The organism is Acinetobacter sp. S4400-12, from assembly GCF_024129495.1.
Taxonomy (GTDB): Bacteria; Pseudomonadota; Gammaproteobacteria; order Pseudomonadales; family Moraxellaceae; genus Acinetobacter; species Acinetobacter lwoffii_C.
The window spans coordinates 1-57,671 of the sequence record NZ_JAMXYB010000014.1 but is presented as its reverse complement, the minus strand read 5'-3'; the positions used below and the strand labels follow the sequence as shown (position 1 = coordinate 57,671).

Annotated in this window: 56 protein-coding genes (1 of these 56 running past the window's edge); 42 read left to right on the top strand and 14 right to left on the bottom strand. The window is 43.7% G+C overall.

Going from position 1 to position 57,671, the window contains the following annotated elements; translation table 11 throughout:
- Both NI461_RS07815 and NI461_RS07810 read right to left on the bottom strand, forming a co-directional pair.
- A protein-coding gene (locus NI461_RS07815; RefSeq protein WP_174659601.1) for a peptidylprolyl isomerase crosses the window boundary here: on the bottom strand, positions 1-598 show its 5' portion. The gene continues 716 nt to the left of window position 1, outside the view; the window shows 598 of its 1,314 coding nt (coding positions 1-598); the start codon lies at positions 596-598; the stop codon falls past the left edge of the window.
- The gene (locus tag NI461_RS07810) at positions 598-3,048 is read right to left on the bottom strand and encodes an LPS-assembly protein LptD (protein WP_174659602.1); all 2,451 of its coding nucleotides are present in this window, start codon (positions 3,046-3,048) and stop codon (positions 598-600) included. Before NI461_RS07810 ends, NI461_RS07815 begins: the two co-directional genes overlap by 1 nt.
- Positions 3,049-3,169: 121 nt before the next feature.
- Between NI461_RS07810 and NI461_RS07805 the strand changes: the two genes are divergently transcribed.
- The 28 genes from NI461_RS07805 (at position 3,170) to pyrF (ending at position 25,253) form a co-directional block, all read left to right on the top strand.
- Positions 3,170-4,183: a phosphotransferase gene (locus NI461_RS07805; RefSeq protein ID WP_151206799.1), complete on the top strand. Its 1,014-nt coding sequence runs from the start codon at positions 3,170-3,172 to the stop codon at positions 4,181-4,183.
- Positions 4,184-4,873 carry an N-acetylmuramate alpha-1-phosphate uridylyltransferase MurU gene (gene murU / locus NI461_RS07800; RefSeq protein ID WP_174659603.1) on the top strand — a complete coding sequence of 230 codons (690 nt, stop codon included), beginning with the start codon at positions 4,184-4,186 and terminating at the stop codon, positions 4,871-4,873.
- A gap of 85 nt (positions 4,874-4,958) precedes the next feature.
- The gene (rsmG, locus tag NI461_RS07795; protein ID WP_151206801.1) at positions 4,959-5,591 is read left to right on the top strand and encodes a 16S rRNA (guanine(527)-N(7))-methyltransferase RsmG; all 633 of its coding nucleotides are present in this window, start codon (positions 4,959-4,961) and stop codon (positions 5,589-5,591) included.
- A gap of 24 nt (positions 5,592-5,615) precedes the next feature.
- Positions 5,616-6,398 carry a ParA family protein gene (locus NI461_RS07790; RefSeq protein WP_151204526.1) on the top strand — a complete coding sequence of 261 codons (783 nt, stop codon included), beginning with the start codon at positions 5,616-5,618 and terminating at the stop codon, positions 6,396-6,398.
- Positions 6,395-7,282, top strand: coding sequence for a ParB/RepB/Spo0J family partition protein (locus tag NI461_RS07785; protein WP_174659604.1), 888 nt, complete (start codon positions 6,395-6,397; stop codon positions 7,280-7,282). Before NI461_RS07790 ends, NI461_RS07785 begins: the two co-directional genes overlap by 4 nt.
- Before the next feature lie 37 nt (positions 7,283-7,319).
- A complete protein-coding gene (locus NI461_RS07780; protein ID WP_174659605.1) occupies positions 7,320-7,958 on the top strand; it encodes a MotA/TolQ/ExbB proton channel family protein in 639 nt (212 codons plus the stop codon).
- Between the two features lie 9 nt (positions 7,959-7,967).
- Positions 7,968-8,390, top strand: coding sequence for a biopolymer transporter ExbD (locus tag NI461_RS07775; RefSeq protein ID WP_151205061.1), 423 nt, complete (start codon positions 7,968-7,970; stop codon positions 8,388-8,390).
- Positions 8,390-10,117, top strand: coding sequence for a lipid A export permease/ATP-binding protein MsbA (gene msbA / locus NI461_RS07770; protein WP_174659606.1), 1,728 nt, complete (start codon positions 8,390-8,392; stop codon positions 10,115-10,117). The genes NI461_RS07775 and msbA overlap by 1 nt, the downstream gene beginning before the upstream one ends.
- Positions 10,118-10,120: 3 nt before the next feature.
- Complete coding sequence (gene lpxK, locus NI461_RS07765; RefSeq protein ID WP_151205059.1) at positions 10,121-11,125, top strand: tetraacyldisaccharide 4'-kinase; 1,005 nt, start codon at positions 10,121-10,123, stop codon at positions 11,123-11,125.
- A gap of 12 nt (positions 11,126-11,137) precedes the next feature.
- Positions 11,138-11,899 (top strand): 3-deoxy-manno-octulosonate cytidylyltransferase, encoded by a 762-nt coding sequence (gene kdsB / locus NI461_RS07760; protein WP_174659607.1) that lies wholly within the window; start codon positions 11,138-11,140, stop codon positions 11,897-11,899.
- A gap of 14 nt (positions 11,900-11,913) precedes the next feature.
- Positions 11,914-12,894: a DNA polymerase III subunit delta' gene (locus tag NI461_RS07755; RefSeq protein ID WP_253156878.1), complete on the top strand. Its 981-nt coding sequence runs from the start codon at positions 11,914-11,916 to the stop codon at positions 12,892-12,894.
- Between the two features lie 15 nt (positions 12,895-12,909).
- Positions 12,910-13,251: a PilZ domain-containing protein gene (locus NI461_RS07750; RefSeq protein WP_151205056.1), complete on the top strand. Its 342-nt coding sequence runs from the start codon at positions 12,910-12,912 to the stop codon at positions 13,249-13,251.
- A gap of 28 nt (positions 13,252-13,279) precedes the next feature.
- Positions 13,280-14,053, top strand: coding sequence for a TatD family hydrolase (locus NI461_RS07745; RefSeq protein ID WP_174659609.1), 774 nt, complete (start codon positions 13,280-13,282; stop codon positions 14,051-14,053).
- 39 nt (positions 14,054-14,092) lie between these two features.
- On the top strand, positions 14,093-14,707 hold the full coding sequence (locus tag NI461_RS07740; RefSeq protein ID WP_253156882.1) for a TetR/AcrR family transcriptional regulator: 615 nt from the start codon (positions 14,093-14,095) through the stop codon (positions 14,705-14,707).
- A 9-nt stretch (positions 14,708-14,716) separates the two neighbouring features.
- Entirely contained in the window at positions 14,717-15,256 is a 540-nt protein-coding gene (locus NI461_RS07735; RefSeq protein WP_174659610.1) for a type II secretion system protein, read from the top strand.
- A gap of 82 nt (positions 15,257-15,338) precedes the next feature.
- Positions 15,339-15,767, top strand: coding sequence for a type II secretion system minor pseudopilin GspI (gene gspI, locus NI461_RS07730; RefSeq protein WP_174660564.1), 429 nt, complete (start codon positions 15,339-15,341; stop codon positions 15,765-15,767).
- Positions 15,764-16,390, top strand: coding sequence for a type II secretion system minor pseudopilin GspJ (gene gspJ, locus NI461_RS07725; RefSeq protein ID WP_151205052.1), 627 nt, complete (start codon positions 15,764-15,766; stop codon positions 16,388-16,390). Before gspI ends, gspJ begins: the two co-directional genes overlap by 4 nt.
- A 6-nt stretch (positions 16,391-16,396) precedes the next feature.
- Positions 16,397-17,368 (top strand): type II secretion system minor pseudopilin GspK, encoded by a 972-nt coding sequence (gene gspK / locus NI461_RS07720; protein ID WP_174660565.1) that lies wholly within the window; start codon positions 16,397-16,399, stop codon positions 17,366-17,368.
- Positions 17,369-17,514: 146 nt separating this feature from the next.
- A complete protein-coding gene (locus NI461_RS07715) occupies positions 17,515-18,111 on the top strand; it encodes a 6-carboxytetrahydropterin synthase (RefSeq protein ID WP_151206807.1) in 597 nt (198 codons plus the stop codon).
- A gap of 44 nt (positions 18,112-18,155) precedes the next feature.
- A complete protein-coding gene (ung, locus tag NI461_RS07710; RefSeq protein WP_151205050.1) occupies positions 18,156-18,869 on the top strand; it encodes a uracil-DNA glycosylase in 714 nt (237 codons plus the stop codon).
- Complete coding sequence (locus NI461_RS07705) at positions 18,866-19,987, top strand: enoyl-CoA hydratase/isomerase family protein (protein ID WP_151205049.1); 1,122 nt, start codon at positions 18,866-18,868, stop codon at positions 19,985-19,987. Before ung ends, NI461_RS07705 begins: the two co-directional genes overlap by 4 nt.
- 6 nt (positions 19,988-19,993) lie before the next feature.
- On the top strand, positions 19,994-20,509 hold the full coding sequence (gene tadA, locus NI461_RS07700; RefSeq protein ID WP_151206809.1) for a tRNA adenosine(34) deaminase TadA: 516 nt from the start codon (positions 19,994-19,996) through the stop codon (positions 20,507-20,509).
- A 58-nt stretch (positions 20,510-20,567) separates the two neighbouring features.
- Entirely contained in the window at positions 20,568-20,999 is a 432-nt protein-coding gene (locus NI461_RS07695; RefSeq protein ID WP_174659611.1) for an SRPBCC family protein, read from the top strand.
- Positions 21,000-21,016: 17 nt separating this feature from the next.
- The gene (cmk, locus tag NI461_RS07690; RefSeq protein WP_151206811.1) at positions 21,017-21,700 is read left to right on the top strand and encodes a (d)CMP kinase; all 684 of its coding nucleotides are present in this window, start codon (positions 21,017-21,019) and stop codon (positions 21,698-21,700) included.
- 109 nt (positions 21,701-21,809) lie between these two features.
- On the top strand, positions 21,810-23,486 hold the full coding sequence (rpsA, locus tag NI461_RS07685) for a 30S ribosomal protein S1 (RefSeq protein ID WP_151206812.1): 1,677 nt from the start codon (positions 21,810-21,812) through the stop codon (positions 23,484-23,486).
- Positions 23,487-23,650: 164 nt separating this feature from the next.
- Positions 23,651-23,959: an integration host factor subunit beta gene (locus tag NI461_RS07680; protein ID WP_151205611.1), complete on the top strand. Its 309-nt coding sequence runs from the start codon at positions 23,651-23,653 to the stop codon at positions 23,957-23,959.
- A 16-nt stretch (positions 23,960-23,975) separates the two neighbouring features.
- On the top strand, positions 23,976-24,341 hold the full coding sequence (locus NI461_RS07675) for a lipopolysaccharide assembly protein LapA domain-containing protein (protein WP_151206813.1): 366 nt from the start codon (positions 23,976-23,978) through the stop codon (positions 24,339-24,341).
- Between the two features lie 216 nt (positions 24,342-24,557).
- Complete coding sequence (gene pyrF, locus NI461_RS07670; protein WP_171478847.1) at positions 24,558-25,253, top strand: orotidine-5'-phosphate decarboxylase; 696 nt, start codon at positions 24,558-24,560, stop codon at positions 25,251-25,253.
- A 158-nt stretch (positions 25,254-25,411) separates the two neighbouring features.
- Here the strand turns inward: pyrF and NI461_RS07665 are convergent, their stop codons facing one another.
- On the bottom strand, positions 25,412-26,320 hold the full coding sequence (locus tag NI461_RS07665; RefSeq protein WP_174659612.1) for a lysine exporter LysO family protein: 909 nt from the start codon (positions 26,318-26,320) through the stop codon (positions 25,412-25,414).
- A 48-nt stretch (positions 26,321-26,368) separates the two neighbouring features.
- Positions 26,369-27,877, bottom strand: a complete 1,509-nt coding sequence (locus tag NI461_RS07660) for an NAD(P)/FAD-dependent oxidoreductase (RefSeq protein WP_174659613.1) — start codon at positions 27,875-27,877, stop codon at positions 26,369-26,371.
- Between the two features lie 157 nt (positions 27,878-28,034).
- Here NI461_RS07660 and NI461_RS07655 point away from each other — a divergent pair, with 157 nt between their 5' ends.
- From NI461_RS07655 to NI461_RS07635, 5 genes are all read left to right on the top strand, one after another.
- Positions 28,035-29,042 (top strand): AraC family transcriptional regulator, encoded by a 1,008-nt coding sequence (locus NI461_RS07655; protein ID WP_174659614.1) that lies wholly within the window; start codon positions 28,035-28,037, stop codon positions 29,040-29,042.
- Positions 29,043-29,126: 84 nt separating this feature from the next.
- A complete protein-coding gene (gene zapE, locus NI461_RS07650; protein ID WP_151205116.1) occupies positions 29,127-30,278 on the top strand; it encodes a cell division protein ZapE in 1,152 nt (383 codons plus the stop codon).
- A gap of 368 nt (positions 30,279-30,646) precedes the next feature.
- Positions 30,647-32,812 (top strand): malate synthase G, encoded by a 2,166-nt coding sequence (locus NI461_RS07645; protein WP_174659615.1) that lies wholly within the window; start codon positions 30,647-30,649, stop codon positions 32,810-32,812.
- Between the two features lie 149 nt (positions 32,813-32,961).
- The gene (locus tag NI461_RS07640) at positions 32,962-34,407 is read left to right on the top strand and encodes an aldehyde dehydrogenase family protein (RefSeq protein ID WP_174659616.1); all 1,446 of its coding nucleotides are present in this window, start codon (positions 32,962-32,964) and stop codon (positions 34,405-34,407) included.
- Positions 34,408-34,490: 83 nt separating this feature from the next.
- Complete coding sequence (locus tag NI461_RS07635) at positions 34,491-35,153, top strand: SOS response-associated peptidase (protein ID WP_174659617.1); 663 nt, start codon at positions 34,491-34,493, stop codon at positions 35,151-35,153.
- A 76-nt stretch (positions 35,154-35,229) separates the two neighbouring features.
- Here NI461_RS07635 and NI461_RS07630 read toward each other — a convergent pair whose 3' ends face one another.
- Positions 35,230-35,694: a MarR family winged helix-turn-helix transcriptional regulator gene (locus NI461_RS07630; protein ID WP_151205119.1), complete on the bottom strand. Its 465-nt coding sequence runs from the start codon at positions 35,692-35,694 to the stop codon at positions 35,230-35,232.
- 785 nt (positions 35,695-36,479) lie between these two features.
- Here NI461_RS07630 and NI461_RS07625 point away from each other — a divergent pair.
- Positions 36,480-38,006: a TerC family protein gene (locus tag NI461_RS07625; protein ID WP_174659618.1), complete on the top strand. Its 1,527-nt coding sequence runs from the start codon at positions 36,480-36,482 to the stop codon at positions 38,004-38,006.
- A gap of 281 nt (positions 38,007-38,287) precedes the next feature.
- On the opposite strand, the gene thiM is transcribed toward NI461_RS07625, so the two are convergent.
- Both thiM and NI461_RS07615 read right to left on the bottom strand, forming a co-directional pair.
- Positions 38,288-39,121 (bottom strand): hydroxyethylthiazole kinase, encoded by an 834-nt coding sequence (gene thiM, locus NI461_RS07620; protein WP_174659619.1) that lies wholly within the window; start codon positions 39,119-39,121, stop codon positions 38,288-38,290.
- 41 nt (positions 39,122-39,162) lie between these two features.
- Positions 39,163-40,323, bottom strand: a complete 1,161-nt coding sequence (locus NI461_RS07615) for a hypothetical protein (protein WP_174659620.1) — start codon at positions 40,321-40,323, stop codon at positions 39,163-39,165.
- Positions 40,324-40,758: 435 nt separating this feature from the next.
- On the opposite strand from NI461_RS07615, the gene pepN reads away from it, so the two are divergent.
- A complete protein-coding gene (pepN, locus tag NI461_RS07610; RefSeq protein WP_174659621.1) occupies positions 40,759-43,368 on the top strand; it encodes an aminopeptidase N in 2,610 nt (869 codons plus the stop codon).
- 204 nt (positions 43,369-43,572) lie between these two features.
- Positions 43,573-43,782, top strand: coding sequence for a hypothetical protein (locus tag NI461_RS07605; protein WP_174659622.1), 210 nt, complete (start codon positions 43,573-43,575; stop codon positions 43,780-43,782).
- 46 nt (positions 43,783-43,828) lie between these two features.
- Here the strand turns inward: NI461_RS07605 and NI461_RS07600 are convergent, their stop codons facing one another.
- Both NI461_RS07600 and NI461_RS07595 read right to left on the bottom strand, forming a co-directional pair.
- Positions 43,829-44,275 (bottom strand): universal stress protein, encoded by a 447-nt coding sequence (locus tag NI461_RS07600; RefSeq protein ID WP_151203263.1) that lies wholly within the window; start codon positions 44,273-44,275, stop codon positions 43,829-43,831.
- Between the two features lie 154 nt (positions 44,276-44,429).
- On the bottom strand, positions 44,430-44,873 hold the full coding sequence (locus NI461_RS07595; protein WP_174659623.1) for a universal stress protein: 444 nt from the start codon (positions 44,871-44,873) through the stop codon (positions 44,430-44,432).
- Positions 44,874-45,147: 274 nt separating this feature from the next.
- Between NI461_RS07595 and NI461_RS07590 the strand changes: the two genes are divergently transcribed.
- Entirely contained in the window at positions 45,148-46,134 is a 987-nt protein-coding gene (locus tag NI461_RS07590; RefSeq protein WP_253156880.1) for an alpha/beta hydrolase, read from the top strand.
- Between the two features lie 90 nt (positions 46,135-46,224).
- On the opposite strand, the gene NI461_RS07585 is transcribed toward NI461_RS07590, so the two are convergent.
- From NI461_RS07585 to NI461_RS07570, 4 genes are all read right to left on the bottom strand, one after another.
- A complete protein-coding gene (locus NI461_RS07585) occupies positions 46,225-47,400 on the bottom strand; it encodes a benzoate/H(+) symporter BenE family transporter (protein ID WP_174659624.1) in 1,176 nt (391 codons plus the stop codon).
- A gap of 117 nt (positions 47,401-47,517) precedes the next feature.
- Positions 47,518-48,177 carry a leucine efflux protein LeuE gene (gene leuE, locus NI461_RS07580; protein ID WP_174659625.1) on the bottom strand — a complete coding sequence of 220 codons (660 nt, stop codon included), beginning with the start codon at positions 48,175-48,177 and terminating at the stop codon, positions 47,518-47,520.
- A gap of 71 nt (positions 48,178-48,248) precedes the next feature.
- The gene (gene tal, locus NI461_RS07575; protein ID WP_174659626.1) at positions 48,249-49,226 is read right to left on the bottom strand and encodes a transaldolase; all 978 of its coding nucleotides are present in this window, start codon (positions 49,224-49,226) and stop codon (positions 48,249-48,251) included.
- A gap of 86 nt (positions 49,227-49,312) precedes the next feature.
- The gene (locus NI461_RS07570) at positions 49,313-50,206 is read right to left on the bottom strand and encodes a LysR family transcriptional regulator (protein ID WP_151203258.1); all 894 of its coding nucleotides are present in this window, start codon (positions 50,204-50,206) and stop codon (positions 49,313-49,315) included.
- 100 nt (positions 50,207-50,306) lie between these two features.
- On the opposite strand from NI461_RS07570, the gene aceI reads away from it, so the two are divergent.
- Complete coding sequence (gene aceI, locus NI461_RS07565) at positions 50,307-50,732, top strand: chlorhexidine efflux PACE transporter AceI (protein ID WP_151203268.1); 426 nt, start codon at positions 50,307-50,309, stop codon at positions 50,730-50,732.
- 246 nt (positions 50,733-50,978) lie between these two features.
- Positions 50,979-52,040, top strand: a complete 1,062-nt coding sequence (locus tag NI461_RS07560) for an OmpW family outer membrane protein (RefSeq protein ID WP_228723986.1) — start codon at positions 50,979-50,981, stop codon at positions 52,038-52,040.
- 63 nt (positions 52,041-52,103) lie between these two features.
- Here NI461_RS07560 and NI461_RS07555 read toward each other — a convergent pair whose 3' ends face one another.
- Positions 52,104-53,621, bottom strand: coding sequence for an acetyl-CoA C-acetyltransferase (locus NI461_RS07555; protein WP_174659628.1), 1,518 nt, complete (start codon positions 53,619-53,621; stop codon positions 52,104-52,106).
- A 242-nt stretch (positions 53,622-53,863) separates the two neighbouring features.
- Between NI461_RS07555 and NI461_RS07550 the strand changes: the two genes are divergently transcribed.
- The 3 genes from NI461_RS07550 to NI461_RS07540 all read left to right on the top strand — a co-directional run bounded on the left by NI461_RS07550 (position 53,864) and on the right by NI461_RS07540 (position 57,580).
- Positions 53,864-55,255: a 3-oxoacyl-ACP reductase gene (locus NI461_RS07550; protein WP_174659629.1), complete on the top strand. Its 1,392-nt coding sequence runs from the start codon at positions 53,864-53,866 to the stop codon at positions 55,253-55,255.
- Between the two features lie 154 nt (positions 55,256-55,409).
- Positions 55,410-56,264: a MaoC/PaaZ C-terminal domain-containing protein gene (locus tag NI461_RS07545; protein WP_174659630.1), complete on the top strand. Its 855-nt coding sequence runs from the start codon at positions 55,410-55,412 to the stop codon at positions 56,262-56,264.
- A 56-nt stretch (positions 56,265-56,320) separates the two neighbouring features.
- Complete coding sequence (locus NI461_RS07540; protein WP_174659631.1) at positions 56,321-57,580, top strand: serine hydrolase; 1,260 nt, start codon at positions 56,321-56,323, stop codon at positions 57,578-57,580.
- Positions 57,581-57,671 lie beyond the last annotated feature (91 nt).

The following is a 57,671-nucleotide window of genomic DNA, read 5'->3' as shown; positions in this document are numbered from 1 at the left end:
TGACCACTTGTGCAGCATGTTCGCCTGTAATACGTAAATGCAAGACATGCACCTGACTGCCGAGCAAAGCTTGACCTTGTGGTGTATTCAGGAAGTTTTTCACGTCCTGATCACTAATCTGGATACGTGATGTCACAATTTGCTGGCGCAGGCGGTTAAGTGCCAAGTCTTCCGCAATGCGGTTACGCAAAGACGCATAGGTATTTGGTGCCATAGCATCCAGTTTTTGCTGAAAGGCTTCGAGGCTCGATGACCCAGAGTCATGGGCAACTTTCAATACAGCTTCGTTTAACGCTTTTTCGTCTGGACGGATGTTATAGCGTTTCACTTGTTCCAGTTGTGCCTGACGTAAAATCAGTTGTTCCAACGCCTGCTGCTCTAAATAGGGCTGGGGTGGCACCTGCTTGTTCTGCTTTTTCAGCTGGTGAGTAACTTCAGCTACGCTTTGGGCCAGATCACTACGCAGAATAACGCTATTGTCGACAACAGCTACGACTTCATCTTTAGGTTGAGCAATAGCAAACGTGGTCATTGCTGAAGAAAGGCACAGTGCCAATGCGGTCGCTTTAAAAAAATGTTTTAACTGTTTTGTCTTCATTAACGTTCTGTCCAAGTTTGATTGATATTGTTAAAACCTAGAATGCGATTTTCTAGTAATGAAGTGAGTTTGTTGCTTAACCCACCGAGGCCTTTCAAGGTCACTTCAGCCATAATTGCGCGTTTGGCTTTGACGCCTGAATCATTCACATCGTCCAGGTCATTATAATATGAACGTCCATATACCGACATGCCCCAACAGCATGACTCATAGTTTACGCCAAGTAAATATTCACGTGCCACGCTATTGTCCAGATCAAACTGGGCATGTCCAACCAGACGCCAGTTGTTGGCAATGGGCTGGATAAATGAGCCCACCACCTGATCATAACGATCCTGGCGCTCTGGAATATCTTTGCGATAGAAATAGCCTAAGTTATACAGGTTGCCCTGGTCACCCGTATAATAAACCTGCAAATCGCGCTGGGCATTATCGCCATTGGACATCCAGCTGGAGTTAAGATTGACATGGAGATTGCTGGAAAGTTGGCTGGTTAGCTGAATCACAGGGCCAGTATGGCTTTCACGGTCAAACTTATCCGTGTCTTGTTCCAGGGTTACACGGCGGTCTTCAAAAAAGAAACTTTGGCCGATACTGGCACGTAAACGCTCTAGACCGTCTTCATTAAATAGGCTGTAGCTCAGCCCTAAAGATGCGAAGTTATTGTCTTCTAAACGGTCATGGCCATAAAAACGGCGTGGACTGAATAGTTGATCATAATTAATTGATGCCACCACTGAGTCAAAATTCGGCTGGTTTTGCTGATTTTCATAGGGTGAATAAGCATAGAACAGGCGAGGGCTTAAGGTTTGTAAATAACGCCCTTCTTTTTCGAAGGTCAGGCCCGTATCCAGCGTAAATTCTGGTACCACCACCGAATGGTTCTCACTGGATGAGCTGCGGTTCTGAGTTTCTTCATCATAAAAAGTATTGATGTTACGGACAGATACTTCTGGAATGATAAATGACCACGGCGTACGATGATTATAACGTACCGAAAAGTCATTATAGATTCGCGTTCCACTTGGTTGATAAACAGTACCATTTGGATTGGCCTCTTTAATATTTCTCAGATCTTTCTGGAAATAGGCGGTATCGTTATTAAACTCAGCCTCGAAACCAAGCGGATTGCCCCGTTTATAATTCACCAAAAGCTGTGGCAAACGGGCATAAGGGCGGTCTTCATCGGACACACTCGAATCAAGCGTCTGGAAATCTTCAACTTTGAAGAGCGCTTTCAGTCCAGGAATACCATTTTGATAGTTCAGTTCCCATGCACGGCGCAGGTTTAGGTCAGTTTTTGAATCGGGGTTGTTGTCCAGATCAGAGAAAAAATCTTTGTCCGACGCATAGTTATACTCTAAATGGGTAGAAAACTGATCATTGATTTGCCAGTTATGCAGGAAATGCAGGTTTTTCCGGTCTTCATTGTCATAGCTTTCGTCGGACGGCAGATAGCCTCCCCAGATCTGGCCTGCACCAAAGTTTTCAGTTAAGTAGCGGAACTCCGCATCCAGCATCGCACCACGGTCACCGATATACCGCGGCGTCACAGTCGCATCATATTGTGGCGCCAGATTTAAATAGACGGGTACACCAAGTTCCAGGCCGCCATCATTGGTAAAGCCAAAGGTTGGGGTGAGAATACCTGTCGTGCGGCGGTCATCAATCGGGAAGTTGAAATAAGGCACCGCCAAAACGGGAACGTCTTTAACGTATAGTTTGGTATTGCGAGTTTCCCCGCGCCCGGTTTCCTGGTTTAGCTTGATTTCGTCTGCCTGAATTTTCCAGGTCGGTTTTTGCTCAGGTGGACAGGTGGAATAAGTGGCATTTTCCAGCTCGAGGGTATTGTCTGAGGTTTTGGCAATCTTTTCTGCACGGCCATGGGCATGTTGCTGTTCTGAAATATAAAAACTGTTGTTCAGGTCGCCTTGCTGGGTTTTTAAATTATAATTGATATCATCACTTTGCGAGATCAGGCCGCCCTGTGCAAGCTGCACATGTCCTTCTGCCTGGGCATAGGTTTGAGTCTGATCAATGGTGACTCTTTCTGCACGAATCTGGCGGCCTTGCTGGTCTATAAGTACATTACCTTCCAGATAAGAATCACCTGTCGGATTATAATGTCCATAATCTGCCGTAATAGTCGAAGTCGCCTGTTCTGGATCAATCGCCGGTGTATCCGGTGAAATCGGGGTAATCCAGGCACCCTCACAATAAGCTGAACTTAACGCTTTGCCTTGGCGCTGCTGGGCTTCTGGAGCAGACTTGTCGATATAATACTGGGAGAAAAATGCTTCACCTGGATAGGTCTCATTAATGTGCTGTTTGAGTTGTTCTGCATTTACATCGGATGAGACAGTTGATGCAGCATAGCTTGATGCTGAGCTGCCACATAAAAGGGTTAAGATCGCAGTCGCTAGAGGGTTGATTTTAAAGTGATGCTTCATTTGTCTCATTAACCAATCATGCTTTTATCGCAATTAATTATTGTCGCATCATAGAGAAAAAGTTGATAAGTAGCTACACTTAGCACTTTAAAAACTCAGCCTGTATTAGAATATATTGCAAATGAACACACCACGCGAACAATCAATACAATCCTGGATTGCCTCTGTACTTGGTTCAGATCAGTTTGAAACTCATTTTTTAGCAGGCGATGCTAGCTTCCGTCGTTATGCACGAATCAAACTGAATAATAAAACATTTATGCTCATGGATGCACCTCCAGAAAAAGAAGATTGTGTGCCTTTTGTGACGATTGATGAGTTTTTTGATGCACATGGCGTTCGCGTTCCGCATATCGTGTCCAAAGACTTGAAACAAGGCTTTTTGCTGCTAGAAGATTTTGGTGATGTATTGCTGTCCAATCTGCTGAATGATGAAACGGTGGATGCCTATTATGAGCAGAGTTTTAAGCAGTTAATCCAGTTACAATCAATCCCGGGAGAAGGTCAGCTTCCTGTCTATTCTTATGAAAAGCTGATTTCAGAAATGGAGTTGCTGACGGACTGGATGTTGCCAGCTCTAGAAATTCAGCCGACAGAAGCTGATACTGCTCTGATTAAACGTACTTTTGCAATTCTGGCCAATGCGGCTCTGGCACAGCCACAAGTGATTGTACATCGTGATTTTCATAGCCGTAACCTGATGAAAATTGAGAATGAGACTGAGCTGGGCGTGATTGATTTTCAGGATGCGGTGATCGGTGCAGATACCTATGACCTGATTTCAATCACTCGTGATGCTTATGTACAGTGGAATGCAGACCGCGTCTATCAGTGGTTTAAAATATTCTACGACCTGTTACCGGCAGCATCCAAGCAAGAACGTGATTTTGAGCAGTTTAAAAAAGATGCCGATATGATGGCGATTCAGCGTCATATCAAGATTTTGGGTATTTTTGTACGTTTGTTTGAACGCGATGGTAAATCAGCTTATCTCAAAGACCTGCCACGGGTGATGTGGTATCTGCTGCAAGAGACCAAACCGTATGCAGAATTACAGCCATTCATGCAATTCATGCATGAAAAAGTCATGCCAGCCTTTGAAGCAAAATATGGTTTATACGAGGTGGCTGCTTAAATGAAAGCCATGATTTTAGCTGCGGGCCTTGGTAATCGCATGCGTCCATTAACTCTCTATAAACCAAAGCCATTGCTTGAAGTGGGTGGTAAGCCTTTAATTGTTTGGCATATTGAAAAGCTTAAACAGATTGGAGTGACTGAAATTGTCATCAACTCTGCCTGGCTGGCCGATGTGCTGATTGGTGCACTGGGTGATGGTTCGCAGTTTGGTGTCAATATTCGCTGGACACGTGAGGCTGAAGGCTTGGAAACGGCGGGGGGTATTATCAATGCCTTACCATTATTAGGAGATGAGCCATTTATTCTGGTCAATGGTGATGTCTGGACCACGATGGATTTTGCGCCGCTATTAAAGATTGAGCTGGCTGAAAATCTGGCTCATCTGGTTCTGGTGCAAAATCCGGAGCAGCATCCGCAAGGTGACTTTACGCTGGCTGAAGGAAAGGCATATACCTTTGAGCAGTCAGTCACAGGTGAAAACCTGACCTTTAGCGGTGTATCGGTGATTGATCCTAAAATGTTTGAGGGACTGGAGGCCGGAAAGCGTCCTTTAGCACCTTTATTAAAAGCGGCGATGCTGGAAAACAAGGTCGCTGCCTCTAAACTATCCGGTCTTTGGGTGGATGTGGGCACACCTGAACGTTTAACTGCACTGGATTTGGCGATCCGTGAAGGGAAGTCTACTTAAGTGAATATTCACTAAGCACTCCCTACTGTCCCAATATAGAGAAATCGGTATACTTCCACCTAACTTTTTCGAGCGTTGATTGTTTATGCACACGTTTTTTCAAGAACTAAAGCAGGGTAGCCAGGCTTTAGGTTTAGTGCTGTCTGATGAAGCTTTAAATTTATTACTTAAGTACCAGGATGCTTTGGTACTTTGGAATAAAGCATACAATTTGACCGCGATTCGTGATCCTAAGGAGATGCTGGTCAAGCATCTGCTTGATAGTCTGAGCATCTTGAAAGATCTGCCAGCAGGTCGTCTGCTGGATATTGGCACAGGTGGCGGTATGCCGGGTATGATTATTGCGCTTTGTCAGCCGGAGCGTGAATGTGTGCTACTCGATTCAAACGGTAAGAAAATCCGTTTCCTGAAGCAGTTTATTGCTGATTTAAAATTAAAAAATGTCATCGCGGTACAAACCCGTGTAGAAAATGAAGACAGTATCAATGAGCTGGGCCAGTTTGATGTGATTACCAGTCGTGCATTTGCCTCATTGACTGACTTTGTCAATGCCTCTCGGCCGTATATGCATGAGCAAAGTATTATTGCCTCTATGAAAGGCTTGATTCCTGCCGATGAAGTGGATGCATTAAAAGATGAGTTTAGCTGTCAGGTTATTGAGCTGAAAGTTCCGCGTTTAGACGAACAGCGTCATTTACTTTTATTAAAACATATTTGATATTTTCAAAGGATTGGGGTCAACATGGCACAAATTATTGCGATTGCAAACCAAAAGGGTGGTGTCGGTAAAACCACAACCGCAGTAAATTTGGCGGCATCCTTAGCTGTGTTAAAAAAACGTGTTTTACTGGTGGATATGGATTCACAGGGAAACGCGACCATGGGCTCAGGCATTCAAAAGAATGACCTGCTGTATTCGATTACGGACGTATTGCTGGGTGAAGTGCCGATTGAAACCGCTATTACCAAGGCGGAAGTCGGTTATAAGGTTTTAGGTGCCAACCGTGACCTGGCCGGGGTAGAGCTGGCGATTGCGGAGCAAAAAGGGCGCGAGTTCATTTTGCGCGAAGCATTGCAGGAAGTCGAATCTGCATTCGACTATATTATTGTGGACTGTGCTCCAAGTTTGAGTCTGATTACTGTCAATGCTCTGGCTGCAGTCGATGGCGTGATTATTCCAATGCAGTGTGAGTACTATGCGCTGGAGGGGTTGGCAGATCTGACCCAGACCATTGATCGGATCCAGCAGGCGCTGAATCCGGAACTCCAAATCGTGGGTGTGTTACGTACCATGTATGATGCACGTAATGCCCTGACTCGTGATGTTTCTGAAGAACTCGAACAATATTTTGGGCAAAAGCTGTATGACACCGTGATCCCGCGTAATGTCCGTCTGGCAGAAGCTCCGGCACACGGTTTGCCGGTAATTTATTTTGAGAAAAGCTCAAAGGGTGCAGTCGCTTATTTAAATCTGGCGGCTGAAGTATTAAAGAAAAGCAGAGTGAAAAAAGGAAGTAAAGCATGACCGTCAAGAAACGTGGACTCGCCAAAGGTCGTGGTTTGGATGCCTTGCTAGGATCAATTCAAAAAGAAAAATTACAACTTGAAGCTCAAGGCCTCGATCATGGCCAGTTGAAACAGATTGATGTAAATTTGCTCAAACGTGGTGAATACCAGCCTCGCCGTCATATTAAAGAACAGGATTTGCAGGAACTGGCAGCCTCGATTGAAAAGCATGGCATCATGCAGCCTATCGTAATTCGTCCGGTCGATGATGAACGTTATCCATATGAAATTATTGCGGGCGAACGTCGCTGGCGTGCGGCGCAACTGGCGGGCCTGACAGAGATTCCGGCAATTGTCCGTAATCTGAATGATCAGGTGGCGATTGCACTGGCCCTGATTGAAAATATCCAGCGTCAGGATCTGAATCCGATTGATCAGGCAATGGCCTTGCAGCGCTTCCATGATGAGTTTGGTCTGAGTCATCAGGAAATTGCCGATACGGTCGGTAAAGCACGTACCACCGTCAGTAACCTGCTGCGCCTGTTGACCTTGGCAGAAGAAGTCAAGGACTTTATGCAGCAGGGCTTGCTGGATATGGGGCATGCGCGTGCCATCCTGACCTTAAAAGCCAAAGATCAGCTGAAAGTTGCCGATATGGTGATTGAAAAGAGTTTGTCGGTACGTCAGACTGAACAGCTGGTGCGTGATTTCAATATGCCTAAAACAGAAAAGCAGAAAGCGGCAATCGCACCGGATATTCAGCAATTAAGCCAGCGTTTATCTGAACGTTTCAGTGCAGACGTTAAAATTGACTATAACCGCCAAGGTAAAGGAAAATTGGTGATCAGCTATCACTCTCTGGAAGAGCTGGATGGTATTCTTGCAATTTTGGGTGATGAATAAATAATTTATAATTTGTTTTTATTGGGGAATAAATCAGATGTGGGAATTGGTCAAAGCAGGCGGTTGGCTTATGCTGCCGCTGGTATTGTGTTCGATTTTTATGGTCGCAATTTCGGTCGAGCGGCTCATTCGCTTAAAAAAGAGTCTGGTACTGCCAAGCTCACTTCTGATAGGTCCGACACAGGGGGCAGATGAGGCCATCGAAAAGCTGCAGCAGAGTGCGACCTTAAAAAGCAGCGCATTGGGGCGGATCTTTAGTGTCGGTGCAGAGGCACGTGATGAGTCCGAGCAGTATGCCCGCGCGCAGATGGAAGCGATGGCATCTCAGGAAATCACCTATTTAGAAAAAAATATCAATTTTCTGGGGACTTTAAGCGCAGTAGCTCCGTTGCTGGGTTTGCTCGGAACCGTGATCGGAATTATTGAATCCTTTCTGATGATTGATATTGGCACAAACAGTGATCCGGTGCTGATGATGCCGGGAATTTCTAAAGCCCTGATCACCACAGCAGCTGGGATGTTGATTGCAGTTCCTGCGGTGTTTGCACATCGTTATTTTCAGCGTCTGGTACAGGAATATGTCGCAGAACTTGAACAGCAGGCGACCTTGTTTCATGCTAGCTTGTTCTACCGCCATGCTTCGGATGTCAAAGAACACATCAAGAAAGCAGGTTAGGAGCAGGCGATGAAATTTAAACGCAATCAGGTCGAGGATGTGCATATCAATCTCACGCCGATGATTGACTGTCTGCTGTTTATTCTGGTGTTTTTATTGCTGTCTACCACGTTTAACCAGATGAGCCGGATGAACCTGACATTGCCTGATGCACAGGGGGTGCCACCGAAAAATTTTGATCAGAAAATTGAAGTGATTGTAGATGCCAATGGTCACTATGCGGTCAACGGTCAGTCTATAGCGAGTAAAGAAGCGGCTGATCTTAATACCGCAATTAAACAGATTTCGAATGAGCGCCGTGATTTAATGTTTGTGATTGCAGCGGATGCAAAAGCAAGTCATCAGGATGTTATTCGTGTCATGGATGTAGCAGGGCAGCTTGGCTTTGTGAATGTCAATATCAGTACGAAAGTACCAACTCGAGGTTATTAGTGAAGCACGATTTCAAGGTCTATCTTCGCCTGCTAAGTTATTTAAAGCCCTTCTGGGGAATAGCACTGCTTGTTCTTCTGGGTTTTACCATTAATGCGGCAACAGAGGTTTCTGTCGCCAAATTACTGGAACATATTATTGAGGCAATTGAAAATCGAGATCAGGGCTTTACTTCACTTTTCCCTTTCCTGGTCGTTATATTGATGTTCTTCCGTGGTCTGGGGCTGTTTCTGGGTGGCTATTATACGGCGGTCATTTCCCGTAATCTGGTGTTTAATATCCGGCAGGAAGTGTTTGCGAAATTATTGCGTTTACCCGCACAATATTTTCTCGACAATACCAGCGGCCATATTACGGCTAAAATCATGTATAACGTCGAGCAGCTCACAGGAGCCTCAACAGAAGCACTCAGAACCATCATACAGCAAGGTTTGATCACCATTGCTTTGTTGGGCTATCTCCTATATAGCAACTGGCGTTTGACCTTATGTATTCTGGTTTTTGGACCAGTCATCGGCTTGATTATTCGTCAGGCGGCCAAACGCATGCGCCGGCTTTCTCAGCAGGTGCAGGACACGATGGGCGATGTCAACCATGTGGTGCAGGAAACGGTCAATGCCAATCTGGTTGTAAAAGGTTTTGGTGGTCAGAGTTATGAGCAGGAGCGTTTTCGCTATAACTCGATGGAAAACCTGCGCCGTGGTTTGAAAATGGTTGCGGTACAGCAGCTGAACAGTCCGGTTGTACAGCTGATCATGTCTATTTCCCTCAGCATTGTGATGTTTATTGCCTTGCGCCCAGAGATCCTACGCGACACTTCTGCGGGTGAATTTGTGGCTTATATTACCGCTGCCGGCATGCTGGCTAGACCAATCAAAGCCTTGACCGATGTAAATGAGAAAATTCAGCGCGGTATGGCAGCAGCACATTCAGTCTTTGACCTTCTAGATATGCCGGAAGAGCAGAATAGCGGAACGCTGACCGATTCATTAAAAGGCGAGATCCAGTTTGAAAAGGTCAATCTGATCTATGCAGATGGCCATCATGCAATTCATGATTTCAGTCTGAAAGTTAAAGCAGGTGAAACCGTAGCGCTGGTCGGGCGTTCTGGTGCCGGTAAAACCTCGCTGGTCAATCTGTTGGTCCGTTATCAGGAAGTGAGCTCGGGGCAGATTTTACTGGATCAAAAACCGATTACTGATTTTGAGCTCACCGCTTTACGCACCCAGATTGCGATGGTGAACCAGCAAGTCGTGCTGTTTAACCGTACTGTACGTGAAAATATTGCCTATGGTCAGCTGGAAAATGCCACGGATGCAGAAGTGATTGCAGCGGCTAAAGCGGCTTATGCGCATGATTTTATTATGGCTTTACCACAGGGCTATGATACCCCTCTGGGTGCTCAAGGCTTGAACTTGTCTGGCGGACAGCGTCAACGTATTGCGATTGCCCGGGCAATCTTGAAAGATGCACCGATTCTGATTCTGGATGAAGCCACGAGTGCGCTGGATAATGAATCTGAATATTATATTCAGCGTGCTTTTGATCAGGCCATGCAAGGTCGTACGACTATTGTGATTGCTCACCGCCTCTCCACGATTGAAAATGCAGACCGGATTGTGGTGATGGATCAGGGACGTATTGTCGAGCAGGGCAGCCATGCCGAACTGATCGCGTGTCAAGGAGCGTATTATCAGCTGCATCAACGTAACTTCGAGGAGTCTTAAGTCATGGCTTTGGCACAGATCATTCAGGATGCTTGGAATGCACAGGCAAAGTGGCTGGTGGTGCTGCGTCCGTTGTCATGGCTCTATCGTCTGGGTTTTGTGAGCAATCAGTGGCTTTACCGCAAAGGAATCAAGACCAGTTATACGGCTCCTGTTCCGGTTATGGTGATTGGCAATATTACAGTAGGAGGGAGTGGTAAAACTCCTTTACTGATTCACTTGGTAGAGTATTTAACGCAAAAAGGTGTGCGGGTCGGGGTGATTAGCCGGGGCTATGGCGGGAAAGGTGCTTTTCCTGCTTATGTCGATTTAAATACTGCACCAGAGGTGGTGGGAGATGAACCTGCCTTGATTGTTCAGGCGACCGGTGTGCCGATGGCCGTAGGGCCTAATCGGCAGAAAAGTATTGAGCTTTTACTGGAAAAGCATGCGCTGGATCTGGTGATCTGCGATGATGGTTTACAGCACTGGGCTTTAAATCGTCAGATTGAGTGGATTGTGCTGGACAATAATCGCGGTCTGGGCAACCAGAAGCTCTTGCCAGAAGGTTATCTGCGTGAACCGGTGACGCGGCTGGAGACGGGTACCATCATTGAACATGCCGCCAATCCGACCTCTTCTTTACATATGCATCTGGCCGCCTCACAGCCTTATCTATTGAATCAGGACAGTAGTAAAAGCTTTGATCCTGAAACTAATTTTTATGCCGTGGTCGGTATTGGTTTTCCACAACGTTTTTATCAGACGCTAAAAAGCCTTGGTTTGCAGCAGTTCCAGTGCCATGAATTTCCAGATCATCATGATTATGCAATTGAAGATCTGCAATTTGAAGATAATCATCCCATCATTACCACTGAAAAAGATGCGGTCAAAATGATGACATTGCTCCAGAAATACCCAGATTATCAGCGTGAAATCTGGGTGGTGCCGGTAAATGCGGTCTTGTCTGATGCCTGTTATTCGGTATTACAACAGCAATTGCTCCAACAGGGTATTTCCATTTCCTAAGGTTTATTTTCGATGAAACATATAGTCATTCCTGCACGATTTTCGAGTTCACGTTTACCTGGTAAACCTTTGCTGAATATTCATGGACGTCCCATGATTCTGCGTGTGGTCGATCAGGCTAAAAAAGTGCAAGGTTTTGACGATCTGTGTGTGGCGACCGATGATCAACGTATTGCAGAAGTCTGCCAAGCCGAAGGTGTGGATGTGGTGCTGACTTCAGCTGATCATCCTTCCGGTACGGACCGTTTAAGCGAAGTGGCTCGAATCAAGGGTTGGGCGAGTGATGACATCATTGTAAACGTGCAGGGCGATGAACCTTTACTGCCGGCACAACTGGTGAAGCAGGTGGCGCAGTTGTTGGAAGATCAGCCAACCTGCTCGATGTCGACGCTATGTGAGCCTATTTATCAGCTAGCAGAATTTAAGCGTGACAGCATTGTTAAAGTGGTGATGTCAAAACACAATCAAGCACTGTATTTTAGCCGTGCCACCATTCCTTATGACCGTGAGGGAGCCAAGCTGGCTGAACCAAAGCTGCATGATCAGGCTTATCGTCATTTAGGCCTATATGCCTATCGGGTCAAACTGTTGCAAGAATATGTGACCTGGGAAATGGGTGTGTTAGAGAAACTGGAATCTCTAGAACAATTACGGGTACTGGAAAATGGACACCGTATTGCCATTGCGGTGGCCCAAGCCAGCTTGCCGCCAGGGGTGGATACCCAGGAAGATCTGGATCGATTGAATCAGATGGATCTTTCCCATTTTGCCTAAGAAGAGTCAAATACATGCCTTTTGATGTCAAAGCACAGATTTATCCATGGCAGCAACAGGTTTGGGAAACGTTGACTGGCCGTTTTCCCAAACTGGGGCATGGGTTATTATTTTATGGGAAAAAAGGTTGCGGTAAAGAAGCTTTTAGCCAGCAGTTTTTGGCTTGGATATTGTGCCTGAATCGTCAGCCTGCCGGGGCCTGTGGTGAATGCGGCAGCTGTCAGTGGCTCAAAGCCGATACCCATCCGAATTATGTGCACATCAGCACGGATGAAGACAATAAAAAACAGAACGCCAAAATCAGGATTGAAAAAATCCGCGATCTTTTGCCTTTTGTGCAACAGACCGTAGATGGCTGGCGGGTCATTGTGATTGAACCGGCAGAAGCCCTGAATATTGCCTCTTCGAATGCCTTGTTAAAAACCCTGGAAGAGCCGGGTGAAAATATTGTTATTATCCTGCTCGCCGATCATTATCTGAAATTACCGGCCACAATCCGGAGTCGCCTGCAACACTTTGCTTTGGACCGGATTTCAGCTGAGCAGTTTAGTGCGTATGTGCAGCAACAATTGCCTGACGCAGGTTCAAGCCAGCAACAGCTGCTGATGAGCCTGTCAAATCATATGCCTTTACAGGCAGTTGAAGTGGCTCAAGGTAGCTGGCTGCCTTTACGTCAGGAATTTCTGGCAGACTGGACCAAACTGGTCACCCAAAAAAATATGCCGATGGCAATTGCGACCAAGTGGAATAAAAGCTTGAGTTTTGGTGAATTTGGTCAAATGTTTGAATACTTGTTGTCCGATTTGATTTGTGTCAAGCTAAATCAGGCGGTAAAAAACATTGATTTGAACTTCGATGTGCTGGCCGAACAATATTCATTAGAAACACTTTTTAAGATTTATGAAGATTTTCAGCAAGCCAAGCGATATCTCGAGCAGAACGTACAAAGTAATCTGGTACTCGATGAATTGTGTATCAAACTGATGAATCTTTAATTAAGGGGAAACGATATGCAACCACGTATGGGCGGGATTATTCATGCCAATATAGCGGATCTGGAAACGCTCTTTGCCAGTTACATGCCTTATGTGGTGGGTGGTGGACTTTTTATTCCTTCCAAGCAGCCCGTTAAACTCGGTGAGGAGGTTTTTGTATTAACCACTTTGCCTGAACAAAGCCAGAAAATTCCGTTAACCGGTAAAGTGATCTGGGTGTCCCAGAAGCAAAATGGCCTCAAACCACAAGGCTTCGGGATCCAGTTGACAGGTGAAAAAGGCGTTTTTTTCAAAAATGAAGCAGAACGTCTGGTTGCAGGTCTTAAATCTGTAGGACGTAAAAGTTACACTATGTAGTTAATTTACCTTTGGTAGGAAACTCATTGTGTTTGTAGATACTCATTGTCATTTAACGATGCTTGATTTAACACCTTATGATGGTGATCTGGATCAGGCCCTTGCGCAGGCTCGTGAAGCAGGTGTATCAAAGTTCATGAGTATCTCGGTCGATCTGGATGATCATATCGAGCTGGCCAAGATTGCGGCGCGTCATGCAGATGTCGGTTATACCGTCGGCGTTCATCCTTGTGAAGAAGCTGCCACTATGGCGCGCGCCACCACAGAATATCTGGTGGAGCTGGCGCAGCCTGAAAAAGTCTGGGCAATTGGCGAGACTGGCCTGGATTATTATCATAGTACCGACTTCATTTCTGAACAGAAAGACTGTTTTGCCCGTCATATTCATGCTTCACAAATCGTGAAAAAACCGGTGGTGGTGCATACCCGCGTGGCCAAGCACGATACAGTTGACATCATTCGTGCAGAAAAATCTACACATGGTATTTTGCACTGTTTTACCGAAGATTGGGCAACCGCCAAAGCCGTTTTAGACTGCGGCTACTATGTTTCATTTTCAGGCATTATTTCTTTTAAAAATGCACAGGATCTGCGTGACGTTGCTAAGCAGGTTCCGCTGGATCGTGTGCTGATTGAAACGGATAGTCCTTATCTGGCTCCTATGCCGTATCGCGGTAAATCTAATGAGCCTAAATACGTTCCTTATGTAGCCAAAGCGCTTTGCGATGTATATGATAAGTCGCTAGAAGAAATGGCTGAAATCACAAAGCAAAACTTTGAGAACCTGCTTAATTTAAAGTAAATAAAGTTAGATAAGAGACAAGAGAGTTATAGGGTGAAGATGGATCGTCAGGCTCAGTTTCGAGCAAGAGAAATCTTAATTTTTCAAGTGGCAGAGCAGCTTCTGCTGGAAAATGGTGAAGCAGGCATGACTCTGGATGCACTTGCTGCCGAGCTTGATCTGGCCAAAGGGACACTCTATAAACACTTTCAAAGTAAAGATGAACTGTACATGCTGCTGATTATCCGTAATGAGCGCATGTTGCTGGAAATGATCCAGGACAGTGACAAGGCTTTTCCTGAACATCTGGCTTTCTTTATGCTGCACCATTTACATCATCCTGAACGTACGGTCCTGTTTCACCAGATTGAAGAACGACTTTCAACAACGGGTGTGGGAATTCAGCATCTGTTTAGCGAACTTTATCAGGTGCGTAAACAGCGTTTACGTCTGATTATCCGTATGACTGAAACTTATCTGGCTTCCATCAATAGCAGTATGTCGGTACGTGATTATCTGGCCTCAATCTGGTCACTGACTTATGGTGCGGCAGCAATTCTGAATTCCAGCTTCTATCAGCGTTATCTGGGTTCACGAGATACTTTGCGGGTCGCTTATATTGATCAGGCTCTGGCCTTGCCCAAACACGTGCATTCAGTCGGGCAATTGGTCTAAGGTTTGGATATGACCAGTTCTCCTTATCACATCCGTGGATTTACCTTAGTAGAACTAATGGTCGTCATTGTGATTATGGGAATTATGGCCTCATTGGTTTTGATAAATACAGGCGGGGTCGAGCAGCGTAAAGCCATGCAGGCGAGGGAAGTTCTGCTGCTGGACCTACAGCGTATTTTAAGAGAAGCCAATGATCAGTCACGTATATTGGCATTGACTATTCAGCCTGCGACAGATGTGACGCCGTTTCGTTATGCGGTCACGGAATATCGACCACAGACCCAGTCCACGATCAATGCACAAAAATGGCAGAATTATGCAGAATTTAAGCTGCGTAATTTACCGGAGCAGGTGTCTTTTCAGGTACAGGCTCTGGAACAGCGTTATACAAATGCTCAGAACCCTGACCTGACTCAGGCAGATACGCCCAAGCTGATCTGGCTGGGCAATGGTGAAGTGAAACCGGTACGTATCCAGTTTTTTCTAGAAAACCGTGAAGTAGGCCATCCAATAGAAATTGATCATCTGGGTAAAATCAATGCCGGCTAAAGATTTCATGCATGGGGCTGTATTGAACCGAGTGCCGAAACAAGACCTTGCGGACGCTCACTTCACAAGCACCGTTTCCAAAATGATTTGCAAAACAGGTGCTTTTCGCTCCAAGAAGAGCCGATTTCAGTCTGCCTCAGGTTTTACCTTGCTAGAAGTTATGGTGGCTTTGGCCATCTTTGCTACAGCAGCCATGACCCTGACCAAAGTGGCGATGCAATATACCCAGTCTACTGCCCATGCAGTACTTAGAACTAAAGCCCAATTTGTTGCATTGAATGAAGCGGCACAAATGGAAATCAATCAGGAGTGGCTGAGTGGAACATCTTCAAGGCAACTCACCCAGCAGAACGAAACCTGGCAGATTGATAAACGGAGCGAGCCGACTATTAGCCCCAATGTGCAGCGGATTGAGTTACAAGTTAGTCTCATTAATACTGAAAGTGGGCAAGTGGAATCTGGTATTAGCACCCTGACATTTTTTAATCACCGTAAGAATCCAGTACCATGAAGCCTCAAGGATTTACCTTAGTTGAATTATTGGTCGCCATTACCATTTTTGCGGTGCTTTCTGCACTAGGTTGGCAGGTTTTTGATTATATTAATAAAAGCAAAGACCAGAATGCGATGCATGAATACCGTTTAAACCAGTTGCAGGATACTTATCAGCAGATTTTACGTGATACGGTGCAGGCGGTACCACTGACAGCCAATATAAATGGCCAGATTCAACCTGCACTGGTTTTACAAAATGGACGTTTTAATTTTAGTAAAACAGGCGTAACTGATCCTTTGCAGGAAGGTATTTCGCCTGATGAACGCGTGGAATACCAGTACCGTTCAGAGGAGCAAAAGCTTTACCGTTTAAAATACCGTAATCTGAACCAGACCGGACGTGATCAGCCAGAATCCAGCGTCTTGCTCAATCATGTCGAACAATTTGAAATTTTAGTGCTCAATCCGAATGAGCTGACTCAGTGGCCAGATTCTTCAGCTGATCTCAACCAGGTGGCGCAAAAACAGCGCCTGCCGAAAGGCATTAAAATCAAATTAACCGTAAATGGGGTGAATTATGAATGGATATTCAGCCTGCTAAATACAGATTTTCTGCTTGCTCCCCAAGGCCAACCATAACAAGAAATACAGATGAAGAAAACGATCGCGATTCAACAGCAGCAGGGTATAGCACTGATCACCATTCTGGTCATGGTAGCATTGGCTACAATTCTCGCGGCCACTATTGCAAAGCGCCAGACGGCCACTGCGGAAAGTACGGCTTATTTAATGCGCCAAAATCAGTCTTTAATGTATGCCAAAAGTGCAGAAGCTTTTTTTGCTGAGTTGTTGGTCGATGATGCTAAAAATGCCCCAGATGTAGACCATTTAAATGAAACCTGGGCTCAGCCCATGCCTGCTTTCCCGGTGGAAGACGGGTATGTCTCGGGGGTATTGCAAGATGAATCGGGCAAGTTCAACCTAAACAGTCTGCTTACCCAGGAAGGTAATGTTAATGAGCATGCCAAGATATGGTTTGAGCAAATTTTAAAGCGTGCCGGATTGCCTGAGCAGCTCAGTGAAGCGGTAATTGATTGGCAGGATGCTGATGATAGACCTGTCGGGCCTATGGGGGCAGAGTCCAATTATTACCAGAGCCTGCTAGATGCGGCCCTGCCTCCCAACACCAAATTTCATAGTGTGGAACAGCTAAAATTGGTACGCGGCTTTGAGGAAAATAAATATCAACTGATTGCCCCGTATGTAACCGCTGCTCCACTATCGGATAGTCCGGTGAATATTAATACCGCATCAGCTTTTCTTCTGGCCAGTATGGATGAAAAGCTGGATATTCATGGCATACAGCAAGTTCTGGAAAAACGTCAGGCAAATCTGGAGCATTTTTCCAGTGTGTCAGAGCTTTGGGCCATTGAACCTTTTAGTCAGGTCGGTGCCGATAAACGTAATCTGGTCAATAATTTATTAGGCATACAATCTCATTATTTCAAGGCCCGGATTGAAGTGATGCTGAGTGAACGCAAGCGCCAGTTCAGCAGCGATTTAGTGCGTCAGGAACAGCAGGTTCATATCGCATATCGCAGTATGGCGCCGTTTTAATTTGACAGGTTAAAAGTGCCCAAGTCATTGTTCATCTACATGATCCTTTTTTCCCATCAGCCTGAACAGCAAAATTAATCCTTCTTTATCCACTTTTGGTCTATAATCCAAAGATATTCACCTATTTTTTGACGATATTAGGGCATATGTTAATTCGTAAGTTATTTAAATTTGAAAATGCTCATATTGTGCGTAACTGCACATCGGACCGCTGCAAGCGTTCGATTCATGGTCATAGTTATAAAGTCGAGTTACTGCTAAAAGCGTCGAAGTTGGATCATGGTCAGATGGTCTATGATTTTGGTTTGCTCAAAGGTGTAATTAAAGACCTTTATGATTCTTTTGATCATGCCATTTGTTTCTGGCAGCAGGACGATCCGGAGTATATTCAGGCTTGCAAGAAGTTTAGTGCACGTTGGATCTCTTTGCCTGTGTCGCCCTCTGCGGAACAGTTTTCCCGTATTTTCTTCTTTCTGGCACAGCAAGTGCTGGCCTCGACCGTCACCCAGAATGGTGAAGGGGATGTCGAAGTATATTCAGTAATTGTGCATGAGACGGATACTGGCTATGCACAAAGCTTCCTGGAAGATATTGAAAATGAGCAGATGGGGTTATTGACTCTAGATCAGATTGAGTTTTCAGAGCAGGTACAGGCCGAATGGACTGAGCCGCAGATGTATAATAAACTGAAACAGGGAATCGCCTTTCACAACCCGACTGTGGATTTACAGGTCAAACGCTAAAAGCGCAGGACTGACGCATACTGACATAGATTTAGGATTGAAGAATGTCTTTAAATGAACAGCAAATGGCTAAACTGAGTAAAGTTCAGTTAGATGAAAGCTGGAAATACGCTTTGAGTGATTTTTTGCTCGGTTCCAAAATGGATGCGTTAAAAGCGTTTTTAATTGAAGAGAAAAAAGCAGATAAAATTATTTATCCACCGAATCATCTGATTTTTAATGCCTTAAATACTACTCCGCTGGATCGGGTTAAAGTAGTGATTTTAGGGCAGGACCCTTATCATGGTCCGAATCAGGCACATGGCTTAAGTTTTTCGGTGCAGAAGGGCGTACCATTGCCGCCTTCTTTACGTAATATCTTTCATGAATTGCACAATGATCTGGGGGTGGAAAGCCCTAAGCATGGCGATTTAACCCACTGGGCAGAGCAAGGGGTGCTATTGCTCAATGCTGTCCTGACGGTAGAAGCCAGTCAGCCGACTTCGCATCAAAAACGTGGGTGGGAAGAGTTTACCGATCACGTGATTGACATCTTAAATGAACAGCGCGAACATATTGTCTTTATCCTTTGGGGCGCATACGCACAGCGTAAAGGACAGCGCATTGACCAGAATAAACATCTCGTATTAAAGGCTGCTCATCCTTCGCCTTTAGCTGCAAACCGGGGTGGTTTCTTTGGTTGCAAAGTGTTTTCAAAAACAAATAATTATCTTAAACAACATGGCATTGAGCCTATAGATTGGCAGCTGGACGCATGACTTACTCTCCTGTAAATAAATCTTATCATCCGGATTTGATTGTTGAAGAAGCGCACAACGGGTGGCGCATTGTTCGCTTGAATCGTCCGAAATCCTTACATGCTCTCGATGAATCGATTGTGACGGCATTGCTTGAAGTTTTTCAGGATTTTTATACGGATGAAAATGTAAAAGCAATCTGGCTGGATTCTACTACGCCCAAAGCATTTTGTGCGGGTGGAGATGTGCGCAAGCTGCGTCAATTGGTTATCAATGATGAAGTAGCGACAGCCAATAAATTTTTTGAACAAGAATATGCGCTGGATCTTCTATTGCATAACTATGCAAAACCCATATTGGTATGGGGTGAAGGCTATGTTATGGGCGGCGGTCTGGGCCTGTTTATGGCCGCGCCATTCCGCTTGGTAACACCGTACTCCCGTCTGGCGATGCCAGAAATTAATATTGGTCTGTATCCGGATGTTGGTGCAACACGCTTCCTGGCGGATCGTGGCGCGATTGGCCTGTTTACTGGTTTGACCGGCTCGATTATGACAGCCGCAGGTGCTTATGGAATTGGCTGGGCAACGCATATCTGTGATGCTGCACGTGACACTGTTCTGAACAGGGTGGTGAATATTGACTGGGATCATTATCCGGCAGGCGATTTTCGAGCAATTGATGATACGCTGAACAGCATGCATCGTCCGGTAGGCCCAGGACCATTACAAAACTCACTCGATGTCATTCAAAGTGTTTGCCGTGGGCTGAACTTTGAGCATGACTATGAGTCGATTATCGGTTTAAGTGATGCGCGTAGTGACTGGTTGCGTCAGGCCAGTGAAAATCTGCAAAAAGGTTCACCGACTACGGCCGCATTGACCTGGTTATTGTGGCAATGGGGGAAGCAGGTTCATTCCTGGAATGAAGTATTTGAACTGGAAACCCAGATTTCCGACTGGAAAATTCGTCATGCGGACTTTGTCGAGGGGGTGCGTGCCCGCCTGGTCGATAAAGATCTGTCACCAGAATGGAGCCAAGGAAGCGATTTAAGTCTGAAAGGAATTCTTTCAGCCAACCCTCCTGTCACGACGATTGAAAGCTGGAATGAATTGCTCAAGCATTATGGTGTGATCTGAAGCTGAATGTCTGAAACACACTATAAAGATGAAGACTGGATGCAGCTTGCCTATGAGCAGGCTGCATTGGCTGCCGAACAGGGGGAAATTCCTGTGGGTGCAGTGATTGTAAGTCAACAGCAGGTAATTGGACGTGGATTCAATGCGCCTATCTCCCTGAACGACCCTACAGCCCATGCCGAAATCGTGGCGTTACGTGAAGCCTGCCATAATCTGCAAAATTATCGCCTGCCCGATGATGCTGTACTCTATGTAACCTTGGAGCCTTGCACCATGTGTGTAGGAGCATTGGTACATGCACGCGTATCTCGGGTGGTGTTCGGAACGACCGAGCCGAAAGCTGGTTCTTTGGTTAGCGCCCGCAAGCTTTTTGAAACTGGGTATTATAACCATGTCTTTTCCTTTGAAGCAGGCTGTATGCAGCAGCAATGCTCCGAACAGCTGAGCATTTTTTTTAAGCAGCGCCGCGAACAGAAGCGTGAGCTCAAGCGACAAGAAAAGTTACGCAATACCCAAAAATAAATGAATATTATCCGCTAGAATTTTCTCACCTTAAAACAAGTCATACACAGGAAAAATAATGAACTCTATTCAAGTCAAAAAAGAATTTCCCGCATCTGTTGCTCAGGTTTTTGATCTGCTGTCCAAACATGCAACTTATAATATTGCCTTTGCGCCATTACAGGTCGAGCGTATTAAGGATTCTGCTGATGCTGAACGTCCCGATGGAGTGGGTTCAGTGCGGAGCATGGGAATCGGTCCAGTCAAACCGTTAAAGGAACAGATTACTTTACTCGAAGAAAATCAGCGAATTGAATATAAAATTGTTAAAAATCCTCTGATCAAGCATCATTTGGGTATTATTGAGTTTGAGGAAAAAGAGGCGGATAAAACCTTGGTGACTTATACTATCGAATTGCAGACGCGTGTTCCTTTGACCAGTAAATTGATCCTTGCACAGTTAAAAACTGGGATTAAACTAGGACTCGCAAAACTTGCAAAATCTGTTTAAACAACAACGGAAACGTAATGACAGTTCAAATTATTACTATTGATGGTCCAAGTGGATCTGGTAAAGGCACCTTGGCTGCGAAACTGGCAGACCATTATCAGTTTCATCTATTGGATTCAGGTGCCTTATATCGTCTTTTAGGGCTGTCATTGCATCAACATGGCTTGCTGGAGGAAATGGATAAGCGGCTCGCAGAGTGCATACAATCTGCAACAAATTTAGATATACAGTTTGTCAGCAGTATTGCCGGGACTCAGGTACTTTTAGAGGGCGAAGATGTTTCTCAAACGATCCGTACTGAACGGGTGGGGGAGTTTGCCTCAAAAGTAGCCGCAATTCCTGAACTTAGAGCAGCGTTGGTGGCGCGTCAACATGCTTTTGCACAGGCGCCCGGCCTGGTGGCCGATGGTCGAGATATGGCGACTGCGATTTTTCCTCAGGCACAAGCCAAAATTTATTTGACGGCATCGGCCGAATCACGTGCGCAAAGGCGCCTAAAGCAGTTGCAGGGAATGGGGCTGGATGTTAAAATAAACGACATTTTAGCTAATATTCAGGCGCGGGATAAACGAGATATGGAGCGTACAGTTGCTCCGCTCAAGCCTGCTGATGATGCGTACATTATCGATAGTTCTGATCTGAATATCGATGAAGTATTCCGGCTGATGACCACTTATGTCAATCAGCGCTTAGCCAAATAACCTATTTTTTCAGCAAATGCATAGCTTGATCAGTTTTATAAGGACTATGTAGATGCTTAATTAAACCGGCCTTGTCTGATCCAAGACCGCTGACTTTATCGGAAATATCATGACCGAATCTTTTGCAGCCCTCTTTGAAGAAAGTGAATTAAACCTCAACGTTGAAAAGGGCGCTGTCATCCAGGGCGTTGTAGTAAGCATCGACTCTGACTGGGTAACTGTTGACACTGGTCTTAAATCTGAAGGTGTTGTTGACCGTGCGGAGTTCTTAAATGAACAACGCGAACTTGAAGTTCAAGTAGGCGACACAGTTGACGTAGTTGTTGAAGCACTTGACAACGGTATGGGTCAAACAGTTCTTTCACGCGAAAAAGCTAAACGCGCTGAAACTTGGACTAAACTTGAAAAAATCTTTGAAGACGGCGAAATCGTTACTGGTGTTATCTCTGGTAAAGTTAAAGGTGGTTTCACTGTTGACATCGGTCCAGTACGTGCGTTCTTACCAGGTTCACTTGTAGACACTCGTCCTATCCGTGACACCACTCACCTTGAAGGTAAAGAGTTAGAGTTCAAGGTTATCAAGCTTGATGCTAAACGTAACAACGTTGTTGTTTCACGTCGTGCGGTTATGGAAGCTGAATCTTCAGCTGACCGTGAAGCGCTTCTTGCTCAGCTTGAAGAAGGTCAAACAGTTACTGGTACAATCAAGAACCTTACTGACTATGGTGCGTTCGTTGACCTTGGCGGTATTGACGGTCTTCTTCACATCACTGACATGGCTTGGAAACGTATCAAGCACCCATCAGAAGTTGTTGAAGTAGGTCAAGAAGTTACTGTTAAAGTACTTAAGTTTGACCGTGAGCGTAATCGCGTATCTTTAGGCCTTAAGCAATTAGGCGAAGATCCATGGTTAGCGATCATGAGCCGTTACCCTAAAGGTTCTATCGTTAAAGCTCGTGTAACTAACTTAACTGACTATGGTTGCTTCGCTGAAATCGCTGAAGGCGTTGAAGGCTTAGTACACGTTTCAGAAATGGACCACACAAACAAAAACATCCACCCATCTAAAGTTGTTCAGATCGGTGACGAAGTTGATGTGATGGTTCTTGAAGTTGATGAAGAGCGTCGTCGTATCTCTCTTGGTATCAAACAAACTCGTGCTAACCCATGGGAAGAGTTTGCTAAGAACCACGATAAAGGTGAAAAAGTTTCAGGTACGATCAAGTCAATCACTGACTTCGGTATCTTCATCGGTTTACCAGGCGGTATCGATGGCCTGGTTCACTTGTCTGACATCTCTTGGAACGAGCAAGGCGAAGAAGCTATCCGTCGCTACAAGAAAGGTGACACTGTTGAAGCGGTTATCCTGTCTGTAGATGCTGAAGGCAACCGTATCAGCCTTGGTATCAAGCAGTTGAACAGCGATCCATTCAACGATTTCTTGGCGGCTAACGAACGCGGTGCGCTGGTGAAAGGTACTGTAACTGCAGTTGACGCTAAAGGCGCTACTGTTAAGTTAGCTGACGAAGTTGAAGCAACTCTTAAAGCATCTGAAATCAATCGCGACCGCGTTGAAGATGCGACTAAATTCTTAGAAGTTGGTCAAGAAGTTGAAGCTAAGATTATCAACGTAGATCGTAAATCTCGCTCTATCAACTTGTCTATCAAAGCGAAAGATGAAGCTGAAGAGAAAGAAGCAGTTGCTAACCTGAAAACTACTGCTGTAGCTCAAGACAATGGTCCTAAGACTATTGGTGACTTGATCAAGGCGCAAATGAACAATTAATAGTAGATGATGGAATGTATTGTTAATGTAAGTTAACTGATACTTTCTATACAAATACTGTAAACGGTAGCGTAGTATTTAATTATTGCGCTACCGTTTTGTATTTAAACAGGTTATTATCTGGGAATAGATCCCAAGTAGCTTGATAATTAAAGAGGTCGCAGATGACTACTGAAGCACTTAATAAGTCTGACTTAATAGAGCGTATTGCATTGAAGAATCCACATTTGGCTGAGCCATTGGTGGAAGAAGCGGTTAAAATCATGATTGATCAAATGATTGAGGCTTTATCAGCCGACAACCGTATTGAAATCCGCGGATTTGGTAGCTTCGCACTGCATCATCGTGAGCCTCGTGTGGGTCGTAACCCAAAAACAGGTAAGTCAGTAGAAGTGGCAGCAAAAGCTGTTCCACATTTCAAGCCTGGTAAAGCCTTACGTGACGCAGTAAACGAATCGGCAATGAAGCCATAATATTTACGGGGTAGCTATGCGTTACATTCTGGTTGTTCTTTTACTGGTACTTTTTGGTTATTCATTGGCTCTTGTTTTACAAAATGGCACCGAGTTATCAGTAGACCTGCTTTTCACTCAGGTTCCAGCCATGCGTCTGGGGCTATTACTGTTACTTACTTTATCTTTAGGGGTCGTTGTTGGCTTATTATTGGGCGTGCAAGTATTCCGTGTATTTCAAACCAGTTGGGAAATTAAACGACTCCATAAAGATATTGATCATCTGCGTAAAGAACAGTTAAATACTGCGAAAATGATGGCTGCTGAGGCTGCTGCCCAGAGCCGCCATGAAAAAACAGTATTAGATATTAACCCTAATGATCGACCATCTACACCCCTTTAAATTAGTGTATGCAGTCAGAGGTCTTGACTGAATATGCAAATATATTAATTTCAGCGCCTTTAAGTTCAGCTCAAAGGCGTTTTTTTATTAGGCTTTACACTATTAAAAACTATAAAAAGCATAAAAATAAAGAGCTTGGTTTGAATTTTAAATTGATTTTAAAAATATTCTTGGTCGTTTTTGGCTTAATCCGTATAATGCCTTAATTTTGTCAGTTTGAAGGGTCTCCTCATGAGTATTATTGTTGCCTTAGATGCGAAAAGTCATTATGACGCAATGACTATTGCCGGACAATTAGACCCTCAATTATGCCGTGTAAAAGTCGGTAAAGAACTATTTACCCATGAGGGCTCCTCTATTGTTAAAGCCTTACACGGTGAAGGTTTTGAAGTATTTTTAGATTTAAAATTTCACGATATTCCAAACACAACTGCACAAGCGGTATGTGCTGCTGCGGATATGGGGGTGTGGATGGTGAATGTTCACGCTTCGGGTGGACGTAAAATGATGGAAACCTGTGTCGAGCGTTTAAAGGCCGGGAACTATAATACCCAGCTGATTGCAGTCACAGTATTAACCTCAATGGGGCGTGAAGATCTGGCGGATTTGGGGCTGGATATTGAGCCTTTTGAGCAGGTTAAGCGTCTTGCGAAATTGACTAAAGAGAGCGGTCTGGATGGGGTGGTATGTTCAGCTCAAGAAGCAAAAATGCTGCGTGAAAATTTAGGTGCAGAGTTTGCGTTGGTCACCCCGGGTATTCGTCCAGAAGGCTCAAGTGCCGATGACCAAAAGCGTATTTTGACACCAAAGCAGGCGATGCTAGATGGTGCTACGCATTTAGTGATTGGTCGTCCGATTACGAAATCGCAAAATCCTCGTCAGATGTTAAAAGATATTTTGCTGACTTTGTAAGTCTTGCAGCATAAAAAGGCCTTTCAACTGAAAGGCTTTTTTATGGATAAAGAAAATAGACACTAAGAAGTAATGATTAGGTTTGCAATTTTCTAGTCTTTCTTTAAAAGAGCGAGAGATTTTCGCAAATGGTGATGAGTCAGAGTTTAAAACCCAGTTTAGATTGCCGCCAATACACTGACTAAAATCGGTGCCAATACCGATAACACAAAACCGCTAACCATTGCATGAGGAATAAAGTCATTGCCACATGCCTGTTTCACCATGGGTAAAGTGACATCCATCGCGGTTGCGCCGGCAGATGAAATTGCAGAACGTGGATAGCGCCATCCGATCATGTACATAAACAGAATGGCAAAAATCTCCCGGAACAGGTCATTCATCAGTGCGATACTGCCAAGCTCTGCATTTTTAAGTTCGGTTACGACCACACCGGACATTGAATAGAAACCATATCCTTGTGAAAGCATGATCAGGTCTTTTAAGGTGATGTGCGAGTTCCAGAACGAATATAAGACCACACCCAATAATGAGCCTATAATACAGCCCACAGGAACCAGCATGATGCGCCAGTTCAGCCAGGATTTATCTAGGGGAGAGTAGGCTAAGTCAAGCCCGATCAGCAGCATATAGACCAGTAATAAATACCAGGTACTGATATGCAAGCTGTAATCATGGTGGCTGGAAAATTCAGCAATTGCATAACCCAAACCAAGTGCAATGAAGGCATAGCTGATATTGATCAGGGAGCTTAGCAATAATTCAGCAGACACCTTTCCCTGCAAGGGCGTAACACCTATAGCTTTATAGAGCGCATAGCAGCAGATAAAAGCGCCTAAAGAAGTTGCAAGCGCAATACTGAGGGAACTAGAGAGAATTAGCGATGGGCTGGTAATGCTGTGCAGCGTCTGAGAAAACTCAATTGCAATCGCAATCAATAGAATATAGGTAAAATAAGGCAATATTTTAAAAGCGAATTTTTCCAGCCACTCCGGAATTCTTTTTGCCAGAACAAAGCCGAAAAACAGACAAAACAGTAACTGAAAAATAAGCCACAAAGATTGCATACAAATAGGCAGGTAATGGAATACCTGCCTATTATGACCAAATCATGTTTAAGCTGCACGGTTTCCTGAAGATTTATTCAGCAATCTGTAAGCTGCCGGATTTGGTTTGCGGGTCTGTAACCAGTATTTCCAGGTATAGGTTGGCCAGAGGGCAAAGTTTTTACCACCATCCTGCTGATACCAGCTGACGCAGCCCGATTGCCATACTGTACCTTTTAGCTGTTCCTGAATATCGTGGTTAAACTGTTCCTGAATGTCGTCTTTTACCACAATGGCTTCACATTGTGTCCGTTTTACCAGCTGAATCAGCTGTAGAATATAATTTATCTGGGATTCGATCATAAAAATAACCGAGTTGTGCGCAAGTATGGTATTGGGACCCAGCAATTGGAACAGGTTCGGGAAACCTTTGGTGCAGATGCCGTAATAACTTTCCGCTCCCGTTTTCCAGGCATCTTTCAGTTCAAGACCATTTTGACCATAACATGCAAAGGAGTTTAGATAGATTCTTGGATCGGTAATAAAGCCAGTCCCATAAATCAGGCAGTCGATGGGACGTTCTTTCCCATCTTGGGTAATAATAGTATTTTCCCTAACCTCCTGAATGCCTTCAGTAATCAGTTCAACATTTGGACGGTTGAAGGTCGGGAAGTAGGTGTTGGAAATCAGGATGCGCTTACATCCCATAATATAGTCAGGGGTCAGTTTTTTTGCAGTGGCCTTATTCTTGACCTGATAACGGATAAACGCTTCAGCCAGTTTCTGTCCATATTTCATGATCTGTGGTTGAACAATAGGTACAACCCGCGATTCATTCGACCAGTAAAGCCGCGCACGGTGAATTTTTCGGAACCAGTCAAAGCGGCTGAACAGCTTTTTATCCAGAGCCTGATAGACCCGCTCATCACGTGGAATTACCCAGGCTGCGGTACGCTGGAATACATACAGGTTTTTGACTTCAACTGCAATTTTTGGAATGTACTGAATGGCACTGCCACCGGTGCCAATTGAGGCTACATTTTTGTCAGTCAGATTGTATTCGTGATCCCAGTGGGAGGAGTGGAATACTTTACCCTTAAATTTTTCAATGCCTTTGATATGAGGAATTTGAGGTACATGCAAGGGACCCGAAGCCAAGACCATGAACTGAGCAATCACTTTACGATTATTGTTTAGTTCTAGATGCCATTCGCAGTCATTTTCCTGATAGCTTGCCGATTTTACCTCACTGTTAAACTGACAGTAGTTTTTCAGGTTATAGTTTTGAGCCAGATCCTGAATATAGGCAAAAATTTCAGGAGCTTCGGCATAACGTTTGCTCCAATCGGTCTTCGGGGCAAAGGACAGGGAATACAGATGCGACTGTACATCACATGCTGCACCGGGATACTGGTTTTCACGCCATGTTCCACCGACATCATCTGCTTTTTCAAGAATGATAAAGTCTCTGATTCCTGACTGGAGCAGGCGTATGGCCATGCCAAGGCCACCAAATCCAGCCCCTATAATTGCTATTGTGGTTTTTTGAATATTCTGTGTAGATGATGCATCTCGCATATTTTTATATTCCTGATATACATATTTTTAACCCAGCATAATAGAGTTTCTAGCGCGATAACATGATGCCGATGACATTAATATTGATATATTCGGCAATTTGCAACTGTGCCTTAATATAGTAAAAAATAAAAGACGTTCTGAATTTGAAAAACTTATGAAAAGATCAATTCTGGGTTTACTGTATATAATTCAGGGAATGCGCAAGGCAGGCGTAGATGTGGATGAGCGTTTGCAGGGTATTGGTATACATGCAGATGCTCTTGATCCTGCAGCTGTGATTCATCCTGAGCTTGAAAAAGATGTGTTCAGGGTGATTGGTGAATCTGTTGCAGCAGAGGCAGGCCTGGAAATTGGACAACATTATGCACTTGCTGGCTATGGACCTTTGCTGATGTTGCTGGTGACCAGTGATAATATCGCTACGGTGCTTAAAAAAGGCATTGAATATCAGGGTTTGACACATCTGACAGGACATTTAAGCCTGAAGCGTTCAGCGCATGCGGTGGCGTTGTGTTATCAGCCTGAAGATTTACTGACCCCCCTGGGTCAACTTCGTGCCCAATGTGAAATTTCAGGAACTTATAAGTTTATTCAGGATATTTACAGAATGATGGGATTGGCCAGGCCTGATCTAAAGGTCGAGCTGCCATTTGCCCAGCCGGAAAATCCTGATATCCAGAAAATGTACCGTGACTATTATGGTCCGCAGCTTCAGTATTCGAGTACAAGTGCTGCATTCTGGTTTGATGAAGCGGTATTGGATATCAGGATTCCTTCAGAGGATGCAGTGACTTTTGCACTCTATGAAGCTAAATGTCTGGCCGAAGTGCAGCGTTTGCATGAAGATGAAAATACACCGACTGTGGTACAGCGGGTACAAGATTATCTGGAGTTGCAAAACGGGATGATGCCGACAATGGCAGAAACTGCACAAGCCCTGAGTATTCCTGAGCGCACCTTGCGCCATCAGTTACAGCAAGTGGGGACCAGTTATAAGCAGATTCGAGAAGAGATTATTAAAGACAAAGCTTTGCGGTTAATTGAGTATAAACAGTATTCCATTGAAATGATTGCAGAGCTCTTGGGCTATTCTGAGCCGGCGGCTTTTAATCATGCGTTTAAGCGCTGGTTTGGGCAAAGTCCGCGACAATATGTAAAATAGCCTAAGTTTGTTTATGCCAAAGTGTTATAGCGTGACCATTGAACTTCGCTATAATTAAATTGATCCTAAATAGTACGAAATTTTATGTCCGATTTTAATTCTCAGCACAGTACCGCTTTTAATCCGATTTCTCCTGCAGAACGTTATGCGCAGGCTTTATCTTCGGGGCAGTTTATGCCGGATGATGCACAGGCCATGGCAGTACATGAATTGAACCGTGTCTGGCTGGAATTGATACAGCGTTTTAAGGCGTCTAAAAAAGCCTTTCGCCGTTTTCGTCGCCAAACTGCACCCAAAGGGGTATATATGTGGGGCGGTGTGGGACGTGGAAAAACCTGGTTGATGGATCAGTTTTATGAGTCGATTCCATTTCGCCGCAAAACTCGCATGCACTTTCATCATTTCATGCAATATGTACATCGTGAATTAAACAAATTATCGGGCCAGCGTAATCCATTAGATTCCGTGGCCGATCAAATTTATAAAGAAGCGGTCATTATCTGTTTTGATGAGTTTTTTGTATCCAACGTTACGGATGCCATGATTCTGAGCGATTTGTTTCAGAAACTCTTTGAGCGTGGGATTACCTTGGTGGCAACTTCCAATATTGCACCGGATGGTCTATATAAAAACGGCATTCACCGTGATCGCTTTTTGCCTACGATTGAATTGGTCAAGAAAAATTGTGTGATTCTAAATGTCGATGCAGGCGTGGATTACCGTCTGCGTGTGCTAAAGCAGGCACAGCTATTTAAATATCCATTAACGCATGAAAATAAAAACTGGATGGCTCAACGCTTTAAGGCCTTGACCCAGACCCAGGTTCAATCTCAGGAACCGATTATTATCAATAATCGTATCGTAGAAACAGTGGCACATACTGAAGACGTATTATGGTGTGAATTTTCAGAGTTGTGTCTAAAACCGCGCAGTCCGGCTGACTTTATTGAAATCTCCAATATTTATAATACTGTGCTGGTCAGTAATGTGCCGCATTTAACCGATTTCCTGAACGACGGAACCCGCCGTTTTATTTATCTGGTCGATGAATTTTATGACCGTGGAGTCAAATTGCTGCTCACCTCGGAGGATAATATCATTGATATTTACCAAGGTGAGAAGCTGGCCTTTGAAATTGAACGGACCCGTTCACGTCTACTAGAGATGCAGTCGGATGAATATCTGTGCTCAGAGCATCGCCAGATTGAAAAAATTGCCTCAAGTGAGCCTGAATAAAAGTCAAAAGTGCTGGTCTTCAACCGGCACTTTTTTTATCAGCATAAAATTTGAAAGAGTCGACAACCGCGATTAAACATGGCTTAATCTTGATCTAAATATGACCTTGTATAAAAAGAACGGACAACTTTTATTCAAAAATCTGAACTTAAGTCTAATGTCTCCATTTCAAAAACTTTATACACTGTCATTAGGGTATTTAGCAGAATGATAGATCCACGAATTAAATACGATCTTATATGAATATGATGAGGGTATTCATATTGGAAAAATGCTCGGTATTTAGCAATGTGATAATACTATTCAGCTAGATTTTAATCGGTATACTAGAATCTCTTGTATAAAAAGTAGCAATATCAGGAAAGACAATGACTGCACGTATTCAAAAAGGCAAGTTAGCGATTGCTAAAGAACTTTACGATTTTATCGAAAATGAAGCACTACCAGGTTCTGGTTTGGACAGTGAAACCTACTGGAAAAACTTTGAACAAGTCGTTGTTGATCTTAGCCCTAAAAACAAAGCACTTTTGGCTAAGCGTGATGAGATTCAGGCTAAAATTGATGAATGGCATCGCAATAACACATTTGAATTACAAGCTTACAAAGCTTTCTTGACTGAAATTGGCTACTTGCTACCAGAAGTAGAAGATTTCCGCATCAGCACTGAAAACGTAGACGAAGAGATTGCAGTACTGGCAGGCCCGCAGCTGGTGGTTCCAGTACGTAATGCACGTTACTGCCTGAACGCAGCCAATGCGCGCTGGGGTTCATTATATGATGCACTCTATGGCTTTGACGTCATCTCTGAAGAAGATGGAGCTGAAAAAGGTAAAGGCTATAACCCTAAACGTGGTGAGAAGGTTATTGCATTCGCGAAAAACTTCCTGAATGAAACTTTCCCACTGGCACAAGGCTCACATGCAGAGGCTACGCAATATGCGGTTGAAGGCGACAAGCTGGTTGTTAGTTTAAAAGATGGTTCAACGACCACTCTTGCAAATGCAGCACAATTTGTTGGCTTTAATGGCGAAGCAGCGTCACCATCTGAAATCGTATTAAGAAATAATGGCCTGCACGCAATTATCCAGATTGATGCAGATAGCCAGATTGGTCAGGCAGATGCAGCCGGCGTAAAAGACATTGTTCTTGAAGCTGCGGTAACAACTATTCAGGATTTAGAAGATTCTATCGCGGCCGTAGATGCAGAAGAGAAAGTTGAAGGCTACCGTAACTGGTTAGGCCTGATGAAAGGTACGCTGGAAGAGTCTATCGAGAAAAATGGCAAGACCATTACTCGTAAATTAAATGCTGACCGTACATTCAAAAACCTGGAAGGCGGTGAGACCAAGCTTCATGGCCGTTCATTAATGTTACTTCGTAACGTAGGTCATCTAATGACTAACCCGGCGATTCTGGTTGATGGTGCTGAAATTTACGAAGGCATCATGGATGCGTTAATTACGCCATTGCTGTCTTTTGCAGACATCAAAGGTGAAAACACGATCAAGAACTCACGCAAAGGTTCTATGTACATTGTGAAGCCAAAAATGCATGGTCCTGAAGAGGTTGCATTTGCGGTTGAGCTGTTTGAGCGTGCTGAACAGGCACTCGGTCTTCCTGCAAAAACCCTGAAAATCGGGATTATGGATGAAGAGCGCCGTACATCTGTCAACCTGAAAAACTGTATTGCGCAAGCTAAAGATCGCACGATCTTCATTAATACAGGTTTCATGGACCGTACCGGTGATGAAATTCATACCTTTATGGAAGCGGGTCCATTCGTTCGTAAGGGTGAAGTGAAAGGTCAAATCTGGTTCCCAGCATACGAAAATCGTAACGTGATGGTGGGTCTGCAAACCGGTTTACGTGGTAAAGCGCAAATTGGTAAAGGCATGTGGCCAAAACCGGACATGCTGCTAGACATGTACAAAACCAAGAGTGAGCATCCAGAAGCAGGTGCAAGTTGTGCATGGGTTCCGTCTCCTACTGGTGCAGTCATTCACGCAATTCACTATCATCAAATCAATGTGGCAGACCGCCAGCAGGAATTACTGTCAACTGAAGCATTGCCACTCGATGACTTGTTAACCCCACCTCTTGCGACTGACACTAACTGGTCTGAAGAAGAGAAGCTGAAAGAACTGGAAAATAACTGTCAGGGTATCTTGGGTTATGTGGTTCGTTGGGTTGATCTGGGTGTAGGCTGTTCTAAAGTGCCAGACATTAATAATGTGGGCCTGATGGAAGATCGTGCAACTTTACGTATTTCTTCCCAGCACGTAGCGAACTGGTTACGTCACGGTATCGTAACGCGTGAGCAGGTTGAAGATGTGATGCAGCGCATGGCAAAAATTGTGGATGAGCAAAATGCCAATGATCCACTGTATACGCCAATGTCAGCCGACTTTGCAAACAATATTGCGTTCCAGGCAGCTTCTGACTTGATCTTTAAAGGAGGCGAACAGCCTTCAGGTTATACAGAGCCGCTATTACACGCAGCACGTTTGAAACTTAAAGGTTATACAGGTGATTAATCCCTGTTAATTTAAAAAAGCCTCTTCGGGGGCTTTTTTTATGCCTGAGTGGAATGGGAGAACGCTAACCTAGCCAAAAGGAAATGAACTGGCAAAGCCAAACTGTTCTGATAAAGTAAGCAGAGAGATCAAAAACAATAGGTAACAGAATGGTACATTATACAGCTCTGGATCAGCAGTTTATTGCAGGAAAATGGCAGCCAGGCCGCTCACAAAAAATTATTCAAAACCTTAATCCTTATACGCAGGATCTTATTTTTAATTTACAGGCAGCCAGTACGGCAGATGTGGATGCTGCCTATACTGCTGCAATTAAGGCTTTTCAGGAAGCTGCGCTGAAATCAGTGCAATTGCGTCAGGATGTTTTGCATAAACTGCACCAGATTATTCAGTTACGCCGTGAAGAAATCATTGACTGGCTGATTGTTGAATCCGGTAGTACCCGTCTAAAAGCGGGTCTTGAAGTCGAAGCGGCTTTGGGCATGATTAAAGAAAGCCAAAGTTTTCCAGATCAGTTGCAGACTGAAGAGTTGCAAAGCCAGGATCCGCAACGTAAAAGCTGGGTATTGCGCAAGCCTTTGGGGGTCATTGGGGTAATTAGTCCCTGGAATTTTCCATTTCATTTATCTATGCGTTCTGTCGCAACAGCAATTGCCTGTGGTAATACTGTAGTGCTCAAACCGGCAAGTGATACGCCAGTGACAGGTGGAACATTACTCGGAAAATTATTTGAAGAAGCCGGTGTTCCTGCAGGAGTGCTGAATATTATTGCGGGTGCAGGCAGCGAAATTGGTGATTATTTTGTTGAGCATTCGGTGCCCAAAATGATTTCTTTTACTGGCTCTACCGAAGTCGGACAAAATGTAGGCGCCAAGGCTTTAGCCAGTAGCAGAATAAAACGGATAGCGCTGGAGTTGGGTGGAAATGCCCCTTTGGTGATTCTGGATGATGCTGACGTGGATCTGGCGGTTGAGTTAACCGTAATGGGACGTTTTATTCATCAAGGGCAAATCTGCATGAGCACCAATCGTGTCATTGTGGATGCTTCGCTTCATGATGTATATGTAGAAAAACTGCTTGAGCGGATTAAAACTATTCCTGTCGGGGATCCTAATCTGCCTGAAACTCTGATTGGGCCGATTATTAACCAGAGTCAAGTCAAGAAACATCAGCACTTGATTCAAAGAGGCAAAGAACAGGGCGCCCAGCTGGTTTATGAGGGGGGAATTGAGGGGAATCTGGTTTATCCACATGTTTTTACTCAAGTCGCACCTGAAACAGAACTGGCACAGGAGGAAAGTTTTGGACCTATTTTACCGATCCTGAAAGCCCGTAATGAGGCTCATGCTTTAGAACTGGCGAATGATACCCGTTTTGGCCTGTCCAGTGCGGTATGTACCTCGAATATGGAACGCGGTCTGGACTTTGTGGCACAGTTAGATATTGGTATGAGCCATATCAATGGAATAACGGTGGCTGACCAGCCAAATGCTCCTTTCGGTGGTGAAAAAAACTCCGGCCTGGGGCGGTTTAATGGACGCTGGATTTTTGAGGAATTTACCCGTACCCAGTGGGTTACACTACCTAATGTATAATACGAAGCTGTATAAAATCACTACAGGTTTTCAGGCAAAACATGGCTTATAATTAGCAAGAGAGAAATTACGTTCAGTGAGCTATGTGCGCCAATTTTAAGCCTTTAACTATAGAACAATTACATGATTTGGGATTGCCGGAAATTCCTTTTGAATATTCTGAGGAAGTGTATCCCAATTATGCTGTGCCTTTGTTATTTAATTCTGGCCAGGCTTTAGAATGGCGTTCAGTAAATTTTGGTTTAATTCCCAAATGGGCAGAAGATAAAACAATTGGGCTGAAAACCTACAATGCAAGAAATGAAACCTTATTACAAAAACCGACTTTTGCCGAGGCAACAGCAAAGTGCAAATTTGGGGTGATTCCAGTATCAGAGTTTTATGAGTCAAAATACTTTGATCATAAACCGCAGCGTTGGGGAGTAAGGCGTAAAGATGGCAAAGCGACCTTTATTGCAGCGCTGTATGAAATTGCACGGATACAGAATGAAGTGGTGCGCTCTGCCACCATGCTTACCATGGATGCAATCGACCATCCTATGATGAAAGACTTTCATGAGCCGGGCAATATTAAACGCTCCGTGATTGTGATTCCACATGAGCGTTTGGAGGAATGGCTAAGCTTGAAGCATGCTGATATACGCAGCTTTGTAGAAGGCTTTCCAGTCGAAGAATTTGAATGCTCACATGTGCCAAAAGAAAGAATCAAGAAAGATAGTTTGCAACTGAACTTTTTTGATTCTTGAAATTCTAGCAACTCGTGACGTATCGTGCATTATTATAGTTATTGATTTCGTCCACTAGACAAGAAAGAACAACAGTTTAACGAGCCAAATTTTTAAAAATATGACGTAAGCTTTCTATGGTCTTTTCAATTTGCAGTGGAGTAAGCCCATCAAAAGACTGTTCAAGTACCACATTGGTCAGGTCGTTAATCTTGTGAGTCATTTGCATCCCTTTTTCTGTGAGTACGACACGTGTGATACGCGCATCATCTTCACAAGAATAAGTTTCTACTAAACCTTCATCTTTGAGTCGATAAACGATCTTGGTGGTGGTCGACATTTTCGATACCACCATTTCAGAGAGATCGGACACGCTGGCATGGGGTTTGGACTTTAGAGCCAGAAGAATACGGCGACGCGAGTTATCTACCCCATATTTTTTCAGCGCGTGGTCTACATTTAATACATATTGCGCATGCACTTGAGTGACCCAGTAATAAGGAAAATTTTCCAGGTTAAAGTCGTCGGCACAAGGTAGAAATTTTGCATATTTTTTAGTCATAAAGTGTTCCTTTTATTTATTGTTTTAAAGCATTAACATTTTATGAAAAAGTTTATATGTGTTTCAACCTTTATTTAGAAAATGTTAATTGTTTGGCATTTTTTAAGAGCTTCTTAATATAAAAACCAAACTATTTATAAATTGCTTTAATCCCAAGAATTCAGGGCGGTTCCGATGCTTAATCAATTAAAAGTGTAATCACAGACCAAACGACATCAGATTTTTCACGGATTAGCCCCCAAAAAATTAGACGTTATCTTAATCAATAATATGTGCAAATTTCAAGCTTTTTGATATAAGAAAAATATATTAAATCAGTATTCTAGCCTGTATATAAAGCCTCTATTCTTTAAAAAAAATAATGTTATTCATGTAAATAGGAATGGAAGTATGACTTCGTCGGAATTTTTTCTTTGCTGAAAAGATTGAACTGATGAGTCAGTAATTTTTTTACGAGCATAGAAAAATCCGTTCTTAATAAGATCTTTTATCGAACACACCCGATCAGTTTGGTACTTTATTCAATAGATAAAAGCTTTTAAAAAAAATTGTAATAAGTTATTTAGAAAATAAATTTGTCGGTTAAAAAGCAGCTTAAAGAGGGCTGGAGGAGAAAATTTCTGGTAAATCTCGTGTAAATTTTGTGTAAATTAATTGGTCATAGAATTCTGATTTTATGCATAATGTGGGAATCTAAGTTAAAAAGGTTAAAATTGAATGGATCCTTCGCCGTGTGCTCATCTTCCATCTTGTTCTCTGAATGACTCAAATGGGGTGGGTGTCTAATGGAGTTTTTATTAGATCCCGGAATTTGGGTAGGTTTAATAACACTTGTTATTCTTGAAATAGTTTTAGGTATTGATAACCTGGTCTTTGTTGCGATTCTGGCGGAAAAATTACCTCCTGAGCAGCGAGACAAGGCACGTGTGATAGGCCTGTCTCTGGCCTTGTTTATGCGTTTGGGGCTGTTATTTGCAATTTCATGGCTGGTCACCCTGACCCGGCCATTAATTCAAATATCTGATTTAACATTTTCTGGACGTGATCTGATTTTACTTTTCGGTGGTTTATTCCTGGTCTATAAAGCTGTGGGGGAACTGCATGAAAAAGTTGAAGGAAAGCCTGAGCTTAAAGTTACAACAAATGTAGCCTACGCAAGTTTTAGTGCTGTTGTGGTTCAGATTGTGATTCTCGATGCTGTATTCTCTCTGGACTCGGTGATTACTGCCATCGGCATGGTTGATAATATCTACATCATGATGGCCGCGATGGTGATTGCGATGGGCGTCATGCTATTTGCATCTAAGCCATTAACTACTTTCGTGAACCAGCATCCGACTGTGGTTATTCTGTGTCTCAGCTTCCTGCTATTAATTGGAATCAGCTTGATTGCCGAAGGTTTTGGCTTCCATATTCCGAAAGGTTATATCTATTCTGGTATTGGCGTGGCAATTGCTATTGAAGCATTCAATCAGTTTAGCCAGCGTAATGTTGCTAAACATGAAGCTAAAATTCCCTTACGTCACCGTACTGCAGACTCTATTCTCAAGTTGATGGGCGGGCGTATTGAAACTACGGGAACTGAAAAAAATGAGGCACAAGAAGCCTTTGCAGATGAAGAACGCTATATGATTGGAGGTGTTTTAACACTTGCCGAGCGTTCTGTGGCCTCAATTATGACACCGCGCAACCAGATTTCCTGGGTCAACCTGGATGACAGTCCTGAAGAAATCCGGGAAAAAATTCTGTCGGTGCCACATAGTCTCTTTCCGGTATGCCGTGGTGGGCTGGATAAAGTCCTGAGCGTAGTACGCGCCAAAGAGCTGTTAGATGTTCTGGATGAGCCGGAGGAGTTCAAAGCCTTAATCAAGCGTCATCGTCCGATCTATATTTTTGAACGCATGAAAGTGATTGATGCAATCAATACCTTACGTGCCTCGAAAGGCTCTCTGGTACTGGTCAGTGATGAATTTGGACATGTACAGGGGTTGATTTCACCGCTGGATGTCTTTGAGGCAATTGCTGGTGAATTCCCGGATGCTGATGAGCAGCTAGATCTGGTAAAAATTGATGAGAATCACTGGAAAGCTTCAGGCATGCTGGATCTTTATCAGCTTGAACTTGAGCTGGGCCTGATGGATCTGATTGAGGAAGATTCGGGCTATATCAGTGTTGCAGGTCTGATTCTGGACAAAACCCATACTGCGGTTGAAGTAGGGACGGAATTGAACTATCAGGGTATCCAGTTCAAGGTGACTGACGTCGAAAATAACCGGATTAAGACGGTGAGTATTCATTACCCGGTTGGATAGGCTGCTAAATAGCTACTATCAATAAGTCAAACCAGCCAGTTGTCGTCATGACAGCTGGTTTTTTTATATCCAGGTATTTAAAGAAGACCGTCCTATCAGGAAAGATAAACTGGAGTATGGGTTTAAAAGATAGATAATCCTTATTTCAGTATTTTACAGAATCCACTTAGAACTATTTGGCCTGAATTGGCCATTAAGTTTTAGGGATTGCTTGATAGGAAGTGACTTGCTATACAGCATGAACTTGCCTGAGAGCAGCCAACCTCCTGGCTAATCTGGTTTTAAGGATGCAAAATTTTAAAATTGGCCTGCTGGCTCATGCTATCGATATTAAGCTGATGAATTTCATTCAGAAAAGCGACATTGAAGTGTCCAAGCTGCCGGGATGTTTGAAAAGCCCGTTGACCTGCAATCGAAAAATGTACATGGGCAGCCAAGGCAGCAATCACCGGCGCCGCCACGGCGCTATATGCGGCAATCAAGGCACCCAGCGCACATCCTGTCGCCGTCACGCGGGGTTGCAAGTATGAGCCACCAAGTACCTGAAGCACCGGATAGTCTCTGGAAATAATATAATCTGACTCACCTGAAATCGCGATACATGGGGTTTGTTCAAGCAGACATTGGGCTTGTAAATAAACCTCGGCACTATCTACGGTGCTGCCTACGCCTTTGGATTCAGTCTTCTTGCCAGCCATGCTGCCAATTTCTGAAGCATTGCCGCGTAGAATCGTCGGCTGATCGTTGATAAGCTGATCCACGACTGCCGAACGCCAATGTAATACTGATCCATAACCGACCGGGTCCAGTACCCAGGGCTTGCCTAAGCTATGGGCTGTACGCGCAGCGATTTGCATGGCCTCGACCTGTTCGCTGGTCGGTGTCCCCAGATTCAGACTAAGTGCAGCTGCAATGTTGATAAAACTTTCAGCCTCATAGGGATTGTCAATCATGGCCGGTGAAGCATTTGCTGCGAGCAGGACGTTAGCCACATAATTACTGGCCACCACATTGGTCATAATATGAACCAGAGGCTGCTCTTGCTGAAGTTGATGCCAGGCTTCACAGATCTGCTCAAGAAGCATGTGCTCTAAGTGGGATGAAGACGTATTCATAATGATCAATTCTAAAAATAGAAAACTGTGGAGGAAGCCGGTCAGCGCGTAAAATAGTGATCCTGATGCTTGCAATTACGGCAGAACAAACTTACATAGTCGCTGGCATCATAGTCAACAGACAGTTCTTGTGAGCCACAGTGCATACAGCGTTTTTGCGAGTAAAATTTTAGCCGCGGTTCGATTTTATGCCATGAACGCCAGATCGGCTGAAAAAAGATATTTTCATCATAACCCAGCAGACGGTAAAACAGGATGCCGCTCATCTTGCTTAAAGGAAGCTGAGTGGGGCGTGGCAGGGTAAAGGTTTCCCATTTCTCATTGAGAGCGCGTTCGCGGTATTGCTGCAAGGTTTTCTTTAACAGATTGGTATTGATGAAATTTTCATTACATGGTTGTAGGGCTTTTTGCTTATAGAGATATTCCAGCGCATTCTGAACCAGATAATAAATCTGCCCAACGGCCAGTACATCCAGCAAGCGATAACAGAAGGCTTGAAAGCTTTTGTTTCCTGCAATCTGGATACCCCAAGTCCGACAATAGAACTGGGCAAACTGAATAATTTCCTGATACAGTAAGGTATACAGGGCATCTTTGACTTCATCTGAACTTTTAAAAGGTACGCCTTTGCTTAGGTTTTCATAAAACCAGGCGCGCAGTTGCTGGGCAATACTAAACAGGCTGGGTTCAGAATAACCGTCCAGACGGACATTGATATAATAGTGCTGATTTTCCGAAGCAATATCTTTAGGAATCAAAATCTGGTCTCTCAGCAGATTTTTGATCAGCCCTTGCTGGAACAAATAGTTAGGGCTAATCATGTGATATTTGATCTGTTGCCAGTCAATATATTCGTGATGATGAATATGTTCCTGAACCTGATCATCCAGAATAGCCAGCAAGAACAGTTTATGCAGGAAACTGAGCTGAGTCAGTTCATATTCACGTTGATCCTGTTTCTTGTGATGCTGATGACTTTCCTGTAGTCGGGTTTCTTTGAGCAGCCGTTTACGCTGTGCTAGACAATGCTCACAATAACAGTTGTGCTTTTGCTCAGGATAAAGCTGATGCTGGCAATGACTGCATTCATGAAAGTTAATATCCTGATCATATTGTTCTGCTTCAATCCAATACATCGACGCCCTGCAAAGCGGGCATTGTGTACTTTCATCAAGCTGTTTTTGCAGAACATTAAAGACCATAAGGCATATATAAACTCAAAAAGGAAAGATGATTATACACAGCTGGCAAGAGGATGACAGGGCCGATAAGTAGGCAGTCTGAACAGAACAGGAAGCGCTGGGACAAAAGAGCTCAATGGGAAAAGATAAAGTGCTAAGCTCTGATGAGCTTCAATGTCACCCTGATTCAGCTTTCAGCTTTCAGCTTTCAGCTCAGCATTCACTTATCTTAATTTTCAAAGCATCGGCTTATAAAAAATATCAAATCTTCTCCTCATTTGGCAGGGAGACTTTTTCGTGGGATACAATTGCTCTCTGATTATACAAAATGCATTGAAAGTGCTGCACTAAGCGCCCATATTAGAGCTAGGAAAAGAAAAGCACCCACAGTGTTTATCATTTGACAGATGCTTTTGACATCGAATATGTCAGAACGATAAAAGATTAGGACAGGATATGAATATTGCGGCGAATCCGGTGATCGAAGCTGATCAAACCATTTATTTAAAAGACTATCAAAAACCTGTTTTCGTGGTTGATTCGATTGATCTGAATATTCAGGTTTATGAGGATCATACTCTGGTGAGTAGCAAACTGGTTATGCAACGTCGGACTGAGGGTCCTCTGGTTTTGCTGGGCCGTGACCTGGAGCTACAATCGATCAGGTTAAATGGTCAGCAGTTGACTGAAAAGGATTATCAGCTCGACAGTGAACAACTGGTAATTACTCAGGCGCCTGATCAGGCCGTGATTGAAACAGTTGTGAAAATTCATCCTGAAACCAATACCATGCTGGAAGGTCTGTATCAGGCCAGTTCGGATCTGTTTGTTACCCAAAATGAACCAGAAGGTTTTCGCAAGATCAGTTTCTATCCTGACCGTCCGGATGTATTGTCAGTATTTACGACGCGTGTCGAAGCAGATAAAAAATATCCTGTGCTATTGGCGAATGGTAACCTGCTGGAAACCGGTGAAGCCGGCGAGGGCCGGCATTATGCCATTTGGGAAGACCCCACCAAAAAGCCGAGCTATTTATTTGCCTGCGTGATTGGTGATCTGGCCGTTATGAAAGATTCCTATGTCACTTCGGAAGGCCGAAATGTGGCGCTGGAAATTTATGCTGAAGAAAAAGATATTCCAAAATGCAAGATTGCCATGGAAGCACTTAAACATTCTATGCGTTGGGATGAAGAGCATTATGGCCTGCCATATGACCTTGATAACTATATGATTGTGGCGACCAGTGCCTTTAATATGGGTGCTATGGAAAACAAAGGCCTGAATATCTTTAATACCTCATGTGTACTGGCCGATGAGGAATATACGACTGATGCCGCGATCATGCGGGTACAATCTGTAATTGCCCATGAATATTTCCATAACTGGACCGGCAACCGGATTACCTGTCGTGACTGGTTCCAGCTGTGTTTAAAAGAAGGTTTAACGGTGTTTCGTGACCAGTCTTTCTCGGAAGATTTGCAATCGGCCGCCGTACAGCGGATTGATGATGTGGCCGTTCTTAAAGCCCATCAGTTCCCGGAAGATTCAGGCCCTTTATCACATCCGCCACGCCCCGATCATTTTGTCGAAATCAATAACTTCTATACCGCAACTGTGTATGAAAAAGGCGCGGAAATTAACCGCATGATGGCAACCCTGCTGGGTAAGGAAAAATTCCGTCAGGGCACAGATGAGTATTTCCGCCGTCATGATGGTCAGGCCGTTACCGTAGAGGATTGGATTGCGGCTTTAACGGCAGGTTCTGGTGTTGATCTTTCTAACTTCCTGACTTGGTATAACCAGCCAGGTACACCAAAACTGGTCGCAGAAGGACACTATGATGCGGCATCGCAAACCTATCGCCTGAGCTTAAAACAAAGCCTGAAAGTGCATCCGAAATATCCGAATCTGAAAGCCGTGCCAATTCCAGTGGCTCTGGCCCTGTTTGATGCAGCAAGCGGCGAACAACTGGTCCTGAATTCTGAAGCCTTGTTTGAAAATTCGGTCAAAGACGGGGTATACCTGTTTGATCAGAATGAGGCAACGATCGAATTTAACGGTGTAAGCAGTAAACCCGTGGTGTCTTTACTGCGTAATTTCTCTGCACCGGTGGATCTGGAATTTAACTATTCAGATGAGGAGCTGGCGTTCTTGCTGCAATATGAAACCAATGGTTTTAACCAGTGGCAGGCGGCACAAACCCTGTTAGAACGTATTTTACTGGACAATCATCCTTCAGATATTTATATCGAAACCATGCTGAAGACACTGCCTGAGGTTATCCAGAAAGATCCATTACTGGCATCACGCCTGTTTGATGTGCTATCTGAAGGCTATTTAGGCAGCCGTATTGATCAGGATTATAGCCCGGCCACGATTCAGGAACAGCGTGATGCCTTATTGCATACTTTGGCACGTGCGTTTGGTGCGACAGCCAAAGATATCTATCTGAGCCTTGACCCTGATCTGCAAGCTGATTTCTCTCAAGCGATGGGTACACGTGCGCTGAAAAATATCCTGCTGATGATGATGGCACGTCAGGGAGATGAATCAGCGTTTGAACTGGCAGAGCAGCAATATCAAAATACCCGCAATATGTCTGAGCGCTTAGGGGCATTGCGTGTACTGGTCTGGAATGATGCACCGCAAGCAAAAGCACTGCTCGATGACTTTTATACCCGCTTTAAAGATGAGGCGCTGGCACTCGACCAATGGTTTATGCTGCAAGCAGCTCATCCGCAAGTAACAGCAGAAGAGATTCAGGCGCTAACTGCACATCCGGATTATGACCTGAAGACACCAAACCGTATCCGTGCGGTGAGTGGTGGCTTGAATGCCAACCCGGTCAATAGCTGGAGTTTTGGTGTAGAGCATTATATTGGTCTGGCGAAATATCTGGATGAGAAAAACCCGATTGTGGGTTCACGTTTACTGCAGGCATTATCTCGCTGGTATACGCTGATTGAACCACAGCGTAGCGAAGTCAAAGCCCAACTCGAAGCTTTAAAGCCGGTGGTGAAATCTAAAAACGTTTCAGAAACGTTGAATAGTATGCTGAACGTGTAAAAAGTATGATTAGAGAAGCCGGATCAGATGATCCGGCTTTGTCATTTCTGCTAAAAGGGGGGAAGGCGTATTTGAAAGCAGATTTTACCTAATTTATCACATACAGGTGTACAGATGGTTTGCAGCAGAGCGTCACTTGCTTGTTCTGCTAAGCATCGAAATTATGAAAATGTCTTTCAATTAAATGATGAGGGGGGATTCAAGATGTTAGTGAAAATCGAAGATGGTTTTTATCTAAACACTCAACATATTATTGCGCTGCAGGTTAGTAAAAAACCGGCCAATGATCTATTTGAAATTTCTATCCAATATACGCCTTATTCTGCTCATCAGGCGGCTGAACATAAAAAGGTGTTTGCCAGTCAACAGGATGCAGAAAGATTTCTGAATGAGCTAAACCAAAAAATGCGTTAAAAGAAAAGCCTGTCGAGTACAGGCTTTTTATTTTAATAGGAGAAATTTACTGCTTTACAATCAGGACCGGAATTTCAGATTGTGCTAGCACATTTTGTGCGACACTGCCGAGCATCAGCTTCTGCAAACCTTTGCGGCCATGCGAACCCATAATAATTAGGTCAGTCGGTGAATCTAGAGAAGCCTGCAAGATACCTTCCGAGGGCGCCATGCCATGAATAATTTTAGTAATCACCGGAACGCCGTCACGAATAAAACTTTCCTTTAGTTCAGTTAGACGATCTAAGGCATGTTGCTCTGCCTGCAGAAAATAATCAGTTACTGCCGGCGCGACTTTATAAAAATCGACGCCTTTAAATGGATCGACAGCAATAACACTTAATAAGGTAACTTTGCTATGAAAAACCTTTGCCATTTCCAAGGCATGCTCTGCCGCGGCATAGGAAATCGAGGATTCATCGAGTGCGACCAGAAGATTATCGTAATTTTGCATGGTGTTTCCTCATCATTGTTATAACAGTTATGGGCAGTACAAGAGGGACAAATCCAAATTTTATTTGAAGGAATAGAAACTTAGTTTTTAAGGGCAGTCTTTAAAGTTTTTTGCGCATTGTTCAGGTGCGCAAAAAACCAGAAGATTGTTCAGATTATTTTTTTACAACCATGACAGGTACTTGTGTTGCGCTGAGTACATCCTGTGCGAAACTGCCCAGAATCATTTTCTGGAATCCTTTACGGCCATGTGAACCCATGACAATTAAATCAGCTTGAACTTCTTGGGCTGTATTTACAATATGTTCCGCATTCACCAGACCCGTCACAATGCGCGTATCGGCCTCAATACCTTCTGCTTCTGCAAGAGCAGCCGCCTGTTTTAAAGAGTTTTTAGCATTGGCATGCGCCTGGGCAAAATATTCTTTCATAATTGTAGAGCTATAATAAAAATCTGCCTCAGTAAAAGGATCTTCTGCAATCAGGCTGATCAAGTAAAGTCGGCTGCCAAAAGCTTTGGCAATTTTTGCAGCATGCTGAACAGCAGAAAAAGAAATTTCTGAGCCATCTACTGGAACTAAAATATTTTGATAGGCCATCGTTTTTCTCCGGATGTCATGTGTTTTTTAGGCTTTGATTTATTGATAACACAGTGCTGTAACAGGTGCAATTGCAAAAAGCTGAAAGGGCATAAAAACTCATTTAATTACAAATATATTTCACATAAGTAGTATGAAATTTAAGCGAATAAAATTGAGGAAAATACTCGGATTTTAGTTTTTATTGCCTAAGCCTATCGCCTTCATCATTTAATTTTTATATGCTTCTGCTGGGACTGCTGTTGGTCAGGATTGAAATATTATGGGGGCTATTTTGAGGTATTCAGGAATCTGTCTGGCATTGCTTGGAGGATTGAGCCTGGCAGGCTGTCAAAGCACGGTACAAAATAACCGGATTATTGCGAGCGCCTTTAATTTAACTACCGGCATGCAGCAAAAGTTGATGGACCGTTATGCGCCTGAAACGGTGCGGGTACACTCCAATATTGTCTATGCGACTGAGCAGAATTTAAATCTGGATTTATATCAACCACAAAATGTTCAGGAGCTTGGCCCTCGACCAACCGTTATCTGGATACATGGAGGTGGCTGGATTTCTGGCTCTAAAGAGCATGCGCGTGGTTATTTCAAACTGCTAGCAGCGCAAGGGTATAATGTGGTCGCTGTACAGTATCAGTTTGCACCCCAAGTGGTTTATCCTGCGCAATTACATCAGATTAATCAGGCGCTCGAATTTATTAAAACATATGCAGAGCGCTATCAGATTGATGCAAGACAGCTGTATCTGGCTGGAGATTCTGCGGGTGCCAATTTGGCGAGCCATTATGCTGCACTGTTAACTAATCCTGAATTTGCACGGCAGTCTGGTTTTCGTCCGAGTATTCAGCCGGAGCAGCTTAGAGGGCTGATTCTGCATTGTGGGATCTATGATCTGGAAAGCTTTATTCATCAGGCACCTGAACTCAAAATCATGGAGTGGGGTGTAGATAATCTGTTACAAGCCTATATCGGGGATCAAAAAGAGAATACACAATTTCTTCAGCAGATTTCCCCCATTCATCAGCTCTCGACTACGTATCCACCTGTTTTTATTAGTGGGGGAAATAAGGACTTTTTGACCGATACCCAGTCCATTCCGTTTGTACGCGCACTCGAAGCCAAAAATATTCCTGTGATGCCCGTCTTTTATCCAGAATCTAAGGCTTGGCTGATTCATGAATATCAGTTTTTTATGGCCAAGAAAGAAAGCCAGCAGACTTTTTTCAAGACCATTGAGTTTTTACATCAGTATTCTTTGTGAGTTTTGATTCATTTTTATTTGATTTTAGCCTCTTTTTGATTCAGGAAATTTACCTGAACGGGCTTAAGCCGAATGTGCTTAAGCCAATATTCAGGCTGTTTTAGGTTTGGATTTGAATAACAGATACACCAGGATACCCAGTAACAGTCCCCAGAATGCTGACCCAATACCTAAAAACTGGATATTTGAGGCACTGAATAAAAAAGTCATTAGGGCGGCCTCACGCTCATGACTGTCCTGAAAAGCCAGCGCAATGTTATGACCGATTGTACCAAACAGGGCAATGCCGGCTAGTACAGTGATCAGAATACTGGGAAAAGCCATCAACAAATTACTCAGGGTGGCTGCAAAAAGACCCATCAGCATATAACAAAGCCCGCCACTCATACCGGCAATATAGCGTTTTTGTGGATCTGGATGTGCTTGGGCATCCAGGCTAACGGCAGCACTAATAGCGGCCAGATTGATACTAAAGCAGCCAAAAGGTGCCAGAACTGCCTGGGTCATACCGGTCCAGCCGAGAATCGGATTCACTTTAGGCGGATAACCATAGCTTTTAATCACGGCCAGGCCAGGCAGGTATTGGGATGCCAGATTAATAACCAGCAAAGGTAAAGCCAAACCTAAAATAGCAGACAGGCTAAACTCAGGCGTGGTCCAGACCGGTTGAGCGATAGCCCAGTTCAAGTCAGGCGGGTGAAATTCAATAAAAAAAGGACATAGAAAGATCGCTGCAAATACTGTGATAACAATACTATAGCGTGTGCTGAGCTTTTTAGAGATAAGATAAATGGCCAGTACACTCAGTACAAATGTCCAGGATTGTTGCAGGCTGCCAAAAACTGAAATTCCGAATTTAAGCAAGACACCCGCTAGCATGGCAGACGTCAAGCTTTGTGGAATAAACTGGAAAATTCGCTCAAAAACTCCAAAAAATCCGAGACCCGCCACCAATAGCCCGCAGACCAAAAAGGCGCCTATCGCTTCGGCCAGACTATAATGTCCATTAGAGGCAATAATCAGGGCCAGTCCTGCCGTCGACCAGGCTGTTGAAATGGGGTATTTATACTTCCAGGACAGTAAAAATCCTGAAAGGCCTATCCCAATCCCAAGTGCCCATAACCAGGAGCTGATTTGTGCCGGACTTGCTCCCAGACTTTGAGCGGCTTCAATCACCAGTACTGCAGAGACACTGATGCCAATCATGCAGGTCATAAAACCCGCTATGACGGCCGGCAGGGAGAAATCTTGTAATAGTTTTGACATCGTCCATAATACAATTTTTTAATGCGCCTAAATCATACGCTTTTCATCTATAAACACAATCTATGAGGGAGTTTTTTATCTCATTTCAAACTTGAAAATGATTACATATAGGCAGTTTTAGAGGGTTGAAGTTGCCAGTTTAAAACCAAAGCCGCAGAATAATAATCCTACCAGCGCGACTGCAGTAGCCGTCAACTTATAGTTTTCATTGAAATAAGTAGCCAGTTTAATCCCGGAAAAAATCAGGATAGACAGATAGCTCATGCTGATAATTTGCAAAATGAGGGCCAGCAAGATAAAGGTGAGTGCAGGATAAGAATAGGCCGGATCTACGAATTGCACAAAAAATGACAGATAAAACAAAATCGCTTTGGGATTTAAAATACTGATGGTCAAGGCTGTTCTAAAAGGCCGAATTGTCTCCGGGCTTTTAGAGGCTGTTGAATCTATTGAATGGAGTTGAACCAATTTTCGTGGAAAAAAGGTCTTATAAGCCGAAATAATCAGTTTTATACCTAAATAGCTTAAATACAGTGCGCCAACAACCTTTAAGCCGATAAACAAAAGGGGAAAGGCATGTAAAAGTGAGGCAGCTCCCAAGGCTGTACACAGAATCAGGATCGTATCGCCGGTATAGACGCCGAGTGCTCCCATATAACCGGTTTTAATACCAAAACGGGAAGCAATTGACATGACATACAGGGAGTTCGGGCCGGGAAGTATCACAATTAAAATTGTTCCGATAATATAGGTCGTCAGATCTGTGATACCAAACACGAAGAGCTCGCAAAAGAAAAAGCCGATGCAGTATTATAACCCCATCGACTTAAAGAGATTTATAAAATTCCTTAGATTTCAGTCGGGCTTAGAAAGGTTTCACGTAATAAGGCAGCCAGTTGTTCACGTGCTTTAATAAAGCCCTGAATTCCGCCTTGCAGCAATTCACTGGTCATTTGATCTTGTTCTAGCTGCTCCTGGAATTCGGCATAGCTGATCGGCTGAAGATCGGCCTGTACAGGAATTGCGGCGGCTGAAAGCTGTGGCTGTACTTCACGGAAGTCATTTTCCAGCTCAGCCAGCAAATTAGGTGCAACTGTCAGTAAATCGCAGCCACTGAGTCCTAACACCTGATCAATACTGCGGAAACTGGCTCCCATGATTTCAGTTTGAATTCTATGGGCTTTATAAAATGTATAAATATTTTTAACCGATAATACGCCCGGATCTTTTTCAATCGGATAGGCATCCACCGCTTCAGCCTTTTTGTACCAGTCCAGAATACGCCCCACGAAAGGAGAAATGAGAGTGACTTTGGCATCTGCACAGGCATGGGCCTGATGCTGGCCGAATAGCAAGGTCAGGTTGGTGTGAATACCTTCTCGTTCCAGTACCTTGGCGGCCTGAATTCCTTCCCAGGTCGAAGCAATCTTGATCAGCAGGCGATCCGAAGAAATACCATATTGCGCATACAGTTCGAGCAATTCTTTGGCTTTTGCAATGGTCGCTTCAGTATCATAAGACAGGGCAGCATCGACTTCAGTCGAGACACGCCCTTCAATGAGCTTTAAAATTTCTACCCCAAACTTGACCGTTAAAATGTCAATACTTCGTTCAATCAATGCATCTTCTGAATAGCCTTCCTGCTGTGCCTGCTGAAAAGCAGCTTCGATTAAGCTTTTATTCTCCGCCTGATTGGCTGCAGCAGTAATAAGGGAAGGATTGGTTGTTGCATCTAATGGACGAAATTTTTCAATAGCAGTTAAATCACTGCTGTCAGCAACAATAGTAGTTAAGTTTTTTAATTGGTTTAACGCAGAGTGAGTCATTGATATCTAATTCTTGAAGTTATTACTTGTACAATTAGTTATATCACAAAGTCGTTTTAACCCAAGTGAAAATACAGCGGAACACGTCATGAAACTGATTTTTTACGCTGATTTCTGATGTGATTAATCAAAAAACGAGCAGCAGCGCCAAGTTGATTTTCGCGGCTCCAGACTAAATCTACAAAATATTCAAATTTTGGCGTGAAATCGAGCAGATCCAGTACTTTTAAATGTTTTTTAAGGATCGGATTTTCATTGAGCATTTCTAAAGGCAGCACACCCCAGCCAAAATTTTGCATGATCAATGCGCAAGCCGAGTGATGATTGTCGGTACGCCAGTATTGTTTTGAATATAATAATTCCGGCTTGATGCTCTTATCCCGACTGGCGACAACAATCTGGCGGCTTTGCAGGATTTGTTCAAAACTGACCTGTGGATATTGGGCTAAATCAAAGGCTTTGTTGGCGACCGGAACTAAAGTTTCTCGTTTTAATTCCACAAATTGTTCACGGTTTTCGAGCTGTTCACGTTCAAACATCAGCGCGAGTTGAGCAGTTTGATTCATCAACATTTTCAAGGCATCTTCTTGGGGGGCTGAGAATACATTAATTTGTAAGCTTGGAAACTCGGCTTCAAGTAAAGCAATATAATCGGTCCACCGGGTATGGAGAAGTTCGGACACTACCACAATATTTAAGGCTGATTCCAAGCCTGTGCTTAATGCATGCGCCTGCTGTTTCCATTGATTTATTTCAATCAGTAGCTGTTCGGTTTTTTCATAGAGTGTAAGTGCCTGGGCGGTAGGCAAAGGCTCGCGACCTTTGCGTAGAAAAAGTGTTAAATTGAGATCAATCTCTAAATTGGCAATAGACATGCTCACTGCCGAGGGTACTTTACCCAGTTTTCTTGCAGCAGCAGAAAACGACCCTGTTTCAATGACGGTTTTAAAAATGATCAATTGTTCTTGATTGATATTCATTGACTTCAACCTTTCAATAATATTGAAAGATTCTAACTCGATTAATCAATATTATGAAAATAGAATATCTGCTATTGTAAATTGGAAGAGTATTGAAAACATGTTGATTTCCAAAAGAAGGATTGTTCATGCGCTCAGTTATGAAATCATCCTGTTGGTGATCATTGCGATAGCATTAAGTTTTATTTTTGAAGTTCCGCTGGAAGTCACAGGTACTTTGGGTGTAGCCATGGCGGTGACTTCTGTGATTTGGAATATGATTTTCAATCATTTTTTTGAAAAATTTGAAGCCAAAAGAAAATTAAAAAGAACAGTCGGTGTACGGATCTTACATGCGATTGGTTTTGAAGGTGGTCTGCTGCTAGTGACTATTCCGATGGTGGCGTATGCCATGAATATGTCACTCTGGCAGGCGATTCTACTGGATTTTAGTATGACGATGTGTATTTTGGTCTATACCTTTATTTTCCAATGGTGCTTTGATCAGATAGAAGCCCGTTTAGGTTATCAGCCAGAATATCGTTAAACTTCAATGCGAAAGCTCAAAAAGGCCTGTAATGATAAATACAGGCCTTTTTTGCTGTCTAAAAAGGTTTTTTTAACAAAAAGTAAAATTTTAAAACATAAAACAAGTATAAAAAACAATACTTATTACATAAGTTTTAATATGAAAGCGATAATAATTTTTTCTTAAGGATGGAAAAGAACAAACAACACAAGGAGTTAGTTGATGAAATTAATTAAATTAATCACACCTGTAATTTTATTAGGGATGACACAAGTAGCGAGTGCTGAGCAAAAATTTAAACGTTTTTCGGTCTCTGCAGGTTGGCTACATGTGATGCCACAAGGAAAAGCTAACCCTTTTAATATTAATACTGCAGTGGCAAATGGAACGGTTGCTAAAGTAGGCACAATTACAGAAGAAGGCTTTTTAAAAGCCATTGATCCGAATGCAACAATTCAAGATGGCGCTAATACGGCAAATCTACAAGAGTATCTTGGGACTTTACTTGAAAATAGCTTGATTAATGGAATGATGACGGATGGCCAGGGCAATATTAAAGAGTCAATTGCCGGTAAGGCGACCTTAAACGGGTTGGAGAGCTGGTCGGCAGAAGGAACAGGGCTGGAAGCAGATGATGTCGACACTTTGGGTTTAATGGTCAATTATCATCTTAATGATCATGTTTCTTTACAGGTAATTGGAGGGATTCCCCCTAAAGTTGATATTAAAGGAAAAGGCATGATTACGGCTCCATTAACAGGTAATGCACAACCCGGGGGCTTAGCCGGCTTGTTATTTCCAGAAGGATTGCCTTTGGATTATGCGGTTCCGATTACGGACTTAGATAAATATAGTAAAGCTGCTACTGCAAGAGCTTGGACCCCGGCATTACAGGTACAGTACCAATTTGGAAAATCAGGGGTGAATAAGTTCAGACCCTATGTGGGAGCAGGTTTGATGTATGCTTATTTTAATGATATTGAATTAGATAAAGGCGTTAAGTCAGATCTGGTGGCGGCGGGCCACATGATTCAAAATATTAAGGATGATAAAGCGGGTGCAGCACTCGATGGCAAAGTATCTTCTGGAGAGATGCGTGTGGATGTCGATGCGGACGATGCTATTGCACCGATCGTAACCGCCGGTTTTACTTATGACTTTAGCCCTAACTGGTTTACGGCAGCTTCCGTTTCCTATGCGAAACTGAATAACAAAACCAAGATTAGCGTGATTAATCAAACCAGCGATGAGCAATTGATTCACGCAACCACAAAGATTGATATAGATCCCATTATTACCTATCTAGGGGTAGGTTATCGTTTTTAAGTGGAATCATCTGTAATAAAAAAACCGCTCTTTTGAGCGGTTTTTTATTAGGCCAGTACTGAATTATTTTTCAATAATCGCAGTTACACCCTGACCACCCGCAGCACAGATTGACACCAGGACACGACCTGAATCTTTCTGGTTCAGCAGTTTTGCAGCAGTGGCAATAATACGGCCACCAGTTGCAGCAAATGGATGGCCTGCAGCAAGTGAAGAGCCTTTTACATTCAGTTTTGCACGGTCAATTGCACCTAATGGCGCATCCAGACCTAAGCGCTCTTTACAGAAGGTAGGATCTTCCCAAGCTTTTAGGGTAGACAGAACTTGTGATGCAAATGCTTCATGAATTTCATAATAGTCGAAATCTTGAAGTTTCAAGCCTGCACGTTCCAGCATGCGTGGAACTGCGTAGGCAGGTGCCATCAGTAAGCCTTCTTTTTTCTCCACAAAATCAACTGCTGCTGTTTCTTGGAAAGTTAAGTAAGCCAGGACTTCATGACCATTGGCTTTCGCCCATTCTTCAGAGGCCAAAAGTACACAAGATGCACCATCAGTCAGTGGAGTCGAGTTACCTGCAGTCATGGTACGCGCATCACCCTTACCAAAAGCAGGCTTTAATTTTGCCAGTTTTTCGACAGATGAGTCAGGACGCAGGTTATTGTCACGCTCCAGACCTAGGAATGGCGTGATCAGGTCATCAAAGAAACCTTCTTCATAAGCTGCTGCCATTTTCTGGTGTGAGGAGGCAGCCAGTTCATCTTGTGCTTCGCGTGAAATGCCCCATTCCAGAGTAGTGATAGCCTGATGATCACCCATAGATAGGCCGGTACGTGGCTCACCATTTTTAGGGGCGTCCATCAGATCTTTGACATTAATTTTTGTTAGAGCCTTTAAGCGGTCTTTAGCTGTTTTGGCAATGTTCAGCTCAAGTAGGGCTTTGCGTAAGCCATCACCAAATGCAATTGGCGCATCAGAAGTGGTATCTACACCACCGGCAACACCGACTTCAATTTGACCCAGAGCAATTTTGTTTGCCACCAGAAAAGCGGCCTGTAAACCGGTACCACAAGCTTGCTGTATGTCATACGCCGGTGTTTCAGGAGCAAGTGCGGTATTCAGTACACACTCACGCGTCATATTGAAATCACGGCTATGTTTTAGCACTGCACCTGCAACGACCTCACCCAGACGTTGACCTTGCAGATTAAAACGTTCAACTAGTCCATTCAGTGCGGCAGTAAACATGTCTGTATTAGACGCGGTAAAATAAGCACCATTAGAACGTGCAAATGGAATACGGTTACCACCAATAATAGCGACGCGGCGAACTGTGTTTTGGCTCATATTATTATCCTGTTGAACAGAAGGCTGTGTTTTTGAAACGGAAGCGGTTTTAGTTGAAGTCGAGTTTTTAGTACGCGTAGACATCTGGCGTGTACGCGTGGTTTTAGTCGAATTTTTTTCTGTAGCAGAATTTGTGTGCGTACTTTTGCTGGCCGCTTTAGTACGAGTTGATGGTTTTGACACAACTTTTTCTACAGGACTCTCGACTGCTGGATTTTCTTGAGTTGTTTTGCTCATAAGGCTTTACCAGGCAAATTGATCATCTTTATGCTGCTTACATTAGCATAGATGAGCATAGGCTGTATTGACTGCAATGACATTACAGACTGCGCTCAGGTCAAGTCATCTATTGGGTATCTCAAGTATTATTGGGCAAAACCTGGTAGATCTATTGAAATAGATGTGTTTGGCATCATATTGATGTTAAAAGGATAACTTTAGACCGATCAAAAAACTAATTTTTATGAGAGATAATAAGCATGACTGATCAGTATCAAACTTTCGCAAAATCTCCTATTGGTAAATTTGTCATTAAAAATTTGGGGCTGCCATCCCCAACTTCTTTAGAGCGTTTTGAATCTGCAACCCCGGTAGTCAAAGGGGCGGTTTTATTTGGTGCGGCGCCTAAAAGTCCTTTAACCAGCTCAATTGCACAAGTTCTTGCCAATATTCATGCCAACAGTTATGCGGGTAATAATTCTGAACTTCAACATGCAGCGGCACAGTCAGGTTTGAATTTGAGTGCTTTTAATTCAGGCGATAAAGAATCTAAATTTAAAGTGGTAATTTTTGATGCCTCAGGAATTGAAAACTCCGAGCAATTAAAATCGCTTTATGAGTTTTTTAATCCGATTGCCCGTCAAATTCAAAGCTCTGGCCGAGTGCTGGTCATCGGTACTAGCCCTGAAACTGCAACCTCGGTGAGTCAGGCGATTGCTCAACGTGCACTGGAAGGTTTTGTCAAATCAGTCGCTAAAGAGTTTAAAAAAGGGATTGCGGCAAACCTGATCTATGTGGATACCGGTGCTGAAGATAATCTTGAATCAGCTGTACGTTTTACGATTTCTCCGCGCTCAGCTTATGTATCAGGTCAGGTGATTCGGGTATCCAAAGCTGAAAAGGTCGATGTGGACTGGGCGAAGCCGCTGGCAGGGAAAACTGCTGTGGTGACAGGTGCAAGTCGTGGTATCGGTGAAGCCATTGCACACATACTGGCACGTGATGGCGCACATGTCATTTGTCTGGATGTTCCGCAGCAGCAAGCTGATCTGGATCGTGTTGCAGGGGAAATTGGTGGTTCTACATTAGCACTTGACATTACCGCAGCTGATGCAGGCGAGAAAATCAAGGCAGCTGCCGCAGCACAGGGCGGTCTGGATATTATTGTGCATAATGCAGGCATTACGCGTGACAAGACACTAGCCAATATGAAGCCTGAACTTTGGGATCTGGTAATTAATATCAACTTGTCTGCAATTGAACGTGTGAATGACTATCTGCTTTCCAATGATGGCCTGAATGCAAATGGCCGCATTATCTGTGTATCTTCTATTTCAGGTATTGCAGGTAACCTGGGTCAAACCAACTATGCAGCGTCTAAAGCCGGCGTGATCGGGGTGGTAAAATTCACAGCACCGACATTAAAAAATGGTATAACTATTAATGCCGTGGCACCGGGTTTCATTGAAACGCAAATGACTGCTGCAATTCCATTTGCGATTCGTGAAGCGGGACGCCGTATGAACTCCATGAGTCAGGGTGGCCATCCAGTGGATGTGGCAGAAGCTATTGCTATGTTTGCATCGACCGCATCTTCTGGTTTAAATGGCAATGTGATTCGTGTATGTGGCCAGAGCCTGTTAGGGGCTTAAAGTATTCAAGTCCTCTCCTGCGCTTTAATTTAAAGATCAGGAGAGGATTTAGAAGAGGGAAAGTGAAAGGAAATATTCCTCATCAACCCTCTCTAAATCTCCCTAAAGGGAGAAAGCACTTTATAAATGAAAAAAAATATTTTGAAGGTTTAGTATGAATACGCGCCATTTTAGTCAACTTCCAAAACCTTATTTAGCTTATCCAAAAGTGATTCGAGGTTTGGTTTTCAAAAAGCCAAAAGCTGAAAAAGTTCTGCCGCAAGTTGAATATGTGGTGGATTCATTTAAGGTGGATCAGAAACATCTGAAAATCTATAATGAAGTTTGTGGCTTTAAAAATAATGGTTATATCCCAGCGATTTATTTGACTGTACTTTCTCAAAGCCTACAAATGCACATGATGACTTCGGAAGCATTTCCATTTCCGATTCTGGGTCTGGTGCATATTCGTAATCAGGTCAAGCAGTATCGTAAAATCGGGGTCAATGAATCTCTCATGCTATCCTGCAAATTTGGTGAATTGCAGCCGCATGACAAAGGTATGCAATTTGATTTCATTACTACGGTGAAAGCAGGTGATCAGGTTGTAGTTGAAGCGTTGACGACTTATTTATGCCGTCAAAAGAATAGTGTTAAAGCTGCCGCCAAAGTAGCAGAAAATAAGACACCCGCGTATCAGCTGAATGGCGAATGGGAGGTTTCTGAAAATACTGGCCGCCGTTATGCTATGACTTCAGGGGACTTTAACCTGATTCATATTCATGCGCTCACTGCAAAAGCATTTGGTTTTAAACAGGCGATTGCCCACGGAATGTGGAGTAAAGCCAAAGCTTTGGCTAATTTATCATTGCCTGATGCATATGAGGCAGATGTCTGGTTTAAGTTGCCAGTGTATTTGCCTTCCAAAGTGGAATTCCTGACTGCACAAGCCGTCAATGAAACCGACTTCCTGATTCGAAACAGTAAAAATCAGAAACCGCATGTGAGTGGTAGCGTAAAAGCAATTTAATTTAAAAAAAGCCTAAACTCGATTTAGGCTTTTTATTTTTATGAGATCAAGATTCTATGGACAGAATATTACAGCCTTTAAAAGACTATGTGCTTGCTGACAAAGAAAACTACCAGGGAGTGGTAGATGAACGTTTTAAAGCTCTGGCAGAGCAGTTTAGCCGCTTGCAGCATGCCCGTACTGAACAGGGTGGGGCTGCGCTGGTGATTTATTTTCAGGGACAAAAAGTCTTGGATATTTACACTGGTAAAAAGTCGGAAAACGAAGCTTGGCAAGAAGATACCATGTCACTGTGCTATTCCACTGGTAAGGGAGTGCTGGCGACATTGGCGCATATTCTGGCAAGTCAAGGCCTGATTGATTACGATCGACCAGTTGCTGACTATTGGCCTGAGTTTGCCCAGCAGGCTAAAGATAAAATTACATTAGCACATATGCTCAGTCATCAAAGTGGACTGTTTGATATTCGTAATATCATTGATGATGCAGCCGAAATGGCCAACTGGCCTCAAATGCTGGAACGAATAGCAGCAGCAAAACCGCGTTTTAAGGTGGCAGCGGATGCTGCTTATCAGCCTTTGACCTTTGGCTGGCAGGTGGGTGGCGCACTGGAAAAAGCCACCGGCCAGAGTCTGCAATCATTGATGCAGCAGTATCTGGTGCAGCCTTTGGAGCTCGATGGTGCCTATTTTGGTGTGCCAGCGCAAGAACTAACACGAGTTGCACGACCAATTTTTCCGACCCAGTCATCTTCACAAGTCAAAGTTAAAAAAACCGCAGCTCGAAAGCCTAATTTGATGGAGCGGGCATTGATATGGAGTGGTCAAAGTCCACAAGATTTTCAGGACGGAATGATTCCTAAAGGTATGAAGAATTTTAATTTCTTTAGTAATCAAGGTTTACAGGCGGTTATTCCTTCAGCCAATGGAGTATTTACTGCACGGAGTCTGGCAAAAATCTATGCCATGCTTGCCAATCATGGCCTTTGGCAGGGGGAAACCTATATTTCAACTGAAAATTTTCAGCGTCTGAGCCAAGTGCAATATACCTGCCGTGACCGGATTATGCCTTTGCCAATGCATTGGCGTTTAGGCTATCACCGGATATTAAGCTTAGGTAAAGCTTCTCAAGGATTTGGGCATATGGGGTTTAATGGGTCCGGAGCTTGGTGTGATCCGGAGCGTAATTTAAGTTTTGCGTATACACATAACTTTCCTACAGGTTCATTAACAGGAGATTACCGGTTATGGGGATTGACGCAGGAAGCTTTACGCTGTGCTGATGTAGTGCTTAGAGGTCGAAAAGGCTGGTGGTAAGTAAGCGTCCGCTGAACACACCTTCTGAATTCATCCTATAAGCCTTAATTTAGTTCCCACCTAAAAACAAGTGGGGACTTAATCCATGAAC

Excerpts from the sequence above, each read along its gene's own strand:
- NI461_RS07715 (WP_151206807.1), top strand. The coding sequence starts at position 17,515 with ATGTTAATTCGTAAGTTATTTAAATTTGAAAATGCTCATATTGTGCGT.
- NI461_RS07560 (WP_228723986.1), top strand. The coding sequence starts at position 50,979 with ATGACACAAGTAGCGAGTGCTGAGCAAAAATTTAAACGTTTTTCGGTC.
- tal (WP_174659626.1), bottom strand. The coding sequence starts at position 49,226 with ATGACTCACTCTGCGTTAAACCAATTAAAAAACTTAACTACTATTGTT.
- zapE (WP_151205116.1), top strand. The coding sequence starts at position 29,127 with ATGTCCGATTTTAATTCTCAGCACAGTACCGCTTTTAATCCGATTTCT.
- kdsB (WP_174659607.1), top strand. The coding sequence starts at position 11,138 with ATGAAACATATAGTCATTCCTGCACGATTTTCGAGTTCACGTTTACCT.
- NI461_RS07660 (WP_174659613.1), bottom strand. The coding sequence starts at position 27,877 with ATGCGAGATGCATCATCTACACAGAATATTCAAAAAACCACAATAGCA.
- NI461_RS07615 (WP_174659620.1), bottom strand. The coding sequence starts at position 40,323 with ATGGTCTTTAATGTTCTGCAAAAACAGCTTGATGAAAGTACACAATGC.
- rpsA (WP_151206812.1), top strand. The coding sequence starts at position 21,810 with ATGACCGAATCTTTTGCAGCCCTCTTTGAAGAAAGTGAATTAAACCTC.
- NI461_RS07595 (WP_174659623.1), bottom strand. The coding sequence starts at position 44,873 with ATGGCCTATCAAAATATTTTAGTTCCAGTAGATGGCTCAGAAATTTCT.
- NI461_RS07645 (WP_174659615.1), top strand. The coding sequence starts at position 30,647 with ATGACTGCACGTATTCAAAAAGGCAAGTTAGCGATTGCTAAAGAACTT.
- NI461_RS07630 (WP_151205119.1), bottom strand. The coding sequence starts at position 35,694 with ATGACTAAAAAATATGCAAAATTTCTACCTTGTGCCGACGACTTTAAC.
- NI461_RS07755 (WP_253156878.1), top strand. The coding sequence starts at position 11,914 with ATGCCTTTTGATGTCAAAGCACAGATTTATCCATGGCAGCAACAGGTT.
- NI461_RS07640 (WP_174659616.1), top strand. The coding sequence starts at position 32,962 with ATGGTACATTATACAGCTCTGGATCAGCAGTTTATTGCAGGAAAATGG.
- tadA (WP_151206809.1), top strand. The coding sequence starts at position 19,994 with ATGTCTGAAACACACTATAAAGATGAAGACTGGATGCAGCTTGCCTAT.
- NI461_RS07750 (WP_151205056.1), top strand. The coding sequence starts at position 12,910 with ATGCAACCACGTATGGGCGGGATTATTCATGCCAATATAGCGGATCTG.
- NI461_RS07805 (WP_151206799.1), top strand. The coding sequence starts at position 3,170 with ATGAACACACCACGCGAACAATCAATACAATCCTGGATTGCCTCTGTA.
- NI461_RS07570 (WP_151203258.1), bottom strand. The coding sequence starts at position 50,206 with ATGAATATCAATCAAGAACAATTGATCATTTTTAAAACCGTCATTGAA.
- murU (WP_174659603.1), top strand. The coding sequence starts at position 4,184 with ATGAAAGCCATGATTTTAGCTGCGGGCCTTGGTAATCGCATGCGTCCA.
- NI461_RS07585 (WP_174659624.1), bottom strand. The coding sequence starts at position 47,400 with ATGTCAAAACTATTACAAGATTTCTCCCTGCCGGCCGTCATAGCGGGT.
- NI461_RS07545 (WP_174659630.1), top strand. The coding sequence starts at position 55,410 with ATGAATACGCGCCATTTTAGTCAACTTCCAAAACCTTATTTAGCTTAT.
- NI461_RS07680 (WP_151205611.1), top strand. The coding sequence starts at position 23,651 with ATGACTACTGAAGCACTTAATAAGTCTGACTTAATAGAGCGTATTGCA.
- ung (WP_151205050.1), top strand. The coding sequence starts at position 18,156 with ATGTCTTTAAATGAACAGCAAATGGCTAAACTGAGTAAAGTTCAGTTA.
- NI461_RS07675 (WP_151206813.1), top strand. The coding sequence starts at position 23,976 with ATGCGTTACATTCTGGTTGTTCTTTTACTGGTACTTTTTGGTTATTCA.
- lpxK (WP_151205059.1), top strand. The coding sequence starts at position 10,121 with ATGGCTTTGGCACAGATCATTCAGGATGCTTGGAATGCACAGGCAAAG.
- NI461_RS07540 (WP_174659631.1), top strand. The coding sequence starts at position 56,321 with ATGGACAGAATATTACAGCCTTTAAAAGACTATGTGCTTGCTGACAAA.
- NI461_RS07775 (WP_151205061.1), top strand. The coding sequence starts at position 7,968 with ATGAAATTTAAACGCAATCAGGTCGAGGATGTGCATATCAATCTCACG.
- rsmG (WP_151206801.1), top strand. The coding sequence starts at position 4,959 with ATGCACACGTTTTTTCAAGAACTAAAGCAGGGTAGCCAGGCTTTAGGT.
- NI461_RS07665 (WP_174659612.1), bottom strand. The coding sequence starts at position 26,320 with ATGCAATCTTTGTGGCTTATTTTTCAGTTACTGTTTTGTCTGTTTTTC.
- NI461_RS07740 (WP_253156882.1), top strand. The coding sequence starts at position 14,093 with ATGGATCGTCAGGCTCAGTTTCGAGCAAGAGAAATCTTAATTTTTCAA.
- cmk (WP_151206811.1), top strand. The coding sequence starts at position 21,017 with ATGACAGTTCAAATTATTACTATTGATGGTCCAAGTGGATCTGGTAAA.
- NI461_RS07605 (WP_174659622.1), top strand. The coding sequence starts at position 43,573 with ATGTTAGTGAAAATCGAAGATGGTTTTTATCTAAACACTCAACATATT.
- thiM (WP_174659619.1), bottom strand. The coding sequence starts at position 39,121 with ATGAATACGTCTTCATCCCACTTAGAGCACATGCTTCTTGAGCAGATC.
- NI461_RS07655 (WP_174659614.1), top strand. The coding sequence starts at position 28,035 with ATGAAAAGATCAATTCTGGGTTTACTGTATATAATTCAGGGAATGCGC.
- NI461_RS07735 (WP_174659610.1), top strand. The coding sequence starts at position 14,717 with ATGACCAGTTCTCCTTATCACATCCGTGGATTTACCTTAGTAGAACTA.
- NI461_RS07600 (WP_151203263.1), bottom strand. The coding sequence starts at position 44,275 with ATGCAAAATTACGATAATCTTCTGGTCGCACTCGATGAATCCTCGATT.
- NI461_RS07785 (WP_174659604.1), top strand. The coding sequence starts at position 6,395 with ATGACCGTCAAGAAACGTGGACTCGCCAAAGGTCGTGGTTTGGATGCC.
- NI461_RS07555 (WP_174659628.1), bottom strand. The coding sequence starts at position 53,621 with ATGAGCAAAACAACTCAAGAAAATCCAGCAGTCGAGAGTCCTGTAGAA.
- aceI (WP_151203268.1), top strand. The coding sequence starts at position 50,307 with ATGTTGATTTCCAAAAGAAGGATTGTTCATGCGCTCAGTTATGAAATC.
- NI461_RS07695 (WP_174659611.1), top strand. The coding sequence starts at position 20,568 with ATGAACTCTATTCAAGTCAAAAAAGAATTTCCCGCATCTGTTGCTCAG.
- NI461_RS07810 (WP_174659602.1), bottom strand. The coding sequence starts at position 3,048 with ATGAAGCATCACTTTAAAATCAACCCTCTAGCGACTGCGATCTTAACC.
- gspJ (WP_151205052.1), top strand. The coding sequence starts at position 15,764 with ATGAAGCCTCAAGGATTTACCTTAGTTGAATTATTGGTCGCCATTACC.
- NI461_RS07790 (WP_151204526.1), top strand. The coding sequence starts at position 5,616 with ATGGCACAAATTATTGCGATTGCAAACCAAAAGGGTGGTGTCGGTAAA.
- pepN (WP_174659621.1), top strand. The coding sequence starts at position 40,759 with ATGAATATTGCGGCGAATCCGGTGATCGAAGCTGATCAAACCATTTAT.
- NI461_RS07705 (WP_151205049.1), top strand. The coding sequence starts at position 18,866 with ATGACTTACTCTCCTGTAAATAAATCTTATCATCCGGATTTGATTGTT.
- NI461_RS07550 (WP_174659629.1), top strand. The coding sequence starts at position 53,864 with ATGACTGATCAGTATCAAACTTTCGCAAAATCTCCTATTGGTAAATTT.
- NI461_RS07635 (WP_174659617.1), top strand. The coding sequence starts at position 34,491 with ATGTGCGCCAATTTTAAGCCTTTAACTATAGAACAATTACATGATTTG.
- gspI (WP_174660564.1), top strand. The coding sequence starts at position 15,339 with ATGATTTGCAAAACAGGTGCTTTTCGCTCCAAGAAGAGCCGATTTCAG.
- NI461_RS07625 (WP_174659618.1), top strand. The coding sequence starts at position 36,480 with ATGGAGTTTTTATTAGATCCCGGAATTTGGGTAGGTTTAATAACACTT.
- NI461_RS07780 (WP_174659605.1), top strand. The coding sequence starts at position 7,320 with ATGTGGGAATTGGTCAAAGCAGGCGGTTGGCTTATGCTGCCGCTGGTA.